General features: G+C 71.2%; 53 protein-coding genes and 3 pseudogenes (1 of these 56 cut by a window edge). 20 read left to right on the forward strand and 36 right to left on the reverse strand.

Annotated elements, in window-relative coordinates:
• The 5 genes and pseudogenes from ABZ154_RS23885 to ABZ154_RS23905 all read right to left on the reverse strand — a co-directional run.
• A pseudogene (locus ABZ154_RS23885) lies at positions 1–179 on the reverse strand (MarR family transcriptional regulator); the annotation flags it as partial.
• A 398-nt stretch (positions 180–577) separates the two neighbouring features.
• Positions 578–1648 carry a YihY/virulence factor BrkB family protein gene (locus ABZ154_RS23890; RefSeq protein WP_356835729.1) on the reverse strand — a complete coding sequence of 357 codons (1071 nt, stop codon included), beginning with the start codon at positions 1646–1648 and terminating at the stop codon, positions 578–580.
• A 157-nt stretch (positions 1649–1805) separates the two neighbouring features.
• Positions 1806–2456, reverse strand: coding sequence for a DUF3618 domain-containing protein (locus ABZ154_RS23895; RefSeq protein WP_356835731.1), 651 nt, complete (start codon positions 2454–2456; stop codon positions 1806–1808).
• Positions 2432–2884 carry a phage holin family protein gene (locus tag ABZ154_RS23900; RefSeq protein ID WP_356835733.1) on the reverse strand — a complete coding sequence of 151 codons (453 nt, stop codon included), beginning with the start codon at positions 2882–2884 and terminating at the stop codon, positions 2432–2434. Before ABZ154_RS23900 ends, ABZ154_RS23895 begins: the two co-directional genes overlap by 25 nt.
• 14 nt (positions 2885–2898) lie before the next feature.
• Entirely contained in the window at positions 2899–3570 is a 672-nt protein-coding gene (locus ABZ154_RS23905) for a hypothetical protein (protein WP_356835735.1), read from the reverse strand.
• Positions 3571–3800: 230 nt separating this feature from the next.
• On the opposite strand from ABZ154_RS23905, the gene ABZ154_RS23910 reads away from it, so the two are divergent.
• The gene (locus ABZ154_RS23910) at positions 3801–3965 is read left to right on the forward strand and encodes a hypothetical protein (RefSeq protein ID WP_356835737.1); all 165 of its coding nucleotides are present in this window, start codon (positions 3801–3803) and stop codon (positions 3963–3965) included.
• A 121-nt stretch (positions 3966–4086) separates the two neighbouring features.
• Here ABZ154_RS23910 and ABZ154_RS23915 read toward each other — a convergent pair.
• Both ABZ154_RS23915 and ABZ154_RS23920 read right to left on the reverse strand, forming a co-directional pair.
• Positions 4087–5981: pseudogene (locus ABZ154_RS23915) on the reverse strand (AMP-dependent synthetase/ligase).
• Between the two features lie 78 nt (positions 5982–6059).
• On the reverse strand, positions 6060–7322 hold the full coding sequence (locus ABZ154_RS23920) for an acetyl-CoA C-acetyltransferase (protein ID WP_356835739.1): 1263 nt from the start codon (positions 7320–7322) through the stop codon (positions 6060–6062).
• Positions 7323–7416: 94 nt separating this feature from the next.
• Between ABZ154_RS23920 and ABZ154_RS23925 the strand changes: the two genes are divergently transcribed.
• The 3 genes and pseudogenes from ABZ154_RS23925 to ABZ154_RS23935 all read left to right on the forward strand — a co-directional run.
• Positions 7417–8736 carry a 3-oxoacyl-ACP reductase gene (locus ABZ154_RS23925; protein ID WP_356835741.1) on the forward strand — a complete coding sequence of 440 codons (1320 nt, stop codon included), beginning with the start codon at positions 7417–7419 and terminating at the stop codon, positions 8734–8736.
• Positions 8737–8741: 5 nt separating this feature from the next.
• A complete protein-coding gene (locus ABZ154_RS23930) occupies positions 8742–9581 on the forward strand; it encodes a MaoC/PaaZ C-terminal domain-containing protein (RefSeq protein WP_356835841.1) in 840 nt (279 codons plus the stop codon).
• A 233-nt stretch (positions 9582–9814) separates the two neighbouring features.
• Positions 9815–9904: pseudogene (locus ABZ154_RS23935) on the forward strand (deaminase); the annotation flags it as partial.
• Between the two features lie 253 nt (positions 9905–10157).
• Here ABZ154_RS23935 and ABZ154_RS23940 read toward each other — a convergent pair.
• From ABZ154_RS23940 to ABZ154_RS23965, 6 genes are all read right to left on the reverse strand, one after another.
• Complete coding sequence (locus tag ABZ154_RS23940; RefSeq protein WP_356835743.1) at positions 10158–10805, reverse strand: TetR/AcrR family transcriptional regulator; 648 nt, start codon at positions 10803–10805, stop codon at positions 10158–10160.
• Between the two features lie 199 nt (positions 10806–11004).
• Positions 11005–12405, reverse strand: a complete 1401-nt coding sequence (locus ABZ154_RS23945) for a dicarboxylate/amino acid:cation symporter (RefSeq protein ID WP_356835745.1) — start codon at positions 12403–12405, stop codon at positions 11005–11007.
• A 423-nt stretch (positions 12406–12828) separates the two neighbouring features.
• A complete protein-coding gene (locus tag ABZ154_RS23950) occupies positions 12829–13122 on the reverse strand; it encodes a DUF4229 domain-containing protein (protein ID WP_356835747.1) in 294 nt (97 codons plus the stop codon).
• Between the two features lie 99 nt (positions 13123–13221).
• Positions 13222–13758, reverse strand: coding sequence for a GNAT family N-acetyltransferase (locus tag ABZ154_RS23955; RefSeq protein WP_356835749.1), 537 nt, complete (start codon positions 13756–13758; stop codon positions 13222–13224).
• A 137-nt stretch (positions 13759–13895) separates the two neighbouring features.
• Positions 13896–15059 (reverse strand): aminofutalosine synthase MqnE, encoded by a 1164-nt coding sequence (mqnE, locus tag ABZ154_RS23960; RefSeq protein WP_214965167.1) that lies wholly within the window; start codon positions 15057–15059, stop codon positions 13896–13898.
• A 94-nt stretch (positions 15060–15153) separates the two neighbouring features.
• Positions 15154–15609 carry an Lrp/AsnC family transcriptional regulator gene (locus ABZ154_RS23965; protein ID WP_010063935.1) on the reverse strand — a complete coding sequence of 152 codons (456 nt, stop codon included), beginning with the start codon at positions 15607–15609 and terminating at the stop codon, positions 15154–15156.
• Between the two features lie 121 nt (positions 15610–15730).
• On the opposite strand from ABZ154_RS23965, the gene ABZ154_RS23970 reads away from it, so the two are divergent.
• A complete protein-coding gene (locus ABZ154_RS23970) occupies positions 15731–15877 on the forward strand; it encodes a hypothetical protein (protein WP_164357207.1) in 147 nt (48 codons plus the stop codon).
• Between the two features lie 30 nt (positions 15878–15907).
• On the opposite strand, the gene ABZ154_RS23975 is transcribed toward ABZ154_RS23970, so the two are convergent.
• The gene (locus ABZ154_RS23975; RefSeq protein WP_356835751.1) at positions 15908–16591 is read right to left on the reverse strand and encodes a UbiX family flavin prenyltransferase; all 684 of its coding nucleotides are present in this window, start codon (positions 16589–16591) and stop codon (positions 15908–15910) included.
• A gap of 119 nt (positions 16592–16710) precedes the next feature.
• Between ABZ154_RS23975 and ABZ154_RS23980 the strand changes: the two genes are divergently transcribed.
• Entirely contained in the window at positions 16711–17343 is a 633-nt protein-coding gene (locus ABZ154_RS23980) for a rhomboid family intramembrane serine protease (protein WP_356835753.1), read from the forward strand.
• Between the two features lie 37 nt (positions 17344–17380).
• Here the strand turns inward: ABZ154_RS23980 and mqnP are convergent, their stop codons facing one another.
• Complete coding sequence (gene mqnP / locus ABZ154_RS23985; protein ID WP_356835755.1) at positions 17381–18304, reverse strand: menaquinone biosynthesis prenyltransferase MqnP; 924 nt, start codon at positions 18302–18304, stop codon at positions 17381–17383.
• A complete protein-coding gene (locus ABZ154_RS23990) occupies positions 18301–19758 on the reverse strand; it encodes a menaquinone biosynthesis decarboxylase (RefSeq protein ID WP_356835757.1) in 1458 nt (485 codons plus the stop codon). The genes mqnP and ABZ154_RS23990 overlap by 4 nt, the downstream gene beginning before the upstream one ends.
• A 157-nt stretch (positions 19759–19915) precedes the next feature.
• Here ABZ154_RS23990 and ABZ154_RS23995 point away from each other — a divergent pair, with 157 nt between their 5' ends.
• Positions 19916–20326, forward strand: coding sequence for a PLD nuclease N-terminal domain-containing protein (locus ABZ154_RS23995; protein WP_356835843.1), 411 nt, complete (start codon positions 19916–19918; stop codon positions 20324–20326).
• A 168-nt stretch (positions 20327–20494) separates the two neighbouring features.
• Positions 20495–21832 carry an aldehyde dehydrogenase family protein gene (locus ABZ154_RS24000; RefSeq protein WP_356835759.1) on the forward strand — a complete coding sequence of 446 codons (1338 nt, stop codon included), beginning with the start codon at positions 20495–20497 and terminating at the stop codon, positions 21830–21832.
• Between the two features lie 91 nt (positions 21833–21923).
• Here the strand turns inward: ABZ154_RS24000 and ccsB are convergent, their stop codons facing one another.
• The 7 genes from ccsB to hemL all read right to left on the reverse strand — a co-directional run bounded on the left by ccsB (position 21924) and on the right by hemL (position 30066).
• Positions 21924–23000 carry a c-type cytochrome biogenesis protein CcsB gene (gene ccsB, locus ABZ154_RS24005; protein ID WP_356835761.1) on the reverse strand — a complete coding sequence of 359 codons (1077 nt, stop codon included), beginning with the start codon at positions 22998–23000 and terminating at the stop codon, positions 21924–21926.
• A complete protein-coding gene (locus ABZ154_RS24010; RefSeq protein WP_356835763.1) occupies positions 22997–24823 on the reverse strand; it encodes a cytochrome c biogenesis protein ResB in 1827 nt (608 codons plus the stop codon). Before ABZ154_RS24010 ends, ccsB begins: the two co-directional genes overlap by 4 nt.
• 4 nt (positions 24824–24827) lie before the next feature.
• Positions 24828–25589: a cytochrome c biogenesis protein CcdA gene (locus ABZ154_RS24015; protein ID WP_356835845.1), complete on the reverse strand. Its 762-nt coding sequence runs from the start codon at positions 25587–25589 to the stop codon at positions 24828–24830.
• Positions 25590–25653: 64 nt separating this feature from the next.
• Entirely contained in the window at positions 25654–26256 is a 603-nt protein-coding gene (locus tag ABZ154_RS24020) for a TlpA disulfide reductase family protein (RefSeq protein ID WP_356835765.1), read from the reverse strand.
• A gap of 67 nt (positions 26257–26323) precedes the next feature.
• Entirely contained in the window at positions 26324–27592 is a 1269-nt protein-coding gene (locus ABZ154_RS24025) for a hypothetical protein (protein WP_356835767.1), read from the reverse strand.
• A 477-nt stretch (positions 27593–28069) separates the two neighbouring features.
• The gene (locus tag ABZ154_RS24030) at positions 28070–28762 is read right to left on the reverse strand and encodes a histidine phosphatase family protein (RefSeq protein ID WP_356835769.1); all 693 of its coding nucleotides are present in this window, start codon (positions 28760–28762) and stop codon (positions 28070–28072) included.
• The gene (gene hemL, locus ABZ154_RS24035; protein WP_356835771.1) at positions 28759–30066 is read right to left on the reverse strand and encodes a glutamate-1-semialdehyde 2,1-aminomutase; all 1308 of its coding nucleotides are present in this window, start codon (positions 30064–30066) and stop codon (positions 28759–28761) included. The genes ABZ154_RS24030 and hemL overlap by 4 nt, the downstream gene beginning before the upstream one ends.
• A gap of 295 nt (positions 30067–30361) precedes the next feature.
• Here hemL and ABZ154_RS24040 point away from each other — a divergent pair, with 295 nt between their 5' ends.
• Positions 30362–30946: a hypothetical protein gene (locus tag ABZ154_RS24040; RefSeq protein ID WP_356835773.1), complete on the forward strand. Its 585-nt coding sequence runs from the start codon at positions 30362–30364 to the stop codon at positions 30944–30946.
• A gap of 439 nt (positions 30947–31385) precedes the next feature.
• Here ABZ154_RS24040 and ABZ154_RS24045 read toward each other — a convergent pair whose 3' ends face one another.
• Positions 31386–31964 carry a TIGR03086 family metal-binding protein gene (locus ABZ154_RS24045; RefSeq protein ID WP_356835775.1) on the reverse strand — a complete coding sequence of 193 codons (579 nt, stop codon included), beginning with the start codon at positions 31962–31964 and terminating at the stop codon, positions 31386–31388.
• A gap of 80 nt (positions 31965–32044) precedes the next feature.
• Here ABZ154_RS24045 and ABZ154_RS24050 point away from each other — a divergent pair, with 80 nt between their 5' ends.
• Entirely contained in the window at positions 32045–32869 is an 825-nt protein-coding gene (locus ABZ154_RS24050; RefSeq protein WP_356835777.1) for a helix-turn-helix domain-containing protein, read from the forward strand.
• A 61-nt stretch (positions 32870–32930) separates the two neighbouring features.
• On the forward strand, positions 32931–33665 hold the full coding sequence (locus ABZ154_RS24055; protein ID WP_356835779.1) for a Mut7-C RNAse domain-containing protein: 735 nt from the start codon (positions 32931–32933) through the stop codon (positions 33663–33665).
• Between the two features lie 18 nt (positions 33666–33683).
• Here ABZ154_RS24055 and ABZ154_RS24060 read toward each other — a convergent pair whose 3' ends face one another.
• Positions 33684–34253 carry a hypothetical protein gene (locus ABZ154_RS24060; protein WP_356835781.1) on the reverse strand — a complete coding sequence of 190 codons (570 nt, stop codon included), beginning with the start codon at positions 34251–34253 and terminating at the stop codon, positions 33684–33686.
• Positions 34254–34437: 184 nt separating this feature from the next.
• Between ABZ154_RS24060 and ABZ154_RS24065 the strand changes: the two genes are divergently transcribed.
• Complete coding sequence (locus ABZ154_RS24065) at positions 34438–35196, forward strand: SDR family oxidoreductase (protein WP_356835783.1); 759 nt, start codon at positions 34438–34440, stop codon at positions 35194–35196.
• Positions 35197–35244: 48 nt separating this feature from the next.
• On the opposite strand, the gene ABZ154_RS24070 is transcribed toward ABZ154_RS24065, so the two are convergent.
• The gene (locus tag ABZ154_RS24070) at positions 35245–36438 is read right to left on the reverse strand and encodes an RtcB family protein (protein ID WP_356835785.1); all 1194 of its coding nucleotides are present in this window, start codon (positions 36436–36438) and stop codon (positions 35245–35247) included.
• A 182-nt stretch (positions 36439–36620) separates the two neighbouring features.
• Between ABZ154_RS24070 and ABZ154_RS24075 the strand changes: the two genes are divergently transcribed.
• From ABZ154_RS24075 to ABZ154_RS24085, 3 genes are all read left to right on the forward strand, one after another.
• Positions 36621–37499 carry a DUF3558 domain-containing protein gene (locus tag ABZ154_RS24075; RefSeq protein WP_356835787.1) on the forward strand — a complete coding sequence of 293 codons (879 nt, stop codon included), beginning with the start codon at positions 36621–36623 and terminating at the stop codon, positions 37497–37499.
• Positions 37500–37630: 131 nt separating this feature from the next.
• Positions 37631–38449, forward strand: coding sequence for a DUF3558 domain-containing protein (locus tag ABZ154_RS24080; RefSeq protein ID WP_356835789.1), 819 nt, complete (start codon positions 37631–37633; stop codon positions 38447–38449).
• A gap of 181 nt (positions 38450–38630) precedes the next feature.
• Complete coding sequence (locus ABZ154_RS24085; RefSeq protein ID WP_356835791.1) at positions 38631–40085, forward strand: DUF2637 domain-containing protein; 1455 nt, start codon at positions 38631–38633, stop codon at positions 40083–40085.
• 95 nt (positions 40086–40180) lie between these two features.
• On the opposite strand, the gene lysS is transcribed toward ABZ154_RS24085, so the two are convergent.
• A complete protein-coding gene (gene lysS / locus ABZ154_RS24090) occupies positions 40181–41944 on the reverse strand; it encodes a lysine--tRNA ligase (protein WP_356835793.1) in 1764 nt (587 codons plus the stop codon).
• Positions 41945–42078: 134 nt separating this feature from the next.
• Between lysS and argS the strand changes: the two genes are divergently transcribed.
• Complete coding sequence (argS, locus tag ABZ154_RS24095) at positions 42079–43851, forward strand: arginine--tRNA ligase (protein ID WP_356835795.1); 1773 nt, start codon at positions 42079–42081, stop codon at positions 43849–43851.
• A gap of 71 nt (positions 43852–43922) precedes the next feature.
• On the opposite strand, the gene ABZ154_RS24100 is transcribed toward argS, so the two are convergent.
• From ABZ154_RS24100 to ABZ154_RS24110, 3 genes are all read right to left on the reverse strand, one after another.
• Positions 43923–44363, reverse strand: a complete 441-nt coding sequence (locus ABZ154_RS24100) for a hypothetical protein (protein ID WP_356835797.1) — start codon at positions 44361–44363, stop codon at positions 43923–43925.
• Between the two features lie 78 nt (positions 44364–44441).
• Positions 44442–45692 carry a phospholipase D-like domain-containing protein gene (locus ABZ154_RS24105; RefSeq protein WP_356835799.1) on the reverse strand — a complete coding sequence of 417 codons (1251 nt, stop codon included), beginning with the start codon at positions 45690–45692 and terminating at the stop codon, positions 44442–44444.
• A gap of 723 nt (positions 45693–46415) precedes the next feature.
• Positions 46416–47756 carry a helix-turn-helix transcriptional regulator gene (locus tag ABZ154_RS24110; protein WP_356835801.1) on the reverse strand — a complete coding sequence of 447 codons (1341 nt, stop codon included), beginning with the start codon at positions 47754–47756 and terminating at the stop codon, positions 46416–46418.
• A 204-nt stretch (positions 47757–47960) separates the two neighbouring features.
• Between ABZ154_RS24110 and ABZ154_RS24115 the strand changes: the two genes are divergently transcribed.
• Positions 47961–48671 (forward strand): DUF4232 domain-containing protein, encoded by a 711-nt coding sequence (locus ABZ154_RS24115; protein WP_356835803.1) that lies wholly within the window; start codon positions 47961–47963, stop codon positions 48669–48671.
• 46 nt (positions 48672–48717) lie between these two features.
• Here ABZ154_RS24115 and ABZ154_RS24120 read toward each other — a convergent pair whose 3' ends face one another.
• Complete coding sequence (locus ABZ154_RS24120; protein WP_356835805.1) at positions 48718–49296, reverse strand: dihydrofolate reductase family protein; 579 nt, start codon at positions 49294–49296, stop codon at positions 48718–48720.
• A gap of 117 nt (positions 49297–49413) precedes the next feature.
• On the reverse strand, positions 49414–50097 hold the full coding sequence (locus tag ABZ154_RS24125) for a DNA alkylation repair protein (RefSeq protein ID WP_356835807.1): 684 nt from the start codon (positions 50095–50097) through the stop codon (positions 49414–49416).
• A 155-nt stretch (positions 50098–50252) separates the two neighbouring features.
• Here ABZ154_RS24125 and ABZ154_RS24130 point away from each other — a divergent pair, with 155 nt between their 5' ends.
• The 3 genes from ABZ154_RS24130 to ABZ154_RS24140 all read left to right on the forward strand — a co-directional run bounded on the left by ABZ154_RS24130 (position 50253) and on the right by ABZ154_RS24140 (position 51981).
• Entirely contained in the window at positions 50253–51056 is an 804-nt protein-coding gene (locus ABZ154_RS24130) for a DUF4253 domain-containing protein (protein WP_356835809.1), read from the forward strand.
• A gap of 88 nt (positions 51057–51144) precedes the next feature.
• On the forward strand, positions 51145–51486 hold the full coding sequence (locus ABZ154_RS24135) for a hypothetical protein (RefSeq protein WP_356835811.1): 342 nt from the start codon (positions 51145–51147) through the stop codon (positions 51484–51486).
• 18 nt (positions 51487–51504) lie between these two features.
• Positions 51505–51981, forward strand: a complete 477-nt coding sequence (locus tag ABZ154_RS24140; protein WP_356835813.1) for a hypothetical protein — start codon at positions 51505–51507, stop codon at positions 51979–51981.
• A gap of 6 nt (positions 51982–51987) precedes the next feature.
• On the opposite strand, the gene hemB is transcribed toward ABZ154_RS24140, so the two are convergent.
• From hemB to ABZ154_RS24160, 4 genes are all read right to left on the reverse strand, one after another.
• On the reverse strand, positions 51988–52995 hold the full coding sequence (hemB, locus tag ABZ154_RS24145) for a porphobilinogen synthase (RefSeq protein ID WP_356835815.1): 1008 nt from the start codon (positions 52993–52995) through the stop codon (positions 51988–51990).
• A 132-nt stretch (positions 52996–53127) separates the two neighbouring features.
• On the reverse strand, positions 53128–54798 hold the full coding sequence (locus ABZ154_RS24150) for a bifunctional uroporphyrinogen-III C-methyltransferase/uroporphyrinogen-III synthase (RefSeq protein WP_356835817.1): 1671 nt from the start codon (positions 54796–54798) through the stop codon (positions 53128–53130).
• The gene (hemC, locus tag ABZ154_RS24155) at positions 54795–55781 is read right to left on the reverse strand and encodes a hydroxymethylbilane synthase (RefSeq protein WP_356835819.1); all 987 of its coding nucleotides are present in this window, start codon (positions 55779–55781) and stop codon (positions 54795–54797) included. Before hemC ends, ABZ154_RS24150 begins: the two co-directional genes overlap by 4 nt.
• Positions 55778–56590, reverse strand: partial view of a glutamyl-tRNA reductase gene (locus tag ABZ154_RS24160; protein WP_356835821.1) — the 3' portion only. 690 nt of this gene lie beyond the right edge of the window; the window shows 813 of its 1503 coding nt (coding positions 691–1503); the start codon falls outside the window, past its right edge; its stop codon occupies positions 55778–55780. Before ABZ154_RS24160 ends, hemC begins: the two co-directional genes overlap by 4 nt.

The raw sequence follows: 56590 nt of genomic DNA on the forward strand, positions 1-56590 counted from the left end.
GGAAGGCGGTCGACGAAGGCGGCGACGTACCGCTCACGCACAGGCAGCAGGCTGAAGTCGTGCGGCATGCGTGGGCGTTGGTCCGGCGCCGTGCGTTTGCCGTAGCCGGGCTTCGCCATCGGGTACGCGGTGGGCCGTGCGGCGGTGCGCAGGTCAGGACTAAGGTGCTGGGTAGCCACGGGATCGACTTTCTAGGGTAGCGATCTTGCGGTCAGACCCCGGCCTGGTGTGCCAACACCGTGTCGGGGTCGCTTGGTTCTCGAACCGTAAGCAGTCGTGACGCTGCGCCGCAAGCTGTCACGATTAGTCATACTTGCTGGCCGTGACGGGGCGGGGAGGTAGGGGAGGTTTTCCCAGACCCCTTCTCTTACCTGCCGGTTGAAGAAGGCGCTCGGATCCCGGGTCTCGCATCCCGACGCCCGAGTCCCGGAACCCGGGCTTCGGGCCGGGACCCCGCCCACGTACCCCCGCAGGAGTGAACCGGCCGACCCCCAACCGGCCGCCCCGGGGCTCGGGGCCCGAGCCCCGAGCCCCGAGCCCCGGCCGCGCCCCCAGCCCGCCTTCGCCGGCGGCGGCCTCAGTCGGAGCGCGGGTCGGAGGGGCCGGTGTCCCCCATGGACCTGCGGTCCTCATCGGTCCACTTGCGGGTGTCGCGGGCGTCCACGTACGGCTCCTCCGTCTGCGGGTGGCCGCCGATGACGGCCCGCTCACGGGCCATTTCCGCGTCGAATTCCAGACCGAGCAGGATCGCCAGGTTCGTGATCCACAGCCAGACCAGGAAGATGATCACACCTGCCAGAGCGCCGTACGTCTTGTTGTACGAACCGAAGTTGGCGACGTAGAAGGCGAAGGCGGCGGACGCCACCATCCAGATCAGCAGCGCCAGCAGGCTGCCCAGCGACACGAACTTGAAGCCGCGGCCCTTGGCGTTCGGCGCCGCCCAGTACAGGAGCGCCAGCATGATGGTCACCAGCAACACCAGGACGGGCCACTTGGCGATCGACCAGACGGTCATGGCCGTGTCACCGACCCCCAGTGCGGTCCCGATCCGGCGGGCGATCCCGCCCGAGAGCACGACGATCAGCGCGCTGACGCAGGCCAGCACCATCAGCACCAGCGTCAGGCCGACGCGGACCGGCAGCACCTTCCAGGCCGGGCGGCCCTCGGGCACGTCGTACACGACGTTCGAGGCCCGGATGAACGCGGCGATGTAGCCGGAGGCGGACCACAACGCGGCCAGCAGACCCACGATGGCCATCACCCAGCCCGTCCCACCGCTGGACTGCAGCTGGGTCACCGCGTTCGTGAGGACGTCACGCGCTGCTCCCGGGGCGAGCTTCTGCATGTTGTCCAGGACGGTCTGCGTGGTCTCCTTGCCCGCGATGCCGAGCAGGGAGACCAGGACCAGCAGGGCCGGGAACAGGGCCAGGATGCCGTAGTACGTCAGCGCCGCGGCCCGATCGGTCAGCTCGTCCCGCTTGAACTCCTTCAGCGTGCGTTTGAGCACCGCGCCCCACGACCCCTTCCCGAGCTTCGTGGGCGCGTCGGGCGCGTCGGACGCGTTCCGGTCCGTCTGCGCGTGCGAGCCGGCACCCGGCCGGACTCCCTCCCGGCCCACGCTGTCGTGATCGTGCTGTTCGTTCGCCATAGGAAGCACACAACCTCAGGGGCGTCGGGCAGGCGACTCCACGGCCGCTCGATTCCGCCGGACGGAGGAGGCGCCCGGCGGTGGGGGCCCGGGTGGAGGGGGCCACGCCTGCCGCCGGACGCCTTTCGGTGCCGGACCGGTCCGTGCAGCGACCGGGTCAGTTGCCGGCTTCGCGGGCGGCGTCCTGGCCGACCTCGCGCAACCCCGTCCCCGCCTCCTGACCCGCGTCCTGCGCCTTCTGCTTCGTGGTCTGGGCCGCGTCCTGTGCGGTGCTCTTCACCGCGTCCACGGCTTCCGTGGCAGGCCCGCGCATTTCCTCCTTGACGTCCTGAGCGACCTCCTGGGCGGTCTGCTTCACGGGTTCGAGAAACTCGTCGGAGCGTTCGCGCAGTCGTGCGCCGACGCGTTCCTCGGCGTCCGTGGAGGGGAGCAACGCGGCGGCGAGCATGCCGGCGCCGAAGGCGATGACGCCCGCCGCGACGGGGCTGCCCTGCGTTTGCCGCGTGATCCGGTCGGGAGCCTGGCGTACCGAGTGGCCCACCTGGTCCGCGGTGTGCTTGACGGCCTCACCCGCCTGCCCCGCGGTGTCCGTGACGCTCTGCGTACCTGAGGCCGTGGCGTCCTTGGTGTCGCTCGCCGCGCCCATCACGCGCTCCTTCACACGGGTGATCCGTCGCTGCGTGGCGTCCGCCTTGCGCCGGGCGGCCTTCCCCGGAGTGACCTTGTCCGCGAGACGGTCCACGTTGTGCGCGAGGTGGGCCCGAGTGTCTTCCACATCGGACTTCAGCTCGTCGGGTTGCGTGCCCATTGCGCGTCCTCCTTCAGCGTTTCCACGGTGCGTTCGGGCTTGGCGCTGACCGTCTTGAGGCGTTTGCGGCCGACCACGAAGAGAACGGCCGCAACGACCGCCCAGAACCCGGTCACGATCAGCGCCGCCCAGGCCAGGTCGACCACGTGCGCGAGTCCGAAGACTGCGGTCAGGCTGCCCATCAGCAAGACCAGGTGGCCGGCGTACCCGGAGCCGGCGAGCATGCCGGCCGCCTTGCCCGCTCTGGTCGCGCTCTCCTTGATCTCGGCCTTGGCCAGCTCGACCTCCTCGCGCACCAGCTGCGTGAGGTCTTCACTGATCTCGCCGACCAGCTCCCCGATGGAAGGGTCCGCCGACGGTGCGCGGGTGGATCCGGCGGACGGGGCGCCCGGCTGGGCGGTGGCTTGCTCGGAAGATGGTGTGACCATGGCTGGGCTCCCCTCTACGCCTGCGGATCGGGGTACGGCTCGCTCACCCGGACGGGGTCCGGTCCGGGTGCGATGCTTCCCCCGTACGACGGAGTGAGGTCGGTCGGGCGGGCGTCCGGGACTCCCGGCGCGCCCCGGCCCGTACTCCCGTCCGCCGCGCCCGCAGACCGCGAGGCGCCGCCGTCCGCGGACTTGGCGCCCTTGGCGAGCCGGGCGGTGGCGAAGCCCGCGAGTGCCGCGCCCGCCAGAAACACCCCGGGGCGACGGCGTGCGAAGTCCTGCAGATCGGCGAGGAGCCCGTCCGGCCCCCGGCTCTCGAGGCGGGAAGCTGCCTGGTGCCCACGGTCCGCCAGCTGCCTCACCGCGCCTGCGGCGGAGGAGTCGCTGTCACCGTTCCGGCTCATGTCCTGCAGATCGTCGGCCAGCCGCCGTACGTTGTCCGCCAGGCGTTGTGTCTGTGAGCGCGCCTGTTGCTCCAGCTGGTCCCGCAGCTCGCCCACGACATCCTGGGCCCGGGCGGCGGCCTCGCCCGCCACGTCGGCTGCCTGCTCCTTGGCGGTGGCGGTCACGTCACCGGCCTTGTCGGCCACCAGCCCGGTGCCTTCGCTCGCCTTGTCCCGTGCGGTTTGCGCCGCTGTCGCCGTCGTTCCGCTGTCCGGACGGCTCGGACTTTCGAAGTCGCTCAAGGCTCCTCCTAGGTCGGCTCTGCGTGGGGAGGGGTGTGCCGCGTCCCCCACTGTCGATATCACCCCAATGGTTGCAAATACGCCGAACATGCGCGATGTGAGCGAAGGGGGACAGATATGCCCGCCTCTCGACTGCTCCAGATGCCCGGCCGCCGACGGGCGGGGCGCCATGGAGCTCCCCGGCCTCGGTCTGCCTGACCTCACCGACGACGAGATCGAGGAGGTACTCAGTGGACGCGGACGGTGGCAAGGGGACCGGCATGACCGAGGCGATGAACGTTGCACTCGCTGCCGCCTATCGCACCGAGGCCGTCTTCAGCTCCGACCGCCTCTTCCGTACGGTCCGCCCTCTGACCGGGCACGGGGCGTTCAAGTCGCTGCCGGACGCCCTCTGACGAGGCCGGGAAGCACCAACCGCCCCCGAACGGGCACGCCGGCCGCTCCCAGGGCCCCCGGCGGGCGCTGGGCACACGGCCGGACGCGTTCACCCGCCCGCTTGTCCAGCGAACCGCCCCCTCACCGCCGGTACAGCCCTTCGATCTCCCCCGCGAAGTCCCGGGCGATCGCATCCCGCTTCAGCTTCAGCGACGGCGTCAAGTGCCCTTGCTCCTCCGTGAAGTCCACCGGCAGCACCACGAACTTCCGGATCGACTCCGCGCGCGAGACCAGGCGGTTCGCCTCGTCCACCGCCTTCTGGAGGGACGTGCGCAGCTCCTCGTCGTTGACCAACTCCCTGAGCGGCATCTCCTGCTTCCTCACCATCTGGCGCCAGTGCTGGAGGCCGTCCGGCTCCAGAGTGATCAGGGCCGTGATGTACGAGCGGTTGTCGCCGATCACCATGCACTGGCTGACCAAGGGGTGGGCGCGGAGCCAGTCCTCCAAGGGGGCGGGGGTGACGTTCTTGCCACCCGAGGTGATGATGATGTCCTTCTTGCGGCCCGTGATCGTCAGGTAGCCGTCCTCGTCCAGCGCGCCCAGGTCGCCCGTCGGGAACCAGTCGCCGTCCAGGAGGTACGGGACCGGCTGCGCACGTTCCGTGTCCCAGTAGCCCCGGAACACCTGGCCGCCCCGCAGCAGCACCTCGCCGTCGTGCCGGGCAGCGGCCAACCCACCGTGCCCAGACGGGGTTTGAGGGGCGGGGTCACCGTGTGGGCCGCCGTCGTCTCCGTAAGGCCGTACCCCTCGAAGATGCCGATGCCCGCACCCTCGTAGAACGACGCGAGCCGGCGGCCCAGCGGGGAGCCGCCGCAGATCACGTACCTGACCTTGCCGCCCAGCGCCGCCCGGATACGGCGGTAGACCAACGGGTCGTACAGGGCGCGGGCCGCGCGCAGGCCGAAGCCCGGTCCCGGGCCCGTACCGTGTTCGGCGGCCTCGACCGCCTTGCCGTAGCGCTGGGCTATGCGGGCCGCCCGGTCGAACGACGACGCCCGGCCCATCTTCTCCGCCGTCGCCCGGCCCGTGTTGTAGACCTTCTCCAGTACGTACGGGATGGCGAGGAGGAAGGTCGGGCGGAAGCCCGCCAGGTCGGCCAGGAGGTCTTCCGTCTGGATGGAGGGGGCGTGGCCGAGGCGCACTCGCGCCCTCATACAGCCGATCGCCACCATCCTCCCGAACACGTGCGAGAGCGGGAGGAAGAGGAGCGTGGACGCCGGGTCCTTCGAGACCGACTTGAAGACCGGGTGCAGCAGTTCGATCGCGTTGTCCACCTCGGCGAAGAAGTTGCCGTGGGTGAGCACACAGCCTTTCGGGCGGCCCGTCGTGCCCGAGGTGTAGATGAGGGTGGCGGGGCTGTCGGGTTCCAGCGTGGCACGGCGGGCCGCCACGGCCGAGTCGGGGATGTCCTTGCCGAGCGACTTCAGGTGGCCGACCGCTCCCGTGTCGAACTGCCACAGGTGCGCCAGGTCGCCCAGCTGCTTGCGCTCCTGGCTGATCAGGCGGCCCTGCTCCTTCGTCTCCACCGCGCACGCCACCGCACCCGAGTCCTGGAGGATCCACCGGGCCTGGAAGGCGGAGGAGGTGGGGTAGACGGGGACCGTCACCAGGCCCGCCGCCCAGGCCGCGAAGTCCAGCAGCGTCCACTCGTACGTCGTACGGGCCATGATCGCGACCCGGTCGCCCGCCCGCAGCCCCTCCGCCATCAGGCCCTTCGCCACCGCCAGCACCTCGGCGGCGAACTCCTCGGCGCTCACGTCCCACCAGGCACCTTCGGCGTCCTTCCGGCTCAGCACCGCCTCGGCGGGCGCATCGCGGGCGTTGTCGAACGGGATCTCCGCCAGCGAGCCCCACAGGACCCGGGGCGCGAACGCCGGTACGGAGACCTCCTGGACCCTCCCGTCCGGGCCTCTCTTCTTCGTGGGCTCCACCAGAACCGGTGCGGTGGGTGTGGCGGCGGATGAAGGCGTTGACACGTGCGGCTCCTCAGTTGCGGGGGTCGGGCGGGTCTTCGTCGCCGGGTCGTCCGTCCGGCAGGGGGACGGAAAGGGTGGTCAGGGGCGTTCCAGGATGGCGGTCACGCCCTGGCCGCCCGCCGCGCAGATGGAGATCAACCCCCGTCCCGGGGCCTCCCGCTCCGCCAGCAGCTTGGCCAGGGTCGCGACGATCCGCGCGCCTGTGGCGGCGAAGGGGTGGCCCGTGGCCAGCGAGGAACCGGCCACGTTCAGACGGGTCCGGTCCAGTGGCGACAGGCCCTGCTGCTCCCAGGCCGCGAGGGTGGCCAGCACCTGGGAGGCGAACGCCTCATGGATCTCGTACAGGTCGAAATCCTCGATGCCCAGGCCGGCTCGCTCCAGCAGGCGCGGCACCGCGTACGCCGGGGCCATGAGGAGGCCGTCGTCGCCGTCGACGTAATCCACCGCCGCCGTCTCGTAGAGGGTGAGGTAGGCCAGGGGCTCGAAGCCGTGTTCCCGCGCCCACTCCTCGCTCGCCAGCAGGACCGTCGCCGCGCCGTCCGTGAGTGGCGTGGAGTTGCCCGCCGTCATCGTCGCGGCTGCGGGGCCGCCGGTGCCGAACACCGGTTGCAGCTCGGCGAGTCGCTCGGGCGTGGAGGCGGGGCGGAGGTTCTGGTCGCGGGTCAGGCCCTGGTACGGGACGACCAGGTCGTCCAGGAAGCCGCGTTCGTACGCCGCCGCCAGGCGCTGGTGGCTCGTGGCCGCCAGCTGGTCCTGGTCCTGGCGGCTCACCGCCCAGCGGCGGGCGGTGCGGGCCGCGTGTTCGCCCATCGAGAGGCCGGTGCGGGGTTCGGCGTTGCGCGGGATGTCCGGGACCAGGTGGCGGGGGCGTACGGCGGAAAGGGCCTTGAGGCGTGCGCCCGTCGTCCTCGCGCGGCGGGCCGCGAGCAGGATGCGGCGCAGGTCGTCGTTGACGCCGAGCGGGGCGTCGCTCGTGGTGTCGGAGCCGCCCGCGATGGCCGACTCCACAGCACCGAGGGCGATCTTGTTGGCGGCGGCGATCACGGCCTGGAGGCCCGTACCGCAGGCCTGCTGGATGTCGTACGCCGGCGTGCGCGGGTCCAGCGCCGAGCCGAGGACGGTCTCGCGGGCCAGGTTGAAGTCCCGGCTGTGCTTGAGGACCGCGCCCGCCACGAACTCGCCGACCCGCTCCCCCGCCAGGCCGTACCGCTCCACGAGCCCGCCGAGCGCGGCCGTGAGCAGGTCCTGGTTGGAGGCGGTCGCGTACGGGCCGTCCGAGCGGGCGAAGGGGGTACGGCTGCCGCCGATGACCGCGACGCGGCGGGGGGCGGGGATGTTCATGCGGTCCGTCCGGGGATGCTCATCTCGACCAGCTCCTGACTCTTGAGTAACCTTACTCTGGAGTAAATCTACGACCGAGCAGGGAGTCAGGACAATGGCCGATCGCTATCTGCACCTCACCGGCACAGCACCCGGCCGCTTCCTCACCCGCCGCCTCGGCCTGCCGCAGCCGGCCCCGCTGCGCCGCTGGACCCTGGAGACCCCGCACCTGGAGGGGCCGCTGCTGCACCTGACGGCGGGGACGCCGGCGGTCACGGGGGTGGCGGAGGTGCTCGCCCGGACCGGGATCCCCCTCACCGACCACGCCGACCGGCCCGCCGCGATCGTCCTCGACGCCACCGGGGTCACCACCGCCGCCGGACTCGGGGACGTCCACGCCGCCCTGCACCCCGTCGTCCGATCCCTCGCGCCGGGCGGGCGGATCGTCGCCCTCGGTACGGTGCCGTCGCCCGCCGACCACCACCAGGCCGCCGCGCAGCAGGCGTTGGAAGGGTTCGTTCGGTCACTGGGCAAAGAGACGGGGCGGGGTTCGACCGTTCAGCTCGTACGGATACCGGCGGGGGCGAGCGCTCAAGCCGCCGAGTCCACCCTCCGCTTCCTGCTCTCCCCCCGCTCCGCCTACGTCAGCGGCCAGGTCATCGAGCTGACCTCCGCCACCCCCGCCCCCGCCCCCGACCGGGCCGCTCCCCTCGCCGGCCGTACCGCCCTGGTCACCGGCGCCGCTCGGGGCATCGGCGCGGCCGTCGCCTCGGTGCTCACCCGCGACGGGGCCCAGGTCGTCGCCCTGGACGTTCCGCAGGCCCAAGGCGAGTTGACCCGCACCGCCGACCGCCTCGGTGCCACCGCCCTCCCCCTGGACATCACCGCACCCGACGCCGCCGAACGCATCGCCGCCGCCGCGCCGGACGGGCTCGGCATCCTCGTCCACAATGCGGGCATCACCCGCGACCGCCGCCTCGCCAACATGCCGGCCGACCGCTGGGCCTCGGTGATCGAGGTCAACCTGGACAGCGTGCTCCGCACCACTGACGAGCTGCTCAGGGCGGGCACCATTCTGCGCGGCGGCCGGATCGTCGCGACCGCCTCCATCGCGGGCATCGCGGGCAACACCGGACAGACCAACTACGCCGCCAGCAAGGCCGGGATCATCGGCCTGGTCCGCTCGCTCGGTCCCCGCGCCGCCGCCGACCACGGCGTGACGGTCAACGCGGTCGCGCCGGGCTTCATCGAGACGAAGATGACGGCGGCCGTTCCGTTCCTCATCCGCGAGGCGGGCCGCCGTATGAACTCCCTTGCCCAGGGCGGCCTTCCGGTCGATGTCGCCGAGGCCGTCGCCTGGTTCGCCCAGCCCGACTCCACCGCCGTCAACGGCCAGGTGCTGCGGGTCTGCGGCCAGAGCCTGCTGGGAGCGTGAGCGCGGTGGCCGGGCTGAGCGCCTCCCTCCTCCGCGGGGCCGTCACCTCGCCTTTCAAGCACCCCGGCCGGCCGGGCGCCACCCTGCCCACCGGCCGCCTCACCCTTCCGGCGGCCCCCGCCGCCCCCGGCCCCCTCGCCGCGTACCGCAGGATCTGCGGTTTCCCTGAGTCGGGGCCGCTCCCGCTCACATACCCGCACGTCCTGGCCTTTCCGCTCGCCATGCGGCTGATGACCGGGCGGGACTTCCCGCTGCCGGTCGTCGGGCTCGTCCACACCTGGATCGAGATCAGCGGCCATCGGCCTGTGCCGTGCGGCGAAGCGCTCGAACTGACGGTGCACGCGCATGAGTTGACCCCACACCGGCGCGGCACCGAGGTCACGATGGTGACCGAGGCGCGGACGGGCGGAGAGCTGGTGTGGGAGTCGCGCAGCGGCTATCTGTCACGGCACGCGACCGCGGCTACCGGGACGAGCGAGGAGAAGGCCCCGGGGCCCGCTCTCCGCACTCTCCCCGCCGTGGCCGAGTGGCGGCTGCCGGGTGACCTCGGGCGGCGGTACGGAGCCGTCTCCGGCGACCGCAATCCCATCCACCTCCACCCGCTCACCGCCCGCCTCTTCGGCTTCCCCCGGGCCATCGCGCACGGCATGTGGACGGTGGCCCGCTGCCTGGCCGAGGCGGACGATCAGCCAGGTGAACTCCGTACCGTACGAGCCGAGTTCAGGGCTCCCGTCCTGCTGCCCACCACCGTGACGTACGCGGCCGAACCGGCGGGCGACGCCTTCGCCCTGCGGAGCGGGAACGGGCGCGTGCACCTGACCGGGGCGGTGACCCGGCGCTCCTGAGACCGCCGCCCCGGGTTCCTACACCGGCCGCCATGGCACGCCGCACCGGTGAACTGGTCATCGAAGCCGCCGACGCCGAGCGGCTCGCCGCGTTCTGGAGCGAGGTCCTCGGCTATGTGGAGACCGGCCGGGAGAGCGACGGATCCATCGAGACCGGGCCGTCCGGCACCGGCTTCGGCTGCCCGCAGCCCACCATCGTCCTGAGCCCCGGCAGCGAGCCCCGGACCGGGCAGCTCCGGCACCGCGCCTTCGACGGCCGGATCCAGCTGGTCGAGTACAAGCCCCGCGTGCTGGAGCACCCGCCGCTCGGCGTCCCTGGGTGACGTCGCACCGGTCGGCCTGGACGGCCGCCAGGCCGGCGCCGGCGGGTGCGGAGCAAGACCTGATGGGGGCGCACGGGCAACGCCAGACCGCCCGGTCCACCTGGCCCCGGGCCGTCGCAGGTCAACCAGGTCACATCAGCTATCAGGGCTGCTCATCGGGGTCGTCCCCACAGGCCTTCTCTTGCCGCTGCCGTTCGGCGTGGCACCTCTCCAGTCGCCCCGGGTGCTCTTGCCGACGGAAACGGTGTGCTGACTAGGCGTCCACCGGCGGCTGCCAAGGCCGGGCGTGCATCAGGTTCTCCAGGCCCGCCCAGGCGAAGTTCATCAAGGTCGCCGCGGCCTCCTTCGCCGAGACGCCCGGGGTGTCGTTGGCCCAGCCCGCCAGCGACTCGGCGGCGCCCACCAGGGCCTGCGCGAGGCCCGCCACGTCCCGGTCCGCGAGGGCGGGGTCGCGGTGCGCCTCGCGGGCGGCGGCGCCGATCAGGCCCGTCACGAACGCAACGATCTCGTCGCGCATCACCACGACCTCGCTGATGAACGGCTCCCCGTGCGAACGCGCCTGGCGGTGCAGCACCGCCCAGCCGTCCGGGTTCTCCGCGGTGTGGGTGAAGAACGCCCGCAGCCCCGACCAGAGTTGGCCGTCGGCGGGCAGATCCGGGTCCACCCCGGCCTGCACCGCTGCCACCAGGGCCTCCGCCTCGCGCCGGATGCAGGCGGAGAAGAGGTCCTCCTTGGAGTGCAGGTAGAGGTAGACCAACGGCTTGGACACGCCCGCCAGCTCCGCGATCTCGTCCATCGAGGCGGCCCGGTACCCACGCTGCCCGAAGGTCTGCACCGCGGCGTCCATCATCTGCCGCTCACGCACGGCGCGTGGCATCCGTTTGCTCTTCACAGCACCCACGTCCGACTTCCTCCCCGCCCCACGGCCCTGCTCCCCGGCCCAAGGGTACGGCGGGCCGGGCCGCCCCGCTCACACAGCCGCCCGGCGGCCGTCCGTTCTCGCCACCCTGACGCGAAAGCACCCCTGGTCCGCCTCGCGGTGAGGCGGACCAGGGGCGCTCAGGGCCGTACGGACGGGACCGTACGGGGGGCGGCTGCCGCTAGACCGTGACCGGAACCGCGTCCTTCGGCTCCGAGGCGCGGTCGCGGTCCTCGTCCCGGCCGGCGTCGTCGCCGGACGGACCGAACGCGTCGATCGAGGAGGACGAGGCCGAGTTGTACTTGTCGTGGTCGAGGATCTTCTCGCGGGCCGAGACGATGACCGGGATCAGCGCCTGGCCGGTGACGTTGGCGGCGGTGCGGATCATGTCGAGGATCGGGTCGATGGCCATCAGGAGGCCGACGCCCTCCAGCGGAAGGCCCAGCGTGGAGAGGGTCAGGGTCAGCATGACCGTCGCACCGGTGAGACCGGCGGTGGCGGCGGAGCCGATCACCGAGACGAAGGCGATGAGCACGTAGTCACCGATGCCCAGCTGGACGTCGAAGATCTGCGCGATGAAGATCGCCGCCAGTGCCGGGTAGATCGCGGCGCAGCCGTCCATCTTCGTGGTCGCCCCGAACGGGACGGCGAAGGAGGCGTACTCCTTCGGGACACCGAGGCGCTCGGTGACCCGCTGGGTGACCGGCATGGTGCCGACCGAGGAGCGGGAGACGAAGGCGAGCTGGATCGCGGGCCAGGCGCCCTTGAAGAACTGGAGCGGGCTGACCTTGGCGACGGTGGCCAGGAGCAGCGGGTAGACGCCGAACATCACCAGGAGGCAGCCGATGTAGACGTCGGCGGTGAACGTCGCGTACTTGCCGATCAGGTCCCAGCCGTAGTCGGCGATGGCGTAACCGATGAGGCCGACGGTGCCGATCGGGGCGAGGCGGATGACCCACCACAGGGCCTTCTGGAGGAGCTCCAGGATCGACTGGCTGAGCGTGAGGATCGGCTGGGCCCTGTCGCCGAGCTTGAGGGCCGCGATACCGGCGACGGCCGCCATGAAGACGATCTGGAGCACGTTGAGCTCGGTGAACGGATCGATCACGTTGCTCGGGATGATGCCGGTCAGGAAGTCGATCCAGCTGCCGGTGCGCTCGGGGAGCTTCCCGTCCTTCGGCGTCAGGCCGGTGCCGGAGCCGGGGTTGGTCAGCAGGCCGATGGTGAGACCGATGGCGACAGCGATCAGCGACGTGATCATGAACCAGAGCAGGGTGCGGGTCGCCAGCCGGGCGGCGTTGTTGACCTTGCGCAGGTTGGTGATCGACACCAGGATCGCGAAGAAGACCAGCGGGGCGACGGCCAGCTTCAGCAGCTGGACGAAGATCGAGCCGACCTTGTCGAGCGTGGTGACGAGCCAGGAGACGTCCTGGCTGCGGGCCAGCCAGCCGAGCAGGACTCCGAGGACCAGACCGGCGACGATCTGGGCCCAGAAGGGGACCTTGGGTATACGTGAACCGGGGCCGGAGCCGGTGGACGGACGCTCGGCCTCGGGGGCGGCGGACGCGGGATTCGCGGACACGGACACACTCCAGTGGGGACGCATCGGGACGTACGAGGACACACGTACGGTCGTGCGGTGGAACGGGGACGGGGTCGCGGCGCCCGCGTCAAGGGCGGCGCCGCTGCATGATGCCGTATCAGACCTTGCGGCAACAGACCGCGGACATACAGCGGCAGAGATCGACATGCAGGCGCGCCACGAGCGGGGGGCTCGCGGCATGACGGAGGCGCGCTGCTGTCTTCACATCGAACACGTTAACACTTGAACTTTGAGAACCTCAAAGCCTTTCTTTGACCATGAAGCCAGGGAGAGACAGGACGAAACGCCTCCCGGCGCCCCGGAAACGGCAAGAGCCCCAGCACGGGAGCGGCTGCTCCGGCCTGGGGCCCTGCGGAATGGTTCACGGGGCGCACCCGATGAGGGGCGCGCGTGTGAGGAAGCTTACTGAACGGCGTCCTCGCGGGTGCGGTTGGCGTCGAGGCGGGCCTTCGTCCGGTCGACCGTGGTGACGATCTGCTCGGACATCTCATCGCGCTGCTTGCGCAGCAGCACATAGCTGAGCGGGGCGGAGAGGACGAGGCCGAGCAGCATCACCCAGACGACGTTGGAGCCGCCGAGACCGGAGGGCACCAGCCCGAAGTGGACGGCGACACCGGCGACGAAGAAGCAGCCCACGAAGATCAACAGGCGCAACGCCGTGTACCGGATCATCGCGCTCGGCTTGGCAGCGGACACGGCAGGCCCTCTCTTCCCATGAACTGTCGACATACTCCTGCCCGTCCAGTGAAGCATGGCCCGAATTCTCAGGGTTCAGGGGGTTCCCGGGGGCCCCGTTCAGGCGGCCGCCGGCCCCAGCGGGAGCAGCATGACGATGTCGTCGCGGTCATCGCCCGGGGCGACCCGGATGGCACCCGGGACCCGGCCGACCTCCTTGTACCCACAGGCCGCGTAGAAGCGGTCGGCGCCGGTGCCGCCGCGGCAGGTGAGGCGGACAGCCTCGATGCCCTCGATGGAGCGGGCCGCGTCGGCGGTGGCGGCCATGAGGTCGCGGCCGTACCCCTTGCCCTGCTGACGGGGATGGACCATGACGGTGTAGAGCCAGAGCCAGTGCTTCATCAGCCGGTGGGTGTTCAGCGCGAGGAAAGCGGTGGCGGCGACGGCCCCGTCCTCGTCGCGGCCGACGAGCAGCCGGGTGCGGCCCTCCTCGATGGCGAGCAGGTGCTTGAGCAGTTCGGGCCGGATCTCCTCGGCCGTGACCGGTGGGACGAAGCCCACGGCGCCACCCGCGTTGCTGACGTCGGCCCACAGGGCGGTGATGCCGTCGCGCAGGGCGGGCGAGAACGCGGGATCCAGCTCAAAGGTAAGAGGCATAGTGCGAGAGTAACCATTACCCGCTCGGCCACTCAACCCCGTCCGGAACGCGGAAACCCCCGACAGCGCGAGAAAGCCCCGGCCGGGGACGGCGACCGGGGCTCTCGTGCGAAACAGGGGCGGGCGGGACCCGGGGCTCAGACCCGCATCGGCTGCGGCGACTCCCGCCGGTCCGCCTCCGGGCCCGGGTACTCGCGCAGGATCTCGTAGCGGGTGTTCCGCTCGACCGGCCGGAAACCGGCGTCGCGGATCAGGTCGAGCAGGTCCTCGCGGCCGAGCTTGTTCGGCGTGCCGAAGTCGTCGGCGTCATGCGTGATCTTGTACTCGACGACCGAGCCGTCCATATCGTCCGCGCCGTGCTGGAGCGCGAGCTGGGCGGTCTGCACGCCGTGCATCACCCAGAAGACCTTGACGTGCGGCACGTTGTCGAACAGCAGCCGCGAGACGGCGAAGGTCTTCAGCGCCTCGGCGCCGGTCGCCATCGTCGTGCGCGCCTGGAGCCTGTTGCGGACCTTGCCGTCCTTCATGTCCACGAAGTCGTGCTGGTAGCGCAGCGGGATGAAGACCTGGAAGCCGCCGGTCTCGTCCTGCATCTCCCGCAGCCGCAGCACGTGGTCGACGCGGTGACGGGGCTCCTCGATGTGCCCGTACAGCATCGTCGCCGGGGTCTTGAGCCCCTTCTCGTGCGCGAGACGGTGGATGCGCGACCAGTCCTCCCAGTGGGTGCGGTGGTCGACGATGTGCTGGCGGACCTCCCAGTCGAAGATCTCCGCACCGCCGCCGGTCAGCGACTCCAGACCGGCCTCGATCAGCTCGTCGAGGATCTCGGAGGCCGAGAGGCCCGAGATGGTCTCGAAGTGGTGGATCTCCGTCGCCGTGAACGCCTTCAGCGCCACGTCCGGCAGGGCTTCCTTCAGCGCGCTGAGCGAGCGCGGGTAGTAGCGCCACGGGAGGCTGGGGTGGAGGCCGTTGACGATGTGCAGCTCGGTGAGGTTCTCGCCCTCCATCGCCTTGGCGAGGCTGACGGCCTCCTCGATCCGCATCGTGTACGCGTCCTTCTCGCCCGGCTTGCGCTGGAACGAGCAGTACGCGCACGAGGCGGTGCACACGTTGGTCATGTTGAGGTGGCGGTTGACGTTGAAGTGCACGACGTCACCGTTCTTACGGGTGCGCACCTCGTGCGCCAGCCCGCCGAGCCACGCCAGGTCGTCGGACGCGTAGAGCGCGATCCCGTCCTCGCGGGTCAGCCGCTCGCCGGCCCGGACCTTCTGCTCCAGCTCGCGCTTGAGTCCCGCGTCCACCTGGCCGCCTCCCATTTCCTCCGTACAACAGACCCGAACCACGGTACTCCCCCGCCCTTCGGGTGGGAGGGGCCCCCTCTACGGCGCTCCGCGCCTACGACTCCTCGGGCAGTTCCCCGACCCGGTTCTCCCACTTGGTGGAGAGCACGATCGTGGTGCGGGTCCGCGAGACGCCCTTCGTACCGCTCAGACGCCGGATCGTCTTCTCCAGGCCGTCCACGTCACCGACCCGCACCTTGAGCATGTACGAGTCGTCGCCCGCGATGAACCAGCAGTCCTCGATCTCCGCGAGGTCCTTGAGCCGGCGCGCCACGTCCTCGTGGTCGGCCGCGTCCGAGAGCGAGATCCCGATCAGCGCGGTGACGCCGAGGCCGAGCGAGGCCGAGTCGACGGTGGCGCGGTAGCCGGTGATGACACCGGCGGTTTCCAGCCGGTTGATGCGGTCGGTGACGCTGGGCCCGGAGAGCCCCACGAGCCGTCCCAGCTCGGCGTACGAGGCCCTGCCGTTCTCCCTGAGGGCCTGGATGAGCTGCCTGTCCACCGCGTCCATATGACTGAAACCTTCCATTGTTCAGCAGTACCGCGAGTCTACGTGTAGAATCTAAGGCATGCAGGACTCAGGCCCTGCAAATCTTCTAGAACATCCAAGAAATGCTTTCGAATCTTCAGGAGTGAACTTCACCGTGTACACGATCGAGATGGCCTACGCCCGGATGCGCGAGCTGCAGGACCTGGCCAACCGCTCGCGTGCCCACCAGCCCGCCGCCGCGCACCGCGTCGACAAGACCCGCGCCCCGCGCGCCACCAAGAAGCGCTGACCGGACCTCTCAGTCCCCCGGGCCGATCGCTCACTCAGCCGGACCGCGGGAGCCGGCACCGAGCTCTCCCTCCCAGCGGCGGTACAGCCGGTGCTCCACCCCGGCCGCGTCCAGCACCCGCCCCGCGACGAAGTCCACCAGGTCCTGGATGTGCGTCGCGCCCGCGTAGAACGCCGGAGAGGCGGGCAGCACGACCGCGCCCGCCTCGTCCAGGGCCACCATCTGCTTCAGCGTCTGGCCGCTCAGCGGGGTCTCGCGCACCGCGACGACGAGCGGGCGGCGCTCCTTGAGCGTCACGCTCGCGGCCCGCTGGAGCAGATCCTTCGACAGGCCGAGCGCCACTCCGGCCACACAGGCCGTCGAGGCCGGCACGATGAGCATCCCCTTCGCCGGGTACGACCCGGAGGACGGCCCGGCGGCCAGATCACCGGCCGGCCAGTGCCGTACGCGCTCCAGCTCCGCGTCGCCCACCGCGAAGGCGTCCGGCTTCCCGTCGGCGCCACGTTCCAGCCAACAGCGCAGGTCCTCGCGCCAGTGCCCGTCGCGGAACGCGATACCGGTCTCGTCCAGCAGGGTGAGCCGTGAGGCCCGGCTCACCACCAGGTCCACGCTCTCGCCGCCCGCCAGCAGCCCGCGCAGGACGGCGGCCGCGAAGGGGGTCCCCGAAGCACCGGACACCCCGACAATCCAAGGCCGCCGCTGCTGATGAGTCATTGAAGTCCCGGATTCCACACCTGCGAGCCTATCCGGCACGCCCTGGCACCCCGCACCCGGAACCGGGCGGCCGCCCGGGACGTTCCACGGATGACGGCAATCCGGGGCAGGGGCAGACCATGGGCGATTACTGGACCGACGACCGCAGCACCGGCTCCACCACGACCGGCAGCGCACGAGCGCTCACGGCCGGCATCCTCATGGTGGGCTGGGTCGCCCTGCTGTGGGTCCTCGAAGGGATCGACGTATCGACCGGACACGCGCTCGACACCTATGGCATCAGCCCGCGCGAGATCGCGGAGCTGCGTGACGTGGTGCCCGCCGCCTTCCTGCACAGCGGCTGGGAGCACGTCGCCTCCAACAGCGTCCCGCTGCTGGTCCTCGGCTTCATAGCCGCCCTCGGCGGGCTGCGCAGATTCGCCGCTGTCGTCGTGACGATCATCCTGATCAGCGGCGTGGGCGTCTGGCTGACCGCCCCCGCGTTCACGGTGACGCTCGGCGCCTCCAGCGTGGTCTTCGGGCTGCTGGGCTATCTGCTGGTCCGCGGCTTCGTGGACCGCCGCCCCTGGGACGTCCTCATCGGCATCGGCGTCGCCGTGGTCTACGGCTCGCTGCTCTGGGGCATCCTGCCGACCGACTCGGGCGTCAGCTGGCAGGGCCACCTCTTCGGCCTCATAGGTGGTGTGGCGGCGGCCTTCTTCTTCCGCCGCCCGTCCGCCCGCCGCGGCCCGGACAACCTGGTCACGGTCTGACGCCCAACGGATTTACGGCGTAAACGCCGCCGGAGCCCTACGGTGTCAGGCCGCGCACCAGCAGGTCGAGCAGCGCGCAGGCGAAGAGCGCCATGCCGATGAAGCCGTTGACCGAGAAGAAGGCGCGGTTCAGCCGGGACAGGTCGTGCGGCCGCACCACCCGGTGCTCGTAGACGAACGCCACCGCGACGATCGCCATGCCGATCCAGTAGAAGACCTCGGCGTCCGTCGCCAGGCCGAACCAGACCAGCAGTCCCGTCGTCACCACGTGACAGACCCGCGCGCCCCAGAGCGCCGCCGGGATACCGAAGCGCGCCGGGAAGGAGAGCACCCCGTGGGCCCGGTCCGCCCGCACATCCTGACAGGCGAAGATCAGGTCGAAGCCGCCGATCCAGATGCCGACGGCCAGCCCCAGGATCACCGCGTCCCACGACCAGCTACCGGTCACCGCGAGCCAGGCGCCGATCGGCCCGATGGCCTGCGCGAGCCCCAGGATGGCGTGCGGGAAGTTCGTGAACCGCTTGCCGTACGGGTAGACCACCATCGGCACGACCGCCAGCGGCGCCAGCATCAGGCAGAGCGGGTTGAGCAGGGCGGCGGCGCCCAGGAAGACGGCGAGCGCGACGAGCGCCCCCGTCCAGGCCGACTTCACCGACACCGCACCGGTTACCAGCTCCCGGCCCGCGGTGCGCGGGTTACGGGCGTCGATCTCCCGGTCGATGATCCGGTTGGCGGCCATCGCGAACGTCCGCAGCCCCACCATCGCGAGCGTGACGAGCAGCAGCACGCCCCAGTGGATCGTGCCGTCCAGCTGGAACATCGCGGTCAGCGCGGCGATGTACGCGAAGGGGAGCGCGAAGACCGAGTGCTCGATCATCACCAGCCGCAGAAAGGACTTCACCCTGCTGTCCGACGGAGCGGCACCGGGCACGGACGCCGCCGCCTTCGCCGCGCTGCTCACAGTCCGTACTCCTTCCAGCGGCGGTCGACCTTCGCCGCCGTCTCCGGGTCGGACTCGACCATCTCCGGCCAGCCCCCGTCCCGGGTGTAGCCCTCGGTGGGCAGCTTCCGGGTGGCGTCGATGCCCGCCTTGCCGCCCCAGAACTGCTGGTACGAGGCGTGGTCCAGGTGGTCGACCGGGCCCTCGGTGACCGTGAGGTCCCGGGCGTAGTCGGTGTTGCCGAGCGCCCGCCAGGCGACCTCGTGCAGATCGTGGACGTCGCAGTCGGAGTCGACGACCACGATCAGCTTGGTCAGCGACATCATGTGCGCGCCCCAGATCGCGCTCATCACCTTCTGCGCGTGCTTCGGGTACTTCTTGTCGATCGAGACGATCGCGCAGTTGTGGAAGCCACCCGCCTCCGGCAGGTGGTAGTCCACGATGTCCGGCACGATGATCTTCAGCAGCGGCAGGAAGAACCGCTCCGTGGCCCGGCCAAGCGGCCCGTCCTCGGTCGGCGGGCGGCCCACCACGATGGACTGGAGCAGCGGCCGCTTGCGCATGGTGACGCAGTCGATGGTCAGTGCGGGGAACGGTTCCTGCGGGGTGTAGAAGCCGGTGTGGTCCCCGAACGGGCCCTCCGGCAGCATCTCGCCCGGCTCCAGCCACCCTTCGATGACGACCTCGGCCTGGGCCGGGACCTGGAGCGGCACGGTCTTGCAGTCGACCATCTCGATCCGCTTGCCCTGGACGAACCCGGCGAAGAGGTACTCGTCGATGTCCCCGGGCAGCGGTGCGGTGGAGGCGTACGTCACGGCGGGCGGTGCACCGAAGGCGATGGCGACGGGCAGCCGCTCACCGCGCCGGGCGGCGACCTGGTAGTGGTTGGCCGAGTCCTTGTGGATCTGCCAGTGCATCCCGATCGTGCGCTTGTCGTGGCGCTGGAGCCGGTAGAGCCCCAGGTTCCGCACTCCCGTCTCGGGGTGCTTGGTGTGCGTGAGGCCCAGGTTGAAGAAGGACCCGCCGTCGCCGGGCCAGGTGAAGAGCGCGGGCAGCTGCTCCAGGTCGACCTCGTCGCCCTTCAGCACGACATCCTGGACCGGCGCGTCGTCCGACTTCACCTTCTTCGGCGGTACGTGGACCATCGACCCGAGCTTGCCGAAGGCCTCCCGTACGCCGACGAAGCCCTGCGGCAGCTCCGGCTTGAGCAGCCCGCCGATCTTGTCGCTGATGTCGCTGTACGACGTCAGCCCGAGCGCCTTGAGGAGGCGCCGGTCGGTACCGAAGACGTTCATGGCCAGGGGCATCGAGGACCCCTTGACGTTCTCGAAGAGCAGGGCGGGGCCGCCCGCCTTGTTCACCCGGTCGACGATCTCGCCGACCTCCAGGTGAGGATCGACCTCGGCCTTGACGCGCTTGAGATCACCATCGCGTTCAAGAGCCCGGAGCAGGGAGCGGAGATCGTCGTAAGCCATGCGGTCCAGTTTGTCATCCCCGCCTCCGCGGCCCCGCCGGGGCTCCCCCGGCTCCTGGCCCGGGATCCACGGCGCCCAGCCGGTACCCTGGCCGCGACACCGGGGAACACCGAGCCCCGCCGCCCGCTCCACTGGGGGACGCGCCATGAGAGCCCTGATGTTCATCCTGCCGCTGGCTCTGATGATCTACGCCTTCATCGACTGCCTGAACACCTCGGAGGAGGACACCAAGCATCTGCCCAAGATCGCCTGGGTCTTCATCATCCTGCTGTTCTGGGTCGTCGGTTCCATCGGCTGGCTCTTCGCCGGCAAGGTGCGGCACAGCTCGGCCGGGGGCGCCGGACTCTCCTCGTGGCAGCCGGGCAGGCGGCAGCAGTGGGTCGCCCCGGACGACAACCCCGACTTCCTGAAGTCCCTCAGGGACGACAAGGACGCCACGAAGGCAGAGCCGGAGGCCAGGACCGAGTCCGAGGCCACGGCGGAGGCCGAGGCGAAGAAGGCCGAGGAGGAGCTCAGGCGCCGCGACGGCGGTACGGGCCCCGACGACAAGACCCCGCCCACTTCCTGACGGATCCTGACGGGCTATTCCTGCGGGCAGGAGTGATCTTTCCGACCGGCGCGGTGGGCGCGTCACGGGGGCGGCGTCGGCCATCCTCGAAGGGGTAACGCAGCAGCAGGCACTACCGCACGCGTGACCTTCTCACGGTCACGCGTGCCCCCCTTGAGGAGCCCCCACATGCCCGCCACCCCCACCGCGACGCCCGCAGAGACCCCCGCCGAGCTCGTCGCCCGCCTCCGCGCCACCTTCCGCACCGGCCGCACCAAGGACCTCGTCTGGCGCACCGGCCAGCTGGGGCGGCTGCGCGCCCTGCTCACCGAGCATGGTGACGACCTCGCGGACGCCCTCCGCGCCGACCTGGGCAAGAGCCGCAAGGAGGCGTACCGGACCGAGATCGACTTCACGGTCCGGGAGATCGACCACACCCTGGAGCACCTCGCCGACTGGCTGCGGCCCGAGCCCGCCCCCGTACCGCCGCATCTCGCGCCCACCGGAGCCACCGCGCACACGGTGCTGGACCCGCTCGGGGTCGTCCTGGTCATCGCGCCCTGGAACTACCCGGTGCAGCTGCTGCTCGCCCCGGTCGTGGGCGCCCTGGCGGCCGGGAACTGCGTGGTGGTCAAGCCCAGCGAGCTGGCGCCCGCCACCTCCGCCGCCGTGGCCCGGCTGTTGCCGGACTACCTGGACACGGAGGCGGTCGGGGTCGTGGAGGGCGCGGTCGAGGAGACCACCGCCCTGCTGGAGCAGCGCTTCGACCACATCTTCTACACCGGCAACGGCACGGTCGGCCGGATCGTCATGGCCGCCGCCGCCAAGCACCTCACTCCGGTCACCCTGGAGCTCGGCGGCAAGTCCCCGGTCTTCGTCGACCGGGGCACGGACCTGGAGGCCGTGGCCGGGCGGCTGGCCTCGGGCAAGTTCCTCAACGCCGGGCAGACCTGTGTGGCCCCCGACTACGTGCTGACCGACCCGGAGACCGCCCCGGCCCTCGCGGAGGCGCTGGCAGCGGCCGTGGAGGGGCTGTTCGGGGCGGATCCGGCCGAGCACCCGGAGTACGGGCGGATCGTGAACGAGCGTCACTTCGACCGGCTCACCGGACTGCTGGACTCCGGCCGTACGGTGACCGGCGGCACCCACGACCGGGACACCAAGTACATCGCGCCGACCGTCCTGGCCGATGTCGCGCCGGACGCGCCCGTGATGGGCGAGGAGATCTTCGGCCCGATCCTGCCGCTGGTCACGGTGGACGGCCTGGACGGGGCCATCGGCTTCATCAACGACCGGGACAAGCCGCTCGCGCTGTACGCGTTCACCGACTCCCCCGCCGTACGGGAGCGGCTGCTGGCCGAGACCTCGTCGGGCGGGGTCGGCATCGGGCTGCCTCTGGCCCATCTGACCGTCCCGGACCTGCCGTTCGGCGGTGTCGGCGAGAGCGGCATGGGCAACTACCACGGCCGGTACTCCCTGGAGACGTTCAGCCACCGCAAGGCGGTCCTGGACACCCCGCTGAGCTGACGACGCACGAAGGCGCCCCGGACGGTTTCGGTATCCGTCCGGGGCGCCCTCGTGCGTACGCGGTCTCGGACCCCGGCGTACGTACGCGGTCTCAGACCCCGGCGTAGGAGTGCAGACCGGTGACGAAGATGTTCACGCCGTAGTAGTTGAACAGCCAGCAGGCGAAGGCGACCAGCGCCAGGTAGGCGGCCTTGCGGCCCTTCCAGCCGGCCGTGGCGCGGGCGTGCAGGTAGGCGGCGTAGGCGACCCAGGTGATGAAGGACCAGACCTCCTTGGGGTCCCAGCCCCAGTACCGGCCCCAGGCGTCGCCCGCCCAGATCGCGCCCGCGATGATCGTGAACGTCCACAGCGGGAAGACCGCCGCGTTGATCCGGTACGAGAACTTGTCCAGCGACGAGGCGGAGGGCAGCCGCTCCATGACGGAGGAGGCGAACTTCCCCGGTGTACCGCCGCCTGCGATCTTGTTCTCGTAGCTGTCGCGGAAGAGGTAGAGCACCGTGCCGACCGCGCCGAGGTAGAAGACGGCGCCGCAGATGATCGCGGTCGAGACGTGGATCCACAGCCAGTACGAGTGCAGCGCGGGCACCAGCTGGTCGCTGTCGGTGTAGAGCGTCGTGACCGCGATGCCCAGGTCGAGCAGGACCGTGGTGACCAGCGGGAGACCGATCCAGCGGACGTTCTTCCTCAGCGCGAGCAGCACCAGGTACGAGCCGACCGCCACGGTGGAGAAGGTGATCGAGAACTCGTACATGTTGGCCCACGGGGCCCGCTGCACCGACAGGGCGCGGGCGATGACACCGGCCGCCTCCACGACGAAGGCCACCACGGTCAGCGAGACCGCGATCCGGCCCCACAGGTCGCCCTTGAACGTGCCGCCCGCGGCCCCCGGCCCGTCCGGCACGTCCCGGGCCCCGGCGGCGGCGCGGGTGACGACCTTGGGCCGCTCCAGCACGGAGGTGGAGCCGCCCTGGGTGACGACCACCGGGGCGGACGCACCGGCCGCGGAGCCGGACAGCGCGGCGGCCGTGCGGCCGACCTTGCTGCGGCTGCCCAGGACCCACTCCGCGATGTGCGCGAAGAAGGCCAGGGTGTAGACGGCCATCGACGAATAGATCAGCACATTGCTGGTGTGCGCCAGGCTCTCGTTGGTAGCGGCGGCGAGATTCACTTCTCAGCCCCTTCGGCAGGTGCTTCAGCAGGGTGTACGGGCCGGCTCCCGGCCTCGTTCGCGTCAGGCTTCTCCGGCGCGTCAGGCTTCTCCGGCGCGTCGGGTTTCTCCGGCGCGGCAGGCTTCTTTGGCGCGACCGGCGCCGTCGTGATCAGGGCGGCCGCGAGGTCGCCCAGCTCCTCCGGCAGCTTCGCGGACTCGCTGCGGCCCAGGCCCGCCATCTCCACGACGGTCACCCCGTCCTCGCCGCGGACCGCCCGGACCCAGACCCGGCGGCGCTGGATGAACAGCGATCCGGCGAGCCCGGCGATGGCGGCGACGGCACCGCCGAGCGCGAGGCCGTTGCCCGGCTGCTGCGAGATCTGGAAGCTCGCCCACTCCTCGATGCCGTCGAAGGTGATGGAGCCCTCGCCGTCGGGCAGGTCCAGCTTCTCGCCGGGGCGCAGCATCTTCTTGAGCAGCTCGTCGTCCTCGTTCTTGAACTCCTTCATCTTGGACGTGTCGAGCTGGTACACGTTCTGCGGCAGGCCGGAGTCCACCCCGAGGGAGCCGCGGTAGGCGCTCAGCGCCAGCACCGGGAACTCCGCGCCGGGGAACTGCGAGAACATCTGGCCCTTGCCGTGGCCCGCGAAGGTCGGGACGAAGAAGGCCTTGAAGCCGAGCTGCGTCTTGACGCCGTATCTGTCGCGGTAGCCGTCCATCACCTTGATCGCGCCGGTGGAGGTGATGTTGTTGTCGATCGGCAGCAGCGGTACGGAGTTCCGCGAGACGACCTTGCCCTTGCCGTCCCGGACGGTGACGACCGGGGCGTAGCCGTGGGCGATGAGGTAGACCTTCGTGCCGTCCACGACGAGGGGTTCGTTGACGCGGATGACGCCCTTGCGCTCGGGGCCGTCCACACCTTCGGTGTACTTCACCCGGGCCTCGAAGGTGCGGGGCGTGCCACGCTGCGGGCCGCTCTCCTCGTACGTACCGACGAAGTCGTCCAGCACGAAGCTGAAGGGGGCCAGCGAGTCGGAGTCGTAGAGCGATCCGGACTTGAAGTCGTCGTACTGGGTGAGCGTGTTGGCGAAGCCGTCGCCCTCCACGACCAGCTTGCCGCCCTCGGACTTGAAGAGCTGCCCGGCGGCGAAGGCCACCAGCATCACGATCAACGCGATGTGGAAGACGAGGTTCCCGGCCTCGCGGAGGTAGCCCTTCTCGGCCGCGACCGCGTCGCCCGCCGCATGGGCCCGGAAGCGCCGCTTGCCCAGCACGCCGAGGGCCGCTTCGCGGACCGCCCCGGGCTCGGCCTCCGTGCGCCAGGTGGTGTACGCGGGCAGCCGGGTCAGCCGCTTCGGGGCGCCCGGCGGGCGGCTGCGGAGCTGGTCGACGAACTGGCCGGTGCGCGGCACGATGCAGCCGATGAGCGAGACGAACAGCAGGATGTAGATCGCGGAGAACCAGACCGAGCTGTAGACGTCGAAGAGCTGGAACTTCTCGTAGATCGGGGAGAGCGTGGTGTGCTGGTCCTTGAAGTTCTGGACCTTCAGGTCGTCGACGCTGGTCTGCGGGATCAGCGAGCCGGGGATGGCGCCGAGGGAGAGCAGGAAGAGCAGGATCAGCGCGACCCGCATCGAGGTGAGCTGACGCCAGAACCAGCGGACCCAGCCGACCACCCCCATGGCGGGGACGCCGGTCCCGGAATCGGACTCGGGGCGCTCCTCACGGGGCGCGGTGGACAGCCGATCGCCGGCCGCGTGGTCGACGCGCTCCTGCTCCCGCTCGGCCGCCGCATCTTCTGTACGAGCACCCGTGTCCGTGCTGCTGTTCGCCTTGCTCATGAACTCAGATCCCCACAACGAAGCCGCTGGACCAGGTCTGCATCTGCTGCATGAGCGTCGCCCACACACCCGTCAGCAGCAGGAGTCCGGTCACGATCATCATGCCGCCGCCGATCCGCATGACCCAGGCGTAGTGGCGCTTGACCCAGCCGAACGCGCCGAGCGCCTTGCGGAAGGCGACCGCGGCCAGGATGAACGGGACGCCGAGTCCGAGACAGTACGCGACGGTCAGTATCGCGCCGCGTCCGGCGGTGGCGCTCTCGGCGGAGAGGAACAGCACCGAGGAGAGCGTCGGGCCGATGCACGGCGTCCAGCCGATCCCGAACAGGGCGCCCAGCAGCGGCGCGCCGGCCAGTCCGGCCACCGGCCGCTTGTGGAGGCGGAACTCGCGCTGCGTCACCCCCGGCAGGAGCCCCATGAAGAAGATCCCCATGAGGATCATCAGGCCGCCGAGGACCTTGTTGAGCACCTCGGAGTGCATCTGGAGCTCGGCGCCGAAGTAGCCGAAGAGCGCCCCGGTGGAGGCGAACACGGCGGTGAAGCCGAGGACGAAGAGCGAGGCGCCCGCCACCACCCGTCCGCGCCGGGCATCGGCCAGGTCGGTGCCGCTGACCCCGGTGACGTAACTCAGGTACCCGGGGACGAGCGGCAGGACGCAGGGTGAGAAGAAGGAGATGAGCCCGGCCAGCAGGGCGATGGGCACGGCCAGCAGCAGGGCCCCGCTGACGACGGTGTCGTTGTACGAGGCCAGCGTGACGGTGCCCACGAGGGTGTCGTCGTACGGGGCGAGCGCGACGGTGTCGCTGTACGCGGCGAGCGGGATCACCGGATCACTTCTCCGCGATGATCGGGTCGATCATCCCGTGCAGCTGATCGGCGTCCAGTGGCTGGAGCGTGCGGGCCGCGATCTTCCCCTCCCGGTCGACCACCACGGTGGACGGGATGGCCTTCGGGTTCACGGTGCCCTTGGGGAAGCGGAGGACCAGCTTGCCGATCGGGTCGAAGAAGCTCGGGTAGGTGACCCCGTAGTCCTTCTCGAAGTTCACCGCGGGGTCCCGCTGCGCGTCCCGCGTGTTGATGCCGATGAACTGCACGCCCTGGTCCGCGGTCTCCTCGGAGACCTTCGCGAAGTACTTCGCCTCCAGGCGGCAGGGGCCGCACCAGGAGCCCCAGACGTTGAGCACGACGACCTTGCCCTTGTAGTCGGCGAGGTCGAGCGGCTTGCCGTCCAGGCTCTCGCCCTGGAGCTTCGGAGCGTCGGGGCGCTCCCCCTTCGCGACGGTGGAGATGCCCCCGCTGCCGGTGACGAAGTTGGTGTTGCCGCCGCCCTGGGCCTTGTTGCCGTCCCCGCACGCGGACAGCGTCAGGGCACCGGCGACGGCGGTGGCGGCGAGCAGGGTGAAGCGGCGTCGGGACGGGCGGCCAAAGCTCATGTGAAAAGTTTCGCATGGCAGTTCCGGGGATCTCCCGCACCCCCCTCGGTGCCCGTAAAGCCCCTTGTCAGGCCTGCTTAAAGAAGGAGTTCCAGCCGCCTGCGGGCGACTGTCCGACCTCCAGGGTGCGAAGCTTGGCGAGGACCGCGGGATCCTGCACGTCGAGCCAGTCGACGAACTGCCGGAAGGAGACGAGTCGCACATCCTTCTTACCGGCGGTCTTCTTGATCACTTCTTCCACAGCATCCATATAGATGCCGCCGTTCCACTCCTCGAAGTGATTGCCGATGAAGAAGGGCGCGCGATTCGTCGTGTAGGCGCGCTCGAAACCGGCGAGATACGCGCCGGTGGCCTGCTTGCGCCAGCCCGGATAACGCGAGGGCATCCCCTTGGTCGAATTCTTCGACTGATTGGCGAGGATGTTGTAGTCCATCGAGAGGACCTCGAAGGAGTGACCGGGGAACGGCATGCCCTGCAGCGGGAGATCCCAGACGCCGCCACGCTTGACGGGCCACATCTGGCGGCCGCCCGGCGAGCTGGCGTCGTAGCGCCATCCCAGTTTGCTCGCGGTCGGCAGGAGATTGTCCTGGCCGAGCAGACAGGGGGTGCGGCCGCCGATCAACTCCTTTCGGTAGTCGAACGGCAGCGGGTCCTCGTTCTCCCAGCCGGTGTTGGTCCGCCATTCCGTGACGAACGACACAGCCTGATCGATCTCGCTCTGCCATTGCGCGGGGGTCCAGCGTTCGACGGAACCGGAACCACCGCAGAAGTGCCCGTTGAAGTGCGTGCCGATCTCATGGCCGTCCAGCCAGGCCTGGCGTACGCCCTTCAGCGTGTCCTTGACGTGGCCGTCGGTGAGATAACCGATGTCGGAGGCGCCACGGGGGTTGTTCGGAGGACGGTAGAGGGATTTCTTGGACTCGGGCAGCAGATACAGCCCGGAGAGGAAGAAGGTCATCGCGGCGTCGTGCTCTTTCGCCAGTTCGAGAAAGCGCGGGAAGAGGCCGTTGCCGACCTCGCCCGCCCCGTCCCAGGAGAAGATCACGAACTGCGGCGGCGTCTGGCCGGGTTCGAGCGGGACGGGGGCGGCGGGCTGACGGGGCTGCTTCCCGGTGTCGGCGGTGGAACCGTCGCCGATGAGCCGGGCCTTGCTCTTCGGCGAAGCGTTTCCGCCGTCGCCGCCGCTGCCGGTGTCGCCCTTGCCGCCGTCACCGTCACCCGGCCGGCCGCCCTCCGAGGAGCCGGAGGAACCCGAGAAACCGCAGCCCGCGAGTCCGATCGCGGCGGCGGTGCCGAGCCCCGCGCCGAGCAGTCCCCTTCGATTGATGTCGCGCATACCGTCCCCATCTGCGGTCGTTTTATCTCAAGGCCATACAAACTGCTGAAGAGTGAGAGGCCTCGGGCAACACGACGGTTCCGTGCAATTGGGGAGTTTCTTTACGCTTTACCTTCCGGCGGGGCGTCCGGGCAGCTCTGAGGGGCACACGGCCGAGCGGCGGGCCGGGCCCGCCCCACCCTGCGACTCTGCCGCGTTCACGTCAAGGCCGATGCCCGCCGGCTTCACCAGGGCATCCGCCAGGAACCCGCGCCGGCAGGCGTAGTCGTGGCCGCCGTTGTGGAGGTTGCGGGTGACCCGGCAGCCCGTCGCGGAGTCCGGCGGCGAGCATGGCCGGCCAGGGCGTCCCGATCGCGTCCGGCGGGAGGACCCCGTCGGCCAACACACCGGTGTCTCCCGCCCTGTACGGCACCGGCAACGAGAACGGGACCGACCGCGGTGGCGGTCGGTCCCGTGTGTTCACGGCGCGGGGGCGAGTCAAGCGCCGAAGGCCTTCGACTTCCCCTTCACCGGCTTCGCCCCGGCCAGCAGGTGCGCGGGCACCAGGTCCCTGGCCGGCTCCGAGTAGCCCACCGAGACGATCCTGTCGCCCTGGTACGTGAAGCTGGTCAGCGAGGCCAGCGTGCACTGGCGCTTGCGCGGATCGTGCCAGAGCCTGCGGCGCTCCACGAACGAGCGGACGATCCAGATCGGCAGCTGATGGCTGACGCAGACCGCCTCGTGCCCGCGCGCCGCGTCCCTGGCCGCGTCGAGCGCGCCCATCATGCGGACGACCTGCTCGATGTACGGCTCACCCCAGGACGGCTTGAACGGGTTGGTGAGGTGCTTCCAGTTCTCCGGCTTCCGCAGCGCCCCGTCGCCGACGCCGAAGGTCTTGCCCTCGAAGACGTTGGCGGCCTCGATGAGCCGCTCGTCGGTGGCCAGGTCCAGGCTGTGCGACTTGGCGATGGGCGCGGCCGTCTCCTGGGCGCGCTCCAGCGGGGAGGCGACGACATGGGTGATGTCGCGCTTCTCCAGGTGGTCGGCGACCCGGTCGGCCATCTGCCGGCCCAGCTCGGAGAGGCTGAACCCGGCGCGCCGCCCGTACAGCACACCGTCCGGGTTGTGCACCTCGCCGTGGCGCATCAGGTGCACCACGGTGATGTCCTTGCGGCTTCCGTTCTCGCTCATGCGGTGGCCTCCGATGCGGCACGGGCGGCGGCGGGCAGGGCGGCGGCGATCCGCTCGACCGCCCGCTCGTCGTGGGCGGTGGAGACGAACCAGGACTCGAAGGCGGAGGGCGGCAGGTAGACGCCCTGCTCCAGCATCGAGTGGAAGAAGGCGGTGAAGCGGAAGGCTTCCTGCTTCTTGGCGTCGTCGTAGTTCCGCACCGGCTGGTCGGTGAAGAAGACCGAGAACATGTTGCTCGCCGAGGAGACGGTGTGCGCGACGCCTTCCTTGGTGAACGCGTCACCTACCAGGGAGCGCAGTTCGGCGGAGACCGCGTCGATCTTCGCGTACGCCGCGTCGTCGAGGAGCCGCAGCTGCGCGAGGCCGGCCGCGGTGGCGACCGGGTTCCCGGAGAGGGTGCCCGCCTGGTAGACCGGGCCGGCCGGGGCGAGGTGCGCCATCACGTCGGCGCGGCCGCCGAAGGCCGCGGCGGGGAAACCGCCGCCCATGACCTTGCCGAAGGTCATCAGGTCGGGGCGAACGCCGTCGATGCCGTACCAGCCGGCCTTGGACGTACGGAAGCCCGTCATGACCTCGTCGGAGATGTACAGGGCGCCGTCCGCCGCGCAGAGCTCCTTGAGCCCGGCGTTGAAGCCGTCGGCGGGCGGCACGACGCCCATGTTGCCGGGCGAGGCCTCGGTGATCACGCAGGCGATCTCGCCGGGATGCGCGGCGAAGGCGGCCCGCACGGCCTCCAGGTCGTTGTACGGCAGCACGACGGTGTCCCCGGCCGTGGCGCCCGTGACCCCGGGCGTGTCGGGCAGACCGAAGGTGGCGAGGCCCGAGCCCGCGGCGGCGAGCAGGGCATCCACGTGACCGTGGTAGCAGCCGGCGAACTTCACGACCTTGGCCCGGCCGGTGAAGCCGCGGGCCAGCCGGATCGCCGACATGGTCGCCTCGGTGCCGGAGGAGACCAGGCGGACCTGCTCGACCGGTTCGATCCGCGCCACGATCTCCTCGGCCAGTGCGACCTCGCCCTCACCCGGCGTACCGAAGGAGGTGCCCCGGGAGACCGCTTCCTGGACGGCGGCGATGACCTCGGGGTGGGAGTGGCCGAGAATCATCGGCCCCCACGAGCAGACGAGGTCGACGTACTCGCGGCCGTCGGCGTCGGTGAGGTACGGACCGGTGCCGGACACCATGAACCGGGGCGTACCGCCCACAGCCCGGAAGGCACGCACGGGTGAGTTCACGCCGCCGGGCGTCACGACGGACGCCCGGTCGAACAGCGACTGCGAAACTGGGGCTTCGTATGAATACGCCACTTTGGTCCTGATCTGCGATTCGGGTGTCGGGAGGCCGGGCCGGAGAATCAAAGGTAATCCCGGCCACCGGTGAGCAGGGAGCGCGCTCCCCTCGTATCACGAAAGAGCGTCGGCACCCTCACGTCTGCGAAACTGGGGCGACATAGGGAAAGCTCACACATGCCATGGTGTCAGAGGCACGGACGGTCTCGCGGACAGGTGTTTCACCGCACGCCCGCGGGGGAGGTCACTGACACGATGATCGGGTTGCGCGGCGGGGGCTGTGTCTCCTAAGAAGTAGTCGGGTGGATGAGATATGCATCGCGGTGGCGGAGTGGGCGAAGGGACCGACGACCTGGGGCCCGAGCCTGCCCGGCGAGGGCGGCACCGGCGAAGGGCCGAGCGCGCCCAGGGCAGGGGCGCGGAGAGCACACCGCCCCCCGGGATCAGGAGCGGTGGCGGGATGGGGGTGACCTACAAGTACTTCGGCGCCCCGGACGGGGCGACCGCCGCACGCGTGCCCATCTCGATGCGCCCGGAGGAGCTGGGCGGCGACGAGCTGGGCATGGGCGGCATGTTCACCAAGATCAAGCCGGAGACGGTGGCCGCCATGGTGCTGACCGGCATCCAGGGCATACCCCTGCACAAGGTCCCCCCGCTGGAGCTGGTCGTCCTCCACCCCGACTACGCGGTGGTCAAGCTCCCCATGACCGTCGTCGACCCCCTGCGCGGCGTCGGCGAGGAGTCCGTCGGCGCGGCGGCCTTCATCTGGTCCACGGTCCCCGACCGCGGCGGCCCGCGCGACGCCTTCAACGTCTACCAGCTGCTCCACGAGTGGCAGGACTTCTCCCACCGGCTGCATGACGCGGGGCACCAGGCGTACTGCCTGGTCTGGCCCTGACGGCCCGAGGGGCCCTCTGGCCCTGACGGCCCGCAGGGCCCCCGCCCACGTGCACCTATCCGGTCGAATCGCGCCAATATATGGCTGAAGTCCAGTCTTCAGCCCGTCGGCCCGTCCCACCTCCGCCGATGCAGAGGGCAACGACCCCCTCAAGGAGGACCGCGGTGGGCGACGGCTGCCGGCCCTCTCCGTCGCGGTACCCGTCCTCTTCGGCGGCATCTACGCCGCCTGCGACTGCTGGTGACGCCGCAGGCACGACTGCTGGTGACGCCGCAGGCACCGACGCCACCGTCCCCGTGCACCCACCACGCGGCCCGCCTCGCCGAGCGGGCCACGCTGGTGCGGGCCCGAGGAGATCGTCGACGACGCTTACGCCGCACTCGGCCCCCTCTACGGCCCTCCGGCCGCCCCGGCTCCGACCGCCGCCGGCCCGCCGCACTCAGCCCCCGGCAGGACGGCTCCACCCCGGATCGCGCCCCGTCACGGCCAGGACCCGCTCGAAGGCCGTAGCCCCCGTCCCCACCGGGAACGGCTCGCCGAACACCTTCATCTCCCGGGCCTGCGGCGCCAGAGCCGCCAGCCCCGGCCCCACCTCCTCGACCACCCCCGGATCCGGGACGAACTCCGCGCCCGTCGCCCGCGCCAGGTCCCACGCGTGCACGGTCAGATCGCCCAGCACCATCAGCCCCACCGTCCGGGCCGGCAGCCCCATCTGCCCGGTCGTGCCCTCCTCTGCACCCGGCGCATCCCACGCCTCCACCAGCCGGGCTGTCTCCTCACCGAACCTGCCCCGCCAGTCACCCGTCACGAACTCCGGCTCCTGGCCGAAATCCACCTCCTTGCGGGCCGCGAGGGCCTGGAAGTTCACGACCACCAGGAACAGGTGGTTCAGCAGCGCCCGTACGTCGTACTCCGCGCACGGCGTCCGGCGGTCAAGCTGTCCGTCGTCGATCCCCCGCACGACGGGCAGGGCCCGGCCCGCGGCGGCTTCCAGCAATGCACTGATCTTCGGCGTCATGCCTCCCACCCTCCCCCTCCGGACCGCCCGCGTCTTGAAGAAACGCGACAGGCCCGCGCCGGCTCCCTAGGATCGATGTCATGGCCGCCGGACCTCGCCGCGACACCCGGGGCATCGTGGACGCCCCGGACCTGTTCACGCGCGTCCACTTCCGCCGCCGCGAGCCCGCCCCCGCGCTCCGCCCCTACCTGGAGCACTACTGGCTCATCGACTGGGACCTCGACCAGCCCTACGCCGCCCACGTCGTCCCGCACCCGTCGGTGAACCTCGTCCTCCAGCGGTACGAGGCCGGCGAGAGCGTGGCGGAACGGGCCGGGTACGCCGAGGTGGCGGGCATCGGCCTCGGGCTCTTCACCCGGAAGCTGACGGGGCGCGGCCGGGTCTGCGGGGTGCAGTTCCGGCCCGGCGGCTTCCGCCCGTTCGCGCCGGAGCACGCCCTGAGCGACCTGACGGGACGCCAGGTCGCCGCCGCCGAGGTGCTGCGTACGCCACCGCCCGTCGGCGCGGTCCTGGACCCGGCCGACGAGGACGCCCGGATCGCCGCCCTGGACGCCTGCCTGCTCGCCCTGGCGCCGCGCCACGACCCGCAGGCCACGCTGGCGACGGAGCTGGTCGACCGGGTGCGTACGGACCGCTCGGTGTGCCGGGCCGGCGAGCTCGCCCGGGACGCGGGGCTGACCCCCCGCTCCCTGCAACGGCTCTTCTCCGCGTACGTCGGGGTCGGCCCCAAGTGGGTCATCCTCCGCTACCGCATCCACGAGGCGCTGGAGCGCGCCGAGTCCGACCCCGCCGTGGACTGGGCGCGGCTGGCGGCCGACCTCGGCTACAGCGACCAGGCCCACCTGGTACGGGACTTCACCGCGACGGTGGGCGTGCCCCCGACGGCGTTCGCGCCACCACCGTGAAGGCCCCGCACAGCCCCCGAATGCGTGGCCGCCCACCCCTCCCCGGTGGCATCCTGACCGGGTGAACGGACCCGAGATCATCCTCGAAGTAGCCCCTGAGCTGCGGCTCTTCGTCCCGCACGACCGCCGGCAAGGCCCCACACCACTCAGCACCGACGGCGCCTCCACCCTCGGCCATGTCATCGAGTCCCTCGGCGTCCCGCTCACCGAGGCCGGCACGCTCCTGGCGAACGGCGCTCCGGTGGCCCGCTCCCACATCCCGGGACCGGGCGAACACATCGACGTACGAGCCGTCGAGCGCCCCCAGCAGGTCCCCGGCGCACCCCTGCGCTTCCTCCTCGACGTCCATCTCGGCACGCTGGCGCGCAGGTTGCGGCTGCTCGGCGTGGACGCGGCGTACGAGAGCGAGGACATCGGCGACCCCGCACTCGCCGTCCTCTCCGCGCGGGAGCGGCGTGTCCTGCTCTCCCGGGACCGCGGGCTGCTGCGCCGCCGGGAGATCTGGGCGGGGGCGTACGTCTACAGCGACCGCCCCCAGGAGCAGCTCCGCGACATCCTCGGCCGCTTCGCCCCGGCCCTCGCCCCGTGGACCCGCTGCACCGCCTGCAACGGCACGCTGGCGGAGGCGGACAAGGACGCGGTGAGCGAGCTGCTGGAGCACGGCACCCAGCAGGCGTACGACGTGTTCGCCCAGTGCACGGCGTGCGCCCGGGTGTACTGGCGGGGCGCGCACCACGGCCACCTGGAGACGATCGTCGCCGATGCCGTACGGGAGTTCGGGGGTGCGGCGGCGTAGCGGCAGGCAGCGCCGGGTTCAGAAGGCGTAGGCGTCCCCCGTGGCGGGCGCGAGCACCTCGTGCACGTCGTTCTTGCGGTCCGTGTCCCGCGCCCCGCCGTTCCAGACGGTGTCCAGCCGTACGACCACCTCGTCGGCGCTGCCCGCCAGCGTCAGGTCGAGCGCGGTCTGGCGGGCCCCGCCGGCGGCACGCAGCCCGCCCGTCTCGCAGAGCACGGTCGCCCCGCCGGCCCGGAGACAGCCGTACGGCAGCTCCTGGCTGGCGGCGAGCGGCGCGGAGAAGCGCAGCCGTACGGTCGAGGCGGTCACGTCGGTGGGTCCCTGGTTCTCGCTCCGGATCCGGATCGCGATGTGGTCCCCCCAGAGGGAGACGTATCCGTGGTGGGAGAGGTCCGCCCGGGCTGCGGGGGCGGGTCCATGAACGGGCACTCCATCGGCAGGCACCAGATCGGCAGGCACCGCGGCGGCGCCCGCCCCGGCGGCCGTGGTGCCCGAAGCGGCCGCCCCGCCCGCCACCAGTACCGTCGTCGCCGCCATCGCCGCGGCGGCGGACAGCGGCTTCAGCAGTCCTCTACGCGTCAGTCCCATGCCCGGAAGATACCGACTGAACCGACTAACCCTATGAAAAGATGAATTTGACGCGCTCTTACCCACCCGCACAGCCCACGCGGGTCATGTAGTTCACATATCGCGAACCTTGGACACACGGACCGGCCGGGCGGCGGCTGCCTATCCTTTCCCCGTTACCGATCAACTGCCCGAGGAGATCGCCATGACCGCCACCCCCATCGCCGTCATCACCGGCGCGAGCAGCGGCATCGGCGCCGCGACCGCCCGCACGCTGGCCGCCGCCGGATTCCGGGTCGTGCTCACCGCGCGCCGCAAGGACCGGATCGAGGCGCTCGCCGCCGAGATCACCGAGGCCGGCCACGAGGCGACGGCCTACGCCCTGGACGTGACCGACCGCACGGCCGTCGACGAGTTCGCCACCGCGTTCCGCTCCCTGGCCCTCCTGGTCAACAACGCGGGCGGCGCACTGGGCGCCGACCCGGTGGCGACCGGCGACCCCGCCGACTGGCGCCAGATGTACGAGACGAACGTCATCGGCACCCTCAACGTCACCCAGGCCCTGCTCCCCGCCCTCACCGCGAGCGGCGACGGGACGATCGTGATCCTCTCCTCCACCGCCGCCCTCTCCGCCTACGAGGGCGGCGGCGGCTACGTGGCCGCCAAGCACGGCGAACACGTCCTCGCGGAGACCCTGCGCCTGGAGATCGTCGGCACCCCGGTCCGCGTCATCGAGGTGGCCCCCGGCATGGTCAAGACCGACGAGTTCGCCACCACCCGCTTCCGCGGCGACGCCGAGAAGGCCGCCAAGGTCTACGCGGGCGTGGACGCCCCCCTCACCGCCGAGGACGTGGCCGACACGATCGGCTGGGCCGTCACCCGCCCCAGCCACGTCAACATCGACCTCCTGGTGGTCCGCCCCCGCGCCCAGGCCTCCAACACGAAGGTCCACCGCACCCTGTAGCGGACGCGGTGGACCGGGCGGTGGCGAGGCGGCTGGGGCGATGGGGCCTCAGCCCTTGATGCAGATGACCTGCTTGAGCTTCGCGACGACCTCGACCAGGTCACGCTGCTGCTCCATGACCTGCTCGATCGGCTTGTACGCGGCCGGGATCTCGTCCAGGACGCCGGAGTCCTTGCGGCACTCCACACCGCGCGTCTGCTCCTCCAGGTCGCGCACCGTGAAGCGCCGCTTGGCCGCGTTCCGGCTCATCCGGCGACCGGCCCCGTGGGAGGCCGAGTTGAACGCCTTCTCGTTGCCGAGACCCTTGACGATGTACGAGCTGGTGCCCATCGAGCCGGGGATGATCCCGTACTCGCCGGAGCCTGCGCGGATCGCCCCCTTGCGGGTGACCAGCAGGTCCGCTCCGTCGTACCGCTCCTCCGCCACGTAGTTGTGGTGACAGGAGATCTCCTGCTCGAAGAGCGGCTTCGCCTTCTTGAACTCCTTGCGGACCACGTCCTTGAAGAGCGCCATCATGATCGCGCGGTTGTACTTGGCGTACTCCTGCGCCCAGTACAGATCGTTCCGGTAGGCGCCCATCTGCGGGGTGTCCGAGATGAAGACCGCCAGGTCCCGGTCGATGATGCCCTGGTTGTGCGGCAGCTTCTGCGCGATCCCGATGTGGTGCTCGGCCAGCTCCTTGCCGATGTTCCGGGAGCCGGAGTGCAGCATCAGCCACACGCTCCCGTCACTGTCCAGACAGAACTCGATCATGTGGTTGCCCGAGCCGAGCGTCCCCATCTGCTTCGTGGCACGTTCCTGACGGAACCTGACCGCTTCCGCGATCCCGTCGAACCGCCCCCAGAAGTCGTCCCACCCGGACGTCGGGAACCCGTGCAGCTTCCCCGGGTCGACGGCACCGTCGTGCATCCCGCGGCCCACCGGAATGACCTCTTCGATCTTGGAGCGCAGCCGTGACAGGTCGCCGGGAAGATCGTTCGCCGTCAGGGACGTCCTGACCGCGGACATCCCGCAGCCGATGTCGACCCCCACCGCGGCCGGGCAGACCGCACCCTGCATCGCGATCACCGAGCCGACCGTGGCCCCCTTGCCGAAGTGGACGTCCGGCATGACGGCGAGACCCCTGATCCAGGGCAGCGTGGACACGTTCCGCAGCTGCTGCATCGCCACGTCCTCGACCGACGCCGGATCGGTCCACATGCGGATGGGGACCTTCGCCCCCGGTACCTCTACGTACGACATAACTCCTCGATTCCCCCGAGACTCCCCGAAAAGACTGAAAGCGCAAAACCGGGCCCAAGATCGGCAAACAAGTCGGCCGACCGGCATTCACAGCGGCGCGTGCGATACACATTGTGTCCATCGGCCGCCTCCGGGCGGCAACACGTTTTCCGTACCGAAGGGAGCCTGGGACGGTGCGACACATGGCGTACGTACCCGGCGTCGCGCTCCTCGCAGCGCTCGCCGCCGGCTGCAGTGCCGGCTCCGACGGCAGTGCCACCGACGCCGACAGCAAGCCGGGCGGCCCCGCCGTCACCACCGCACCCCCGGGCAAGTACAGGACCCTGCCCGCACCCTGCCGCGCGGTCCCGGCCTCCACGCTCAAGGACCTGCTCCCGGGCGTCGCGGAGCTGCCCCGGCAGCAGCAGGAGAAGACGTTGCGGGGGTCGCCGACCATCACGTACGACACCGACCGCAAGGTCGGCTGCAGCTGGAAGTCCAACGTCCCCGACTCCTCCCGGAACCTCTCGATCGACTTCGAACGTGTCGTGTCGTACGACCCCGCGGTGAGCGACGACGACCGCGCCCGCGCCCTGTACGTGAAGAAGGAGAACGCGGCCGACCTGTCGGCGAACGCCACGCCCGGCACGGCCCCGGAGAAGGGCGCGCCGGAGAGCCCGGGGGGCGAGAAGGGCGAGAAGAAGGGGCAGGAGAAGGAGACCGGGAAGCCCGGTGACGGCAAGGGCTCGGTGGATCCCTCGGCGTCCGCCTCCGACTCCGCGGGCCCCTCTTCCGGCTCCCCCTCCGGCACCCCGGGCGCCACGGGCAGCGGCGACCAGGACCTGCGGCCGCGGGTGATCAGCGGGCTCGGAGATGCCGCATTTCTGGATGATCTCCTCACTCGGGCAGGTTCCACCGCACAGCACCGCACGGTGAGCGTGGTATTCCGCACATCGAACGTGATCGTGACCGTCCGGTACGGCGAGCAGCCGGCCCTCGTCACCAAGGTGCCCGACAGCAGGGAACTGCAGGACAAGGCCCAGGCACTGGCCCGGAAGCTGGCCGAGGTGATCAGCGAGTAGGTCCGGCCCCGGGGCCTCCGGGCGGCCGGTCCGCGGGCCGGCCGGGACCGTGACCGGGACACCGCGGGGCCGCCGCCCGTCGTACCGTGGCACAACGAACGAGACCTTAGTGCCGTCCGAGTGAAGGAACCATGCACCGATCAGCTCCGCGACTGTCCCGCATACTCGCCTGCGCCGCCGTTCCGGTGATGCTCGTAGCCGTCGGCTGCTCGTCGGACTCCGGCTCCGACGCCAAGAAGAACGCGGGCTCCTCCTCGTCGTCCGACGCCGCCGGGGCCGAGCCGACGAAGCCCGCGGTCCAGCCGGCGAAGTTCACCGACCTGCCCGACGCCTGCTCCTCGATCGCGAAGAAGACGGTCAAGGACCTGGTGCCCGGAGTCAAGAAGGAGGGCGGCACCGCCGGCCGCTCCAGCGACCTCTCGGTGCGCGGCAGCTGCTCGTGGAACGGGTTGGACGACAAGGGCGTCAAGGGCTCGCAGTACCGCTGGCTGTCCGTCGCCTTCACCCGCTTCGACTCGGACCAGTCCCTGGGCAGCGGCGCCGCGCGCGCCACCGAGGACTACACGAAGCAGGTCGCCAAGGAGAAGGCGAGCGAGGGCGCGCAGAAGGTCGTCGCGGCCGCCGCCCCGGGCGTCGGCGACGAGGCCACGGCGATCACGTACCAGCTCAACAAGACGGACGAGGACTTCGAGTACGCCACGGTCGTGGCCCGTACGGGCAATGTCGTCGTCATCCTGACGTACAACGGCGCGGGCTACGCGGGGGCGAAGACCCCCTCCGCCGCTGACATCCTCAAGGGCGCCCAGAAGGCGGCGAAGGAAGCGGTCGGCAAGGTCGACGCCACCGCCGGTGCCGGCAGCGCGGAGGCCTCCCCGTCGGCCGGGGATGCGAAGAAGGAAGAGAAGAAGGGCGACGAGGAGCCCGAGTCGGAGGCCACGCCCAAGTCGTGACCTGAGCCGGCCCGGAAGCCCGAACTCCCTGGCCGCACAGCGTTTTCGGAAGCCCGGTCCTCCCCCGAGGGCCGGGCTTCACCCCTCCCCGCGCCACGTGACTCGTACACATGTGCCAGGCTGTGCCAGCGCCGGACGTCGGATGCCGGACGGAGAGAAGAAGTCGGGGAGGGGAGCGCCGGTGGCCGCCATACCGCTGACACGCACACACCGGATACTCATCGGAGTCGTCGTCGCGGGTGCGGTGATCATCGCCGCGATCGGGTTCGCGGGCTCCTACGCGGCCGTGCGCGAGCTGGCCGAGGCCAAGGGGTTCGGCTCGTTCTCCCTGGTCTTCCCCATCGGTATCGACGCGGGCATCTGTGTCCTGCTCGCGCTGGACCTGCTGCTGACGTGGATGCGGATCCCGTTCCCGCTGCTGCGCCAGACGGCGTGGCTGCTGACCGCGGCGACCATCGCGTTCAACGGTGCCGCCTCCTGGCCCGATCCGCTCGGCACCGCGATGCACGCGGTGATCCCGGTCCTGTTCGTCGTCTCCGTGGAGGCCGCCCGGCACGCGGTGGGCCGCATCGCGGACATCACGGCCGACAAGCACATGGAGGGCGTGCGCCTCACCCGCTGGCTGCTCTCCCCCATACCGACGTTCAAGCTGTGGCGGCGCATGAAGCTGTGGGAGCTGCGCAGTTACGAACAGGTCATCAAGCTCGAACAGGAACGGCTGATCTACCAGGCCCGCCTCCAGGCCCGGTTCGGCCGCAACTGGCGCCGCAAGGCGCCCGTCGAGTCGATGATGCCGCTGCGGCTGGCGAAGTACGGCGTCCCGCTCGCCGAGACCGCCCCGGCCGGACTCGCCGCCGCCGGCATCGAGCCGGCCCTGCTGCCGCCCGCCCCGAAGGCCGAACTGCCCTACGAGCCCCAGCGGGCGCAGGACCGGGAGCAGAACCAGGAGCACGGGTACGAGCAGGGGCGCGAGCACCAGGTGCCGCAGCAGGAGCAGGCCCAGCAGCACCCGCAGCAGCACCAGCCGCCGTCGCTCCAGAAGCAGGAGCCCCGGCAACAGCCCCAACACCCGCAGCAGCAGGCGCTGGAGACCCCCCAGGCCCCGCCCACCCACGACAGCCCCTGGTTCGCCGCCCAGAAGCTGCCGGAGGCCCCGCACGCGAGCGCGTACGACCCGCAGCACGCCGAGGGCCTGGAACCCACGCCGGCCGCCGTCCCCCTGGGCCCCGGCCGCACCCGCCCCCTCGGCAACGTCGGCACGATCGGCGCGGTCCCGCACCCCCGCCGCGAGGAGCCCCAGGAGGCGGCGGAGCCCGTACAGCAGGCAGAGCCCGTACCGCCCGTGCAGCAGGCCGCCGACGAGGAGCCGCCCGCCGTGCCCGCGCCCGGACCCGAGGACGCGCCGCAGCTGGAGGAGTGGTCCCAGGAGGACAACGACTTCGCCGACCGCGCGTACGAGGAGTTCAGCGCGTACACGGACGAGGTGGGTGAGTACCCGAACATCGAGACCCTCGACATCCACCTGGCCGACCGGCGCAATGTGCACCACCCGCGCTCGACCGCGCTGCTCCAGGACCTGATGCCGCAGTTCAAGGACCTCTACACGCAGCGCGCGACGGCCGACCAGAGCGCCTGACCCGGAACGTACGGACGGACGGACAGAGAGACGAAAGGGCCGCCGCCCGGGAACTCCTCCCGGACGGCGGCCCTTCGCCATCTGCACGTGCGACGTTACGCGCCCAGCAGCCCGCGCACCCGCTCCGCCCCCACCGCGAGCAGCAGTGTGGGCAGGCGCGGCCCCGTGTCGCGGCTGACGAGCAGCCGGTAGAGCAGGGCGAAGAAGGACCGCTGGGCGGCCTTCAGCTCGGGCGTCGGCTTGGCGTCCGGTTCCAGGCCGGCCAGCACCTTCGGCACGCCGTAGACGAGCGTGGTGAGCCCGTCCAGCGACCAGTGCGTGTCCAGCCCCTCCAGGAGGAGGCGCAGCGACTCGCGGCCCTGGTCGTCGAGCGAGCCCAGGAGCTCCTTGTCGGCCTCGTCGCGGACGATGGTGCGGGCCTCGGCCGGGACCTGGGTGGTGATCCAGTTCTCGGCGCGGTCGAGCCGCGGGCGCGCCTCGTCCAGCGAGGTCAGCGGGTTCTCCGGGTCGAGCTCGCTGAGGATGCGCAGCGTCTGGTCCTCGGCGCCGGCCGTGATGTCGGCGACCGAGGCGAGCGTCCGGTACGGCAGCGGGCGCGGGGTGCTCGGAAGCTCCCCGGCGGCCGTGCGGACGGCCCGCGAGTACGCGGCGGCGTCGGCGGGCAGCACCGTGCCGTCGGCGACCTTGCGGCCCAGCGAGTCCCACTCGTCGTACAGCCGCTGGATCTCCTGGTCGAAGGCGATCTTGAACGACTGGTTGGGCCTGCGGCGGGCGTAGAGCCAGCGCAGCAGCGGCGCCTCCATGATCTCCAGCGCGTCGGCCGGGGTGGGGACCCCGCCCTTGCTGGAGGACATCTTGGCCATGCCGGAGATGCCCACGAAGGCGTACATGGGCCCGATGGGCTGCACGCCGTCGAAGACCTCGCGGACGATCTGGCCGCCGACGACGAAGGAGGAGCCGGGCGAGGAGTGGTCGACGCCGCTGGGCTCGAAGATCACACCCTCGTACGCCCAGCGCATCGGCCAGTCGACCTTCCACACCAGCTTGCCGCGGTTGAACTCGTTGAGCCGCACCGTCTCGGCGAAGCCGCACGCCGAACAGGTGTAGTTCAGCTCGGTGGTGTCGTCGTCGTAGGAGGTGACGACGGTGAGGTCCTTCTCGCAGTTGCCGCAGTACGGCTTGTACGGGAAGTAGCCGGCGCTGTTGCCGCTGCCGTCGTCCTCGTCGGCGGCACCGGAGCCCTCGGCGGCCTCCAGCTCGGCCTCGTCGACCTTCTTCTGCTGCTGCGGCTTCTTACCGCCCTTGTTCTGGGCGGCCGGGTCCTTCTTCGTCCGGTAGCGGTCCAGTACGGCGTCGATGCCGGCCCGGTGCTTCATCGCGTGCAGGACCTGCTCGCGGTAGGTCCCCGCGGTGTACTGCTCCGTCTGGCTGATCCCGTCGTACTCGACGCCCAGCTCGTCCAGGGCCGCCGTCATGGCGGCCTTGAAGTGCTCGGCCCAGTTCGCGTGCGCGGAGCCGGCCGGGGCGGGCACCGAGGTCAGCGGCTTGCCGATGTGCTCGGCCCAGGACGCGTCGACCCCGGGGACCCCGTTGGGGACCTTCCGGTAGCGGTCGTAGTCGTCCCAGGAGATCAGGTGGCGCACGGTGTGCCCGCGGCGGCGGATCTCGTCCGCGACCAGGTGCGGGGTCATGACCTCACGGAGGTTGCCGAGGTGGATCGGGCCCGACGGGGACAGGCCGGAGGCGACGACGACCGGTTTGCCAGGCGCACGACGCTCCGATTCGGCGATGACATCGTCCGCGAAGCGGGAGACCCAGTCGGTCTCGGTGCTGGTCTGACTCTCGGCCACGGTCGGCACGTCCTTCTCTCGTCTGTCGGTCCCAGTGGGTTACCGACCATTCTCCCAGCTACCCCCCGTAGCGCGAAAACGGCTTTACGCCCCGTGGAATACTGGGGAGATCCCTTGTACCCCTACGGAAACGGCAGCCAGCCATGGCCTCGGTCCCTTCCCTCGCTTCCACGCTCCAGCAGCAGCTGGCGGACGCCCTGACGGCAGCTCTGCCGGATGCCGGCACCGCGGACCCGCTGCTGCGCCGAAGCGACCGGGCCGACTTCCAGGCCAACGGCATCCTGGCGCTCGCCAAGAAGCTCAAGGGCAACCCGCGGGAGCTGGCCGGCCAGGTCACGGCCGCCCTCCCGGCGGGTGAGCTGATCAAGGACATCGAGGTCTCCGGCCCCGGCTTCCTCAACGTCACGCTCGCGGACAAGGCGATCATCGAGACGCTGGCCGCCCGGGCCGCCGACGCCGAGGGCCGCCTCGGCGTGCCGGTGGACGCGGCGGCCGGGACCACGGTCATCGACTACGCCCAGCCGAACGTGGCCAAGGAGATGCACGTCGGCCACCTGCGGTCGGCGGTCATCGGCGACGCGATGGTCCGGATCCTGGAGTTCACCGGCGAGAGCGTGGTCCGGCGCCACCACATCGGCGACTGGGGCACCCAGTTCGGCATGCTCATCCAGTATCTGACCGAGCACCCCGGGGCCCTGAAGCACGAGGGCGACGCGGCGGACGGCGAGGCGGCGATGTCGACGCTGAACCGGGTCTACAAGGCGTCGCGTGCCCTGTTCGACTCCGACGAGGAGTTCAAGGCGCGTTCGCGGGACCGGGTGGTGGCCCTCCAGTCCGGGGACCCCGAGACGCTCCAGCTGTGGCAGGGCTTCGTCGACGAGTCGAAGATCTACTTCCACTCCGTCTTCGACAAGCTCGACATGGAGATCCGCGACCCCGACATCGTCGGTGAGTCCGGTTACAACGACATGCTGGAGGAGACCTGCCGGATCCTGGAGGAGACGGGTGTCGCCGTCCGCTCCGAGGGTGCGCTGTGCGTGTTCTTCGACGATGTGCTGGGCCCGGACGGCAACAAGGTCCCGCTCATCGTGAAGAAGACGAACGGCGGCTACGGCTACGCGGCGACCGACCTCTCCGCTATCCGCAACCGGGTCCAGGACCTCAAGGCCGACACCCTGCTCTACGTGGTGGACGCCCGGCAGTCGCTGCACTTCAGGATGGTCTTCGAGACGGCCCGCCGGGCCGGTTGGCTCAACGAGGACGTGCAGGCGGTGCAGCTCGCGTTCGGCACGGTCCTCGGCAAGGACGGCAAGCCGTTCAAGACCCGTGAGGGCGAGAGCGTGCGGCTGGAGGACCTCCTCGACGAGGCGGTCTCCCGGGCCACGGCGGTCGTGCGGGAGAAGGCCGGGAAGGTCGGGCTCTCCGAGGACGAGATCGTGGAGAACGGCCGGTACGTCGGCGTCGGGGCCGTGAAGTACGCCGACCTGTCGACCTCCGCCGTGCGGGACTACAAGTTCGACCTGGACCAGATGGTGTCGCTGAACGGCGACACGTCGGTGTACCTCCAGTACGCGTACGCCCGGATCCGGTCGATCCTGCGCAAGGCGGGCGACGCGGCCCCGGCCGCCCACCCGGAGCTGGCGCTGGCCCCGGCGGAGCGCGCGCTCGGCCTGCACCTGGACCAGTTCGGCGAGGTACTCGGCGAGGTCGCCTCCGGCTACGAGCCGCACAAGCTGGCCGCGTATCTGTACCAGCTGGCGTCGCACCTCACCACGTTCTACGACCAGTGCCAGGTGCTCAGCCCGGACAACGCACCCGAGGTCGTCGAGAACCGGCTCTTCCTGGTGGAGCTGACCGCCCGCACGCTGCACCAGGGCATGGAGCTGCTCGGCATCCGGACGCCCGAGCGGCTCTGACCTCACCCAGCCGTACGTAGGCCGGCCCCGGCGCCCTCACAGGCGCCGGGGCCGATTCCGTGCGTACGACCTCACTGGGGGCGCCCCAGCGCCCACCCCGACACGTCCGAGAGCCGCCCGCGCCACAGCGGCAGCGAGACCGCGCTCATGGCCCCGCCGAGCAGCGTCACGTCCCGCAGGTGGATCCAGCGCGGCAGCCGGGCCGCCTGCGCGTCCTGCTCCTGGCCGTGCAGCTCCCGTACGCCCTGGTCGACCGTCTCGGGGAACTCGGCCAGCAGGTTGGCACCCTCGCCCTCGACCTGGCGCAGGCTCCTGGACCACTCGGCCTTCCACTGCTCGTGCCCGATCACATCGCCGTGCAGCAGACCGCCGGGGTGGGTGAGGGTGAGGGGCAGGCTCGAGCGCGGGTCCTCGTCCAGGAGCTGGATGAGCAGCTGGAGCTGGAGGTCGGGCAGGGGCTCGGTGATCACCGCGGCTGCCGGTGCCGGCGAGGTGTCGGCTGAGACGCTCATGGGCCCTTCCCTTCACACGACGGACGCTGCTCTCCCCGCCTGCCCGGTCAGCCCCCGGGCACACGCGCGAATCCGGTCTCAGAGATAGCGGCGGATCGGCACGACGGCCGCTTCCCGCACCCTCTGGAGGACATCGCGCCTCTTCCACCGGCCCCGCTCGATCAGCACGCTCTTCTCACGGTCCTCGTCGAAGTGGCCGTCGAGCGCCTCGGTGAAGTCGCGGTCCATGACCGCGAGCATGACCTCCTCGTCGTGGTCGAGGGAGCGCCGGTTGAAATTGGTGGAGCCGATGAGGGAGGCGACCCGGTCGATGGTGACGGTCTTCGTGTGCAGCATCGTCGGCTGGTACTGGTAGATCTTCACCCCGCACCCGGTGAGTTCCTCGTAGTGGCGCTGTCCGGCCAGCTGGCAGACCCGCTTGTCGGTGTGCGGGCCCGGCAGCAGGATCTCGACTTCCACCCCGCGCCGGGCGGCGGCGCAGAGCAGAGCGGTGAAGTAGTCGTCGGGCGCGAAGTAGGCGGTGGTGAGGCGGATGCGTTCCTCGGCGGATTCGAGGACGACCCGCATCAGGGTCTGCATGTCCTGCCAGCCGAAGGACGACGAACCACGGACCACCTGGACGACCGCGTCACCGTGGTGGTCGCTCGCCACGAACCGGTCGCGCTCGTCGAAGAGCTCCTCCTGGCACTCGGCCCAGTTCTGCGCGAAGGCGGCAGCCAGTCCGTCGACGGCGGGGCCGCGGACCTGTACATGGGTGTCCCGCCACTCGTTCTCGTCGCGGGCGTCGCCGCACCACTCCTCGGCTATGCCGACGCCGCCGGTGAACGCGGTGGACTCGTCGATGACGAGGACCTTGCGGTGGCAGCGGTGGTTCTGCTTGAGGGGCGACAGGTGGAGCGGCTTCCTGAACCAGGCGATGGTCACCCCGGCCTCGTCCATCAGGGCGAGCTGGTCCTTCTCGATCAGCCGGCAGCCGAAGCCGTCGAGCATCAGCCGGACCCGGACGCCGGCCCGGGCCCGGTCGGCGAGCGCCTCGGCGAACTCCTGGGCGATGTCGCCGCGCCAGTAGACGAAGGTCATCATGTCGATGGTGTGCCCGGCGGACCGGATCGCCTTCAGCATCGCGCCGAAGATCTCGTCGCCGTTGCGGAGCGGGAGCAGCGAGTTCCCCTCGGTGGCCGCGATCCCGATCAGCCGCTCCAGCCTGCGTCTGAGCCGCAGGGATCGCTCCTCGCACGCGTCCGGGTCGAGTTCTGCCTGCGCACCGGTCTGCGTACGGTCGCGCGGATCCGGTTCGGCTCGTTCGGAGGCTTCGGCTATGCCGGACATGGTCACCTGGGGGTACGGGGGCGGGGCCGCCCGCCGTCCGGAGCGTCGCCGCACCGGGACGGGCTTGCCAGGGCGTCGGAGACTGTACTCCTCGGTACGGGCATGGCCAGGCCCCCCTTCACCCTGCGGGCCCGCCTGGCCCCAAATCCCCCGCCGCGCAACCTGATCCGGCGGAAGTCCTCCACCCCGCCACCAGGGCAAGCATGGTTAGCTAACCTAACTAACAGCCCGTCTCCGGTCGTCCGAAACGCGCCGCCCCGCCCCGGACACCCACCACCGGACCATCCCGGAGGACCCGTTGACATCCGCGCCGACGCTCGCCCCGCTCACCACCAGCGAAGCCCTCCCGCTCGACGGCCGCCTGGTCCACCTGCCGCCCGCCCCGCCCGCCCGCCCCGCCACGGCGACCGAGGTCGTCCGCGGCCACCTCACCCGGCTCGGCGCCCGGTTCGGACCCGGCTCGGTTCCCTGGCGCACGGGCGGGAGCGCGGCCCCGGCACGGGACCGGTACGCCACGGCCGGCCCGGAAACCGTCATCGGCCACGGCGGCCCGCACCACGCCCGGGGCACGGCCCTGACCCTGCGGGGCCGGTCGGCCGGGGACCCGACACCGTTCGACGAGACCACCGCCCAGGCCGCGACCGGCCGACCTCCGCCGCTGGGGCGCGACGCCCTCATCAAACGGGGGCGGGCCGCTGCCACGGACAGCGGCCCGCCCCTCCCTCAGCCGGCTCGACCCGCCTGGTACGCCTCCCACTTCACCTCGTCGTTGCCGTACGTGTACATCGGCCGCCCCCGCATGCCGCTCGTCCGGAACGGCTTCCCGTGGTCGTCGATCCGCAGCATCCCCTCACGCCCGCCGCTGCTCCACTTCAGCTCCAGGTACCAGGTGACGTCGTAGCCGGTGGCCTTCATGTCGAGGTTGAAGACCTCCACGTCCTCGGACGACACCTTGTACGGGAACGGCTCGGCCGGGATCGTACGGTCGCCCTGCGTCCCCGGTACGGGCGTGATGATCGGATGCCCGGTGTCCAGGTCGGAGGCGAAGGTCTGCGGCACGATGCTGCTGCCGCAGCCGTTCCCCATCAGGTACGCCGTCCAGGGCAGTGGCATCTTGCGGGAGAGCACCCGCACGTACAGGCCCTTCAGGACGACCGCCTCGCGCGAGGTCCCCTGAACGGTCAGCTGGAGGAGCGTGTTCCCGCCCTCCACCCCGCCGTACTTCCGCGCCCACCCGCGCCGGTCCTGCGGAGGGGGCGGCGGATCGACGCCCTCCGGCCCCCGGTCCAGCAGGTAGAACTGCCCGCAGGGCTCGTCCCAGTTGTACGAGGAGATGGTGACGGCCGGGGGCGCGCCGAGACCCGTACCGCTGCCGCCTCCCTGCGGCTGCTTCGTACCGGATTCGGCGGCGGGTGCGCCCGGCTCCGCCGAGGGCACGGCCGAGGGCGCACCGGGGGACGGGGACGGGGAAGCGCTCGCGGACGGGGAGGAGGGGGACGCAAGGGGCCCGGATCCGCTGGGGGCAGGGGGCGCGAGGGCGTCGCCGCCCGCCCGGCCGGCCCGGTCCTGAGCGCCCGCGCCGCCTTCGGCCCGCGCCCCGACGAGATCGGCGGCGACGACGCCGGCCGGCACGAGGAGGGCGGCGACCCCTGCGGCGGCGAGGAGCACCCGCGTACGCCGGGAGAGCCGGGCCCAGGGGGAGCGGCCGGGAGCAGACTCGGGCACGACGGCCTCAGGCGCGGGAACGGGCTCAGGCGCGGCCACCGGCACAGACGTGGCCGGAACCGGAAGCGGAACCGGCGCCCCCGCCGGCCGCCGCCGGGCCGCGTCCGCCACGATCCACCGCCGGTGCACCTCCACCAGCTCGTCCCCCGCCGCCCCGCACAGCCGGGCGAACCGCTCGACGGGGGCGTACTCGTTGGGCACGGCGTCCCCGTTGCAGTACCGGTGGAGGGTCGACGTACTGACGTGCAGTCTCCCGGCCAGAACCCCGTAGCTGCGCCCCGAACGGTCCTTCAGTTCCTTCAGCAGGGCCGCGAACTGCTCGGCCTCCGGCGTCGCCACGACGGCGTTCCCCTCCCTGGTCGTCCCGGAACGGCGTTCCAGGGACGCGGAATTCCTGCAGGTCACCGTACGCGTAGACGTTCCGGCGTCCCCAATGGTTCGCCGGGCGTTGCGGCCGAAACCGGCCACCCCACAAGCTCGGACCAGACCGCAGCACCGACCGACGTACCGACGGACGTACCGAACACGGGGAGTACCACCGCCATGCGCACCAACCGCATCCGCACCACCGCTCTCGCCGCCACCGCACTCGTGGCCGCCCTCTCGCTGACCGCCTGCGGCGGGAACGAAGGCACGAAGAGCGCGGGCCCGGCCCCGGCCGCCACGACGGAGTCCACCGCCCCGCAGACGCCGCAGACCTCGGAGACCACCGCGCCGCAGACCGGCACCCCCGCCGAGAACGCCTCGACCCCCGCCCAGGGCAAGCACGCCGGCGGCAACGGGAACGGCACCGCCCACAGCGGCACCGAGAAGGCGGCCCCGGCCTCCGCCACGCCCCGCACCGCCTGCACGACGGCGAACACCGCGGTGACGGTCACCAAGGTGACCCGCCCGATCAACCACCTGCTGCTGACGCTCAAGAACACCGGCTCCGGCCTCTGCGACGCCTACTACGCCCCGCGCCTCGGCTTCGACGGCGCCCAGTCCGTCTTCCGGATCCTGGAGGACAGCAAGCCCCAGGCCGTGGTCACGCTCGCGCCCGGCGAGGAGGCGTACGCAGGCATCGGCCTGACCGGCGAGCCCGGCCAGAGCCAGCTCCACAAGAGCAAGAACCTGTCCGTGCACTTCGCCGAGCGCGACGGCTCGACGTACGAGACGCCCACCAGGCTGAAGCTCCCGGCGGAGGCCCACTGGGACGACAACGGCTTCGTCACCTACTGGCAGTCGGACCTGGCGGACGCCCTCATGTACTGACGCCGGTTCGCCCTACAGAGGCTGATGCGTGAACCGTACGTACGGTTCACGCATCAGCCTGTGCCGGATCCGTCTCGTACCGCAGGAGCACCACGCCGTTGCCGAACGCCCGGCTCTCCAGGAGCCGCAGCCCCTGCAGGTCCGCAGCCTCCCCGAAGAAGGGGCGGCCCCGGCCGAGGAGGACGGGGTGGACGTAGACGCGGTACTCGTCCACGAGGTCCAGCCGCCGGAACGTCTCCACCAGGTCCGCCCCGCCGACGATCAGGTCCCCGGCGGCCGCGTCACGCACCGCGCACACCTCGTCCCGGTCCACCTCGCGCAGCAGGGTCGCCCCCGGCCCCACGCTCTCCAGCGTCCGGGAGTAGACGTACTTCGGCATGTCCCGCCAGATGCCCGCGAATTCGGCCATCGGCCCGTCGCTGGCGGGGTCCTGGTCGGCGGTCGGCCAGAACTCCTCCATCAACTGGTAGGTGACGCGCCCCTCGACGAACGCGCCCGCCGTCCGGAGGTAGTCGTTGAAGTGCTGGTGGACCTCCTCGTCGACGGAGTGCCATGCGATGTCCCGGTCGGGGCCCTCGAAGAAGCCGTCGAGGGAGACCGAGACGGACGAGACGATCTTGTTCATGGAACCACCCAGAGAGGTCGCCGGGAACAGGCCACCGCGACGATACGCGCGCACCGGCCGGACGGCCCTCCCGCGGAACCGAGTCGCCCGATGTCACCCGGACGTCACGCGGTCCCGCTACGGCGCGGCCTGCTTCTCCTCCTGCCGGCGCACCATCTCGGCGATCCACGCCGGCGCGAACGGCGACGTGCAGTTCGGCGGGGTCGGGTAGTCCTTGAGCACCTCCAGGCGCTCACCGATGGCGACCGCGCGGGCGCGGTGTCCGGGATGCTCGATGCCGATCTGGGCCAGGCAGTGGTTCATCGCCCACTGGAGGCGGTCCGGGGCGTCCTTCATCTCCGCCTCCACGGTGTCCAGCAGCCCGGCGAGGTCGAGTCCGCCGGACTTCTTCGCCACCCGCTCGGTCGTCAGCGCCCATCCGGCGCTCGCCACCACGGGATCGGGGTCCTCGGTCCAGGCGAGGCGCAGCTCCTCGGCGTACGGGCTCTTCTTCACCACGTAGTTGACGGACCAGTCGTGCACCTTGGGGACGCGCGCCTCGCGCAGCATGGTGTCCAGCTCGTCGCGGCCGTAGGCCTTCGGCCGCGAGATCAGGACCGCCAGGAGCCGGGCCGCGGTGTCATCGGTCGCCCAGAGTTCGCGGGCGAGGTCCTGCTGTGTCTTCAGCCGCTTGGCGAGGGCGCGGAGCTTGCCGAGGTGGACGCCGTGGTCGTCGCCGTGCCTCTCGTTGACCGCGCGCATCTTCGGGTCGTCGAGACCGGCCAGCTCGGCCATGACCTGCGCCGTCGTCGCCCCGGTCATCGCGGCCTCCTGTCCGTCGCGGAGTTTTCACCCTATGCCCGAGGACGGCCGCCCGCTCCTGGTCCTCTTCTCGTCATCCGGGGTCCTGTCCTGGTCATCCGGGGTCCTGTCCTGGTCATCCGGCGCTGTCAGTGGCGCCCCCTACAGTCACCACCATGGCGACGCTCCCGAATCCTCTGCCCTCCCTGGCCTCCTCGGGCCTGGACCTCCCGCCCGGCTCCCTGGTGGACGCCACCCTGGACGGCCCCTGGCACGAACCGCTGCTCTGGTACGCGGACGGGCCCGCCGCTCCCCGTGACTGGACGGCCCTGCGGTCGGCCGGGCGACGCCTCGGGCTGCTGCCGGTGCTGGTCAACGGGGGCTCGCGCGGCCAGTGGCCCGAGCAGTGGGACCTGTGCCCGGACATCACGACGTATCCGGGCGACCACGACGCCGACGAGGTGCTGGCGGGTCATTGGACGGACTACGCGGCCGGCGAGGCCAACGACGACTCGGAGCGCTCCGCCGGCTCCTGGCCCGGCCTGGCCCCGGCGCCGGAGGAGGCCGGTGAGGACCCGGACGAGGCGGCCGCGGGCCTGGCGGACGTGATCACGGCCGACCCGGACACCTGGCTCGGCGGCGCCCGCATGGCCCTCGTCCCGGCCCGCCGCAGCGCGGACATACCGGCGGCGATCGGCTGGTCCGGCCCGGTGAACCACGAGAACGACGTGGCCCGGCTCTGCGCGGTGCTCCGCTCCTGGGAGGACCGCTACGACGCCCGGGTCGTGGTGCTCGGCTTCGACACGATGATCGTCTCCGTGGGCCGCCCGCCGACCACCCCGGAGGAGGCCCGCGCGCTGGCCGCCGAGCACTACGCGTTCTGCCCGGACAACATCGACCAGTCCCCGCCGTACGACCTGGACGTGTACGCGGAGAAGCACCTGCTCGACCAGGAGGTGTGGTCGTTCTGGTGGGACTGACGGCCCTTCGGTGAGCCGCACGGCCCGGCGCCGGCCTGAGTTGCCGTACTCATGCGGGTGCCGGGGCGCGCGAGGTTGACTCGTACGCATGCGCGACATCACCCGTGACCCCCAGGCCTGGATCGCCCCGCTGATCTCCACGCTCGTGACCCTGCCGATGGGGGTCATCGCCCTGACCGTCGGCGGGCTCACCCCGATGGCGTGCGACGCGTGCGACGGCGCGAGGGCCGACCGCTTCGACGCGAGCTCCGGGCCCGCGTGGACCGTCCTGTGGGTGGGTCTGGCGCTCGCCCTGATCGTCCTGCTCGCGAGCTGGGACACCTCCCGGGAACACCGCGCCGCGGCGCGGCGCACAGCCCTGGTGCTCGCCGCACCCGCCACCGTCGTGGTCACTTTCGTAGCATTCATGGCACTGGTCGACTGGCCCTGACAGAAAGTGTCCACCCCCATGAACGACACGAACCCTCCGACCACGGCAGCCGCGGCAGCGGCCGAAGCCGCCGAACGCCTGATAGCCGAGTACCGCGCACTGCCTCCCGGCAGCGACCGCAAGCGCGAGATCATCACCGAACTGGACGCCAACGCGCAGGCGTTGCCGTTCCTCGTCTCGGTGGTCGCCGACGCGGAGGAGTACGACCTCGCCCGCGTGGAGAGCGCCACCGTCCTGCGGGTCTGGCCCCCGGACGACCCCGACCTCCGCCGCCGCGCGGGCCGCGCCCTGCTCACCGCCCTGCGGGAACCGGAGGAGGACCTGGTCCGCCAGTACGCGGCGATGTCGCTCGCGCCCTACACCTCGGACCCGCTCGTCGCGATGGCCCTGGACTCCACCGCGCGGGCGGACCAGGACCCGCTCGTACGGGACAGCGCACGGTTCTCCATCAAGGAGGCCCACCGGCTCCAGGAGACCGGAGCCGGCAGCCCCTGAGTGCTCTCAGTTCCTGCCCGGCCCTCCGAGCCACCGGGCGGCCTCGGTCGCCCAGTAGGTGAGGATCATCTGCGCCCCGGCCCGCCGGATCCCGGTCAGGCTCTCCAGGACCGCCTTGTCCCGGTCGATCCAGCCCTTCTCGGCGGCGGCCTCGATCATCGCGTACTCACCGCTGATCTGGTACGCCGCGACCGGCACGTCCACGGACTCCGCGACCTTGGCGAGGATGTCCAGATACGGTCCGGCGGGCTTCACCATGACCATGTCGGCGCCCTCCTCCAAGTCGAGCGCCAGCTCCCGCAGCGACTCCCGGGCGTTGGCCGGGTCCTGCTGGTAGGTCTTGCGGTCGCCGGTCAGCGAGGAGCCGACGGCCTCGCGGAAGGGGCCGTAGAAGGCGGAGCTGTACTTCGCGGTGTAGGCGAGGATCGACACGTCCTCGTGCCCGGTCTGGTCCAGGGCGTCGCGGACGACGCCGACCTGGCCGTCCATCATCCCGCTGGGGCCCACCACATGGGCCCCGGCGTCCGCCTGGACCTGGGCCATCTCCGCGTACCGCTCCAGGGTCGCGTCGTTGTCCACGCGCCCGTCGCCGTCGAGGACACCGCAGTGGCCGTGGTCGGTGTACTCGTCCAGGCACAGGTCCGACATGACGACGAGCTCGTCCCCGACCTCCTCGCGCACCGCCCGCAGCCCGAGCTGGAGGATGCCGTCGGGGTCGGTACCCGCCGTGCCCCGGGCGTCCTTCTTCGCGTCCTCCGGGACGCCAAACAGCATGATTCCCGAGACTCCGGCCGAGACCGCCTCGACGGCCGCCTTCCGCAGGGTGTCCAGGGTGTGCTGGTGCACGCCGGGCATGGCCGAGATGGCGACCGGGGCGTCGATGCCCTCCCGTACGAACGCGGGGAGGATCAGGTTCGCCGGGTCGAGACGGGTCTCAGCGACCATCCGCCGCATCGCCGGGGTCGTCCGCAGCCGCCGGGGCCGGGAGCCGGGGAAGTTTCCGTACGCAGTCATCCTTCGACGATAGACCCGCCCACATCACCCGCTTACCGACACCCACGCCGGGAAAGGCCCCGGAAACGGCTCCGGAAACGGCGGTGGGCCCGGCCGCCGAAGCGACCGGACCCGCCCACCCCCGTACTGCGACTACGTCGTCGTCCGGCGCCTGCGCGCACCCGGGCGCCGCTCGCTCGGCCGGGTCACCGGGTCGCCGGCCTCCTTCGCCGCGTCCCGCCGCTGCGCGCCGAAGGCGGAGAGCGCCTCGGCGAGCTTGTGCACGGACGGCTCCGGGGACAGGACGTCCACGCGCAGGCCGTGCTCCTCGGCGGTCTTCGCCGTGGCCGGGCCGATACACGCGATGACCGTCACGTTGTGCGGCTTGCCCGCGATGCCGACCAGGTTGCGCACCGTCGAGGACGAGGTGAACAGGACCGCGTCGAAGCCGCCGCCCTTGATCGCCTCACGGGTGTCGGCCGGCGGCGGCGAGGCGCGGACCGTGCGGTACGCGGTGACGTCGTCGACCTCCCAGCCCAGCTCGATGAGCCCGGCCACCAGGGTCTCGGTGGCGATGTCGGCGCGCGGCAGGAACACCCGGTCGATCGGGTCGAAGACCGGGTCGTAGGGCGGCCAGTCCTCCAGCAGCCCGGCGGCGGACTGCTCACCCGAGGGCACCAGGTCCGGCTTCACACCGAAGTCGATCAGGGCGGCGGCGGTCTGCTCACCGACGGCCGCGACCTTGATCCCGGCGAAGGCGCGGGCGTCGAGACCGTACTCCTCGAACTTCTCCCGGACCGCCTTGACCGCGTTGACGCTGGTGAAGGCGATCCACTCGTAGCGCCCGGTGACCAGGCCCTTGACCGCGCGCTCCATCTGCTGGGGCGTACGCGGCGGTTCGACGGCGATCGTCGGGACCTCGTGCGGCACCGCGCCGTAGGAACGCAGCTGGTCGGAGAGCGACGCGGCCTGCTCCTTCGTGCGCGGCACGAGCACCTTCCAGCCGAACAGCGGCTTGGACTCGAACCACGCGAGCTGGTCGCGCTGGGCGGCGGAGCTGCGCTCACCGACCACGGCTATGACCGGCCGGTGCCCCTCCGGCGAAGGGAGCACCTTGGCCTGCTTGAGGGTCTGGGCGATCGTCCCGAGGGTCGCCGTCCAGGTGCGCTGGCGGGTGGTGGTACCGCCGATCGTGACGGTGAGCGGGGTGTCGGGCTTGCGGCCGGCCGAGACCAGCTCACCGGCGGCCGCCGCGACCGAGTCCAGCGTGGTGGAGACGACGGCGGTCGCGTCGCTCGCACCGACCTCGCTCCAGCACCGGTCGGAGGCGGTACGGGCATCGACGAAGCGCACGTCGGCGCCCTGCGCGTCACGCAGCGGCACCCCGGCGTACGCGGGCACGCCGACGGCGTTCGCGACGCCCGGGACGACCTCGAAGGGCACCCCGGCGGCAACGCAGGCGAGCATCTCCGCGCCCGCGTTGCCGTCCAGGCCCGGGTCGCCCGCGACAGCACGGACCACCCGCCTGCCGCCCTTCGCCGCCTCCATGACAAGATTGGCCGCATCCCTGAGAACGGGTACTCCGGCGGCTGTTGACGTCACGTCAACAACCGTCAGCTCAGGTGTGCTTACACCTGTACGCGCATGACCGCGAACGACGTCGAGAACGTCCGGTTCGGCGACAAGGACGTCCGCGCTCGCAAGCGCCTCGACGGCGCGCAGCGTCAGCAGTCCCGGGTCGCCTGGACCGGCGCCGAGGAAGGTGACCTGACCTCGTGGGGACAGGGCAGGAAAGTCGGATGCGGCGGGGCCGGTGGGGCTCACAGTGCTCGCTCCCCCATAAGACCGGCCGCACCCTTGGCGAGCATCTCGGCCGCGAGTTCGCGACCGAGGGCCGCCGCGTCGTCGTGCGACGTGGGGACGGGACCGGTGGTGGACAGCTGTACCAGCGAGGAACCGTCGGTGGAACCGACGACTCCGCGCAGGCGCAGTTCGTTGACAACCTGTCCGTCGACCAGGAGGTCGGCCAGCGCACCCACAGGTGCGGAGCAGCCGGCCTCCAGGGCGGCGAGCAGGGCACGTTCGGCGGTCACGGCGGCCCGGGTGTACGGGTCGTCGAGCTCGGCGAGCGCGGCGGCGAGGTCGGCGCTGGACGCAGCGCACTCGATCGCCAGTGCTCCCTGGCCGGGAGCGGGCAAAATGGTGTCGACCGGCAGGAAGTCGGTCACCTCACCGGTCCGGCCCAGACGGCTGAGCCCGGCGGCGGCCAGAACCACCGCGTCGAGCTCCCCGTCCCGCACGAACCCGATCCGCGTGTCGACGTTGCCCCGGATGGGGACGGTCTCGATCCGCAGGCCGTGGGAGCGGGCGTACGCGTTGAGCTGCGCCATACGGCGCGGCGAGCCGGTGCCGATGCGGGCGCCGTCGGGCAGCTGCTCGAAGGTCAGCCCGTCGCGGGCCACCAGGGCGTCGCGCGGGTCCTCGCGCTGCGGCACGGCGGCCAGCACCAGCTCGTCGGGCTGGGAGGTCGGCAGGTCCTTGAGCGAGTGGACGGCGAAGTCCACCTCGCCCCGCAGCAGCGCCTCGCGCAGGGCCGCGACGAACACACCGGTGCCGCCGATCTGCGCCAGGTGCTCGCGGGAGGTGTCCCCGTACGTGGTGATCTCGACGAGCTCGACGGCGCGCCCGGTCACCTCGCGGACCGCCTCGGCCACGAGGCCGGACTGGGCCATGGCGAGTTTGCTACGCCGGGTGCCCAGCCGGAGCGGCGCGGAGCTCCGCGCGCCCGGCGATGAGTTGTCGGTCATGACCGCCCTCTATTCGGGTCGTTCAGGTCTGCCCGGGAGACGGCGGCCACCGTCTGCGGGTCGAGGTCGAAGAGTTCGCGCAGCGCGTCCGCGTACCCGGCACCGCCGGGCTCGCTGGCCAGCTGCTTGACCCGCACGGTGGGCGCGTGCAGGAGTTTGTCGACGACGCGGCGCACGGTCTGGGTGATCTCGGCGCGCTGCTTCTCGTCCAGGTCGGGGAGGCGGCCGTCCAGCCGGGCGATCTCGCCGGCGACCACGTCAGCGGCCATGGTGCGCAGAGCGACCACGGTCGGCGCGACATGGGCCGCGCGCTGGGCGGCGCCGAAGGCGGCCACCTCGTCGGCGACGATCGTGCGCACCTGGTCCACGTCGGCGGCCATCGGGGCGTCGGCGGAGGCGTCGGCGAGCGACTCGATGTCGACGAGCCGTACGCCGTCGATGCGGTGGGCGGCGCCGTCGATGTCGCGCGGCATGGCGAGGTCGAGGAGGGCGAGCTTGACCGGTCCGGTGGACTGCGCGGGCAGCGTGACGCGGCGGGTCGCGGCCTTGGCCTCCGGGGCGGAGGCGGCGGAACCGTTCTCCACCCAGGCGGCGTGCTGGTCGACGTCGGCGGGAGCCGGGGCGGCCGTGACGGCGGGCGCCTCGGCCGGGGCGTCCAGAGTGACGCCGAGGGCGTCGGCCAGGGCGTCGGCGGTGAGGACGAGGCCGGTGGCGCCGGTGCAGGAGACGACGACGTCGGCACGTGTCAGTTCGTCGCCGACCGCCGACATCTCGACGGCGTGCGCGCGCACGGTGGTGTCGTCGCCCTG

This window comes from Streptomyces sp. NPDC006261 (assembly GCF_040613515.1).
Taxonomy (GTDB): Bacteria; Actinomycetota; Actinomycetes; order Streptomycetales; family Streptomycetaceae; genus Streptomyces.

Coding starts and splice junctions, on each gene's coding strand:
- ABZ154_RS23890 (WP_356835729.1), bottom strand. CDS start 1,648: ATGGCGAACGAACAGCACGATCACGACAGCGTGGGCCGGGAGGGAGTC.
- ABZ154_RS23895 (WP_356835731.1), bottom strand. CDS start 2,456: ATGGGCACGCAACCCGACGAGCTGAAGTCCGATGTGGAAGACACTCGG.
- ABZ154_RS23900 (WP_356835733.1), bottom strand. CDS start 2,884: ATGGTCACACCATCTTCCGAGCAAGCCACCGCCCAGCCGGGCGCCCCG.
- ABZ154_RS23920 (WP_356835739.1), bottom strand. CDS start 7,322: ATGAACATCCCCGCCCCCCGCCGCGTCGCGGTCATCGGCGGCAGCCGT.
- ABZ154_RS23925 (WP_356835741.1), top strand. CDS start 7,417: ATGGCCGATCGCTATCTGCACCTCACCGGCACAGCACCCGGCCGCTTC.
- ABZ154_RS23955 (WP_356835749.1), bottom strand. CDS start 13,758: ATGCCTCTTACCTTTGAGCTGGATCCCGCGTTCTCGCCCGCCCTGCGC.
- ABZ154_RS23965 (WP_010063935.1), bottom strand. CDS start 15,609: ATGGACGCGGTGGACAGGCAGCTCATCCAGGCCCTCAGGGAGAACGGC.
- ABZ154_RS23975 (WP_356835751.1), bottom strand. CDS start 16,591: ATGACTCATCAGCAGCGGCGGCCTTGGATTGTCGGGGTGTCCGGTGCT.
- ABZ154_RS23980 (WP_356835753.1), top strand. CDS start 16,711: ATGGGCGATTACTGGACCGACGACCGCAGCACCGGCTCCACCACGACC.
- ABZ154_RS23990 (WP_356835757.1), bottom strand. CDS start 19,758: ATGGCTTACGACGATCTCCGCTCCCTGCTCCGGGCTCTTGAACGCGAT.
- ABZ154_RS23995 (WP_356835843.1), top strand. CDS start 19,916: ATGTTCATCCTGCCGCTGGCTCTGATGATCTACGCCTTCATCGACTGC.
- ABZ154_RS24000 (WP_356835759.1), top strand. CDS start 20,495: ATGCCCGCCACCCCCACCGCGACGCCCGCAGAGACCCCCGCCGAGCTC.
- ABZ154_RS24010 (WP_356835763.1), bottom strand. CDS start 24,823: ATGAGCAAGGCGAACAGCAGCACGGACACGGGTGCTCGTACAGAAGAT.
- ABZ154_RS24020 (WP_356835765.1), bottom strand. CDS start 26,256: ATGAGCTTTGGCCGCCCGTCCCGACGCCGCTTCACCCTGCTCGCCGCC.
- ABZ154_RS24025 (WP_356835767.1), bottom strand. CDS start 27,592: ATGCGCGACATCAATCGAAGGGGACTGCTCGGCGCGGGGCTCGGCACC.
- ABZ154_RS24030 (WP_356835769.1), bottom strand. CDS start 28,762: ATGAGCGAGAACGGAAGCCGCAAGGACATCACCGTGGTGCACCTGATG.
- ABZ154_RS24040 (WP_356835773.1), top strand. CDS start 30,362: ATGCATCGCGGTGGCGGAGTGGGCGAAGGGACCGACGACCTGGGGCCC.
- ABZ154_RS24045 (WP_356835775.1), bottom strand. CDS start 31,964: ATGACGCCGAAGATCAGTGCATTGCTGGAAGCCGCCGCGGGCCGGGCC.
- ABZ154_RS24050 (WP_356835777.1), top strand. CDS start 32,045: ATGGCCGCCGGACCTCGCCGCGACACCCGGGGCATCGTGGACGCCCCG.
- ABZ154_RS24060 (WP_356835781.1), bottom strand. CDS start 34,253: ATGGGACTGACGCGTAGAGGACTGCTGAAGCCGCTGTCCGCCGCCGCG.
- ABZ154_RS24065 (WP_356835783.1), top strand. CDS start 34,438: ATGACCGCCACCCCCATCGCCGTCATCACCGGCGCGAGCAGCGGCATC.
- ABZ154_RS24070 (WP_356835785.1), bottom strand. CDS start 36,438: ATGTCGTACGTAGAGGTACCGGGGGCGAAGGTCCCCATCCGCATGTGG.
- ABZ154_RS24075 (WP_356835787.1), top strand. CDS start 36,621: ATGGCGTACGTACCCGGCGTCGCGCTCCTCGCAGCGCTCGCCGCCGGC.
- ABZ154_RS24080 (WP_356835789.1), top strand. CDS start 37,631: ATGCACCGATCAGCTCCGCGACTGTCCCGCATACTCGCCTGCGCCGCC.
- argS (WP_356835795.1), top strand. CDS start 42,079: ATGGCCTCGGTCCCTTCCCTCGCTTCCACGCTCCAGCAGCAGCTGGCG.
- ABZ154_RS24100 (WP_356835797.1), bottom strand. CDS start 44,363: ATGAGCGTCTCAGCCGACACCTCGCCGGCACCGGCAGCCGCGGTGATC.
- ABZ154_RS24105 (WP_356835799.1), bottom strand. CDS start 45,692: ATGTCCGGCATAGCCGAAGCCTCCGAACGAGCCGAACCGGATCCGCGC.
- ABZ154_RS24115 (WP_356835803.1), top strand. CDS start 47,961: ATGCGCACCAACCGCATCCGCACCACCGCTCTCGCCGCCACCGCACTC.
- ABZ154_RS24120 (WP_356835805.1), bottom strand. CDS start 49,296: ATGAACAAGATCGTCTCGTCCGTCTCGGTCTCCCTCGACGGCTTCTTC.
- ABZ154_RS24125 (WP_356835807.1), bottom strand. CDS start 50,097: ATGACCGGGGCGACGACGGCGCAGGTCATGGCCGAGCTGGCCGGTCTC.
- ABZ154_RS24130 (WP_356835809.1), top strand. CDS start 50,253: ATGGCGACGCTCCCGAATCCTCTGCCCTCCCTGGCCTCCTCGGGCCTG.
- ABZ154_RS24135 (WP_356835811.1), top strand. CDS start 51,145: ATGCGCGACATCACCCGTGACCCCCAGGCCTGGATCGCCCCGCTGATC.
- ABZ154_RS24140 (WP_356835813.1), top strand. CDS start 51,505: ATGAACGACACGAACCCTCCGACCACGGCAGCCGCGGCAGCGGCCGAA.
- hemB (WP_356835815.1), bottom strand. CDS start 52,995: ATGACTGCGTACGGAAACTTCCCCGGCTCCCGGCCCCGGCGGCTGCGG.
- hemC (WP_356835819.1), bottom strand. CDS start 55,781: ATGACCGACAACTCATCGCCGGGCGCGCGGAGCTCCGCGCCGCTCCGG.